Origin of the sequence: Bacillus glycinifermentans, from assembly GCF_001042475.2 — a bacterium.
Taxonomy (GTDB): Bacteria; Bacillota; Bacilli; order Bacillales; family Bacillaceae; genus Bacillus; species Bacillus glycinifermentans.
Map to the genome: position 1 here is coordinate 576716 of NZ_LECW02000045.1, position 57671 is coordinate 634386.

Annotated in this window: 58 protein-coding genes (2 of these 58 running past the window's edge); 53 read left to right on the top strand and 5 right to left on the bottom strand. The window is 46.4% G+C overall.

Features of this window, described 5'->3' with window-relative positions; translation table 11 throughout:
• The 12 genes from AB447_RS22160 to AB447_RS22215 form a co-directional block, all read left to right on the top strand.
• Nucleotides 1-300, top strand: partial view of a SpoIID/LytB domain-containing protein gene (locus AB447_RS22160; RefSeq protein WP_048353639.1) — the end only. The gene continues 1818 nt to the left of window position 1, outside the view; 300 of the gene's 2118 nt are visible here — the last part of the coding sequence; its start codon lies beyond the left edge, outside the window; the stop codon is at nt 298-300.
• Between the two features lie 91 nt (nt 301-391).
• Nucleotides 392-1879 (top strand): N-acetylmuramoyl-L-alanine amidase, encoded by a 1488-nt coding sequence (locus AB447_RS22165; RefSeq protein ID WP_048353655.1) that lies wholly within the window; start codon nt 392-394, stop codon nt 1877-1879.
• 243 nt (nt 1880-2122) lie between these two features.
• Nucleotides 2123-2776: a sugar transferase gene (locus tag AB447_RS22170; RefSeq protein WP_373688030.1), complete on the top strand. Its 654-nt coding sequence runs from the start codon at nt 2123-2125 to the stop codon at nt 2774-2776.
• Between the two features lie 23 nt (nt 2777-2799).
• Complete coding sequence (gene tuaB / locus AB447_RS22175; protein ID WP_048353640.1) at nt 2800-4248, top strand: teichuronic acid biosynthesis protein TuaB; 1449 nt, start codon at nt 2800-2802, stop codon at nt 4246-4248.
• Between the two features lie 2 nt (nt 4249-4250).
• Nucleotides 4251-5432 carry a teichuronic acid biosynthesis protein TuaC gene (tuaC, locus tag AB447_RS22180; protein ID WP_048353656.1) on the top strand — a complete coding sequence of 394 codons (1182 nt, stop codon included), beginning with the start codon at nt 4251-4253 and terminating at the stop codon, nt 5430-5432.
• A 123-nt stretch (nt 5433-5555) separates the two neighbouring features.
• A complete protein-coding gene (tuaD, locus tag AB447_RS22185; RefSeq protein WP_096892184.1) occupies nt 5556-6887 on the top strand; it encodes a UDP-glucose 6-dehydrogenase TuaD in 1332 nt (443 codons plus the stop codon).
• 17 nt (nt 6888-6904) lie between these two features.
• On the top strand, nt 6905-7834 hold the full coding sequence (locus tag AB447_RS22190) for an NAD-dependent epimerase/dehydratase family protein (RefSeq protein ID WP_048353642.1): 930 nt from the start codon (nt 6905-6907) through the stop codon (nt 7832-7834).
• A 66-nt stretch (nt 7835-7900) separates the two neighbouring features.
• Nucleotides 7901-9358: a teichuronic acid biosynthesis protein TuaE gene (gene tuaE / locus AB447_RS22195; protein ID WP_057957754.1), complete on the top strand. Its 1458-nt coding sequence runs from the start codon at nt 7901-7903 to the stop codon at nt 9356-9358.
• A 39-nt stretch (nt 9359-9397) separates the two neighbouring features.
• Nucleotides 9398-10063, top strand: coding sequence for a teichuronic acid biosynthesis protein TuaF (gene tuaF, locus AB447_RS22200; protein WP_048353657.1), 666 nt, complete (start codon nt 9398-9400; stop codon nt 10061-10063).
• A gap of 29 nt (nt 10064-10092) precedes the next feature.
• On the top strand, nt 10093-10851 hold the full coding sequence (gene tuaG / locus AB447_RS22205) for a teichuronic acid biosynthesis protein TuaG (RefSeq protein WP_048353643.1): 759 nt from the start codon (nt 10093-10095) through the stop codon (nt 10849-10851).
• Between the two features lie 18 nt (nt 10852-10869).
• Nucleotides 10870-12048 carry a teichuronic acid biosynthesis protein TuaH gene (gene tuaH / locus AB447_RS22210; protein ID WP_048353644.1) on the top strand — a complete coding sequence of 393 codons (1179 nt, stop codon included), beginning with the start codon at nt 10870-10872 and terminating at the stop codon, nt 12046-12048.
• Nucleotides 12049-12190: 142 nt separating this feature from the next.
• Nucleotides 12191-13255, top strand: coding sequence for a glycosyltransferase family 4 protein (locus tag AB447_RS22215; RefSeq protein ID WP_048353645.1), 1065 nt, complete (start codon nt 12191-12193; stop codon nt 13253-13255).
• A gap of 176 nt (nt 13256-13431) precedes the next feature.
• Here the strand turns inward: AB447_RS22215 and AB447_RS22220 are convergent, their stop codons facing one another.
• Nucleotides 13432-14523, bottom strand: a complete 1092-nt coding sequence (locus AB447_RS22220) for an LCP family protein (RefSeq protein ID WP_048353646.1) — start codon at nt 14521-14523, stop codon at nt 13432-13434.
• Nucleotides 14524-14537: 14 nt separating this feature from the next.
• Nucleotides 14538-15176 (bottom strand): YigZ family protein, encoded by a 639-nt coding sequence (locus AB447_RS22225; protein WP_048353647.1) that lies wholly within the window; start codon nt 15174-15176, stop codon nt 14538-14540.
• Nucleotides 15177-15395: 219 nt separating this feature from the next.
• Here AB447_RS22225 and degS point away from each other — a divergent pair, with 219 nt between their 5' ends.
• From degS to AB447_RS22380, 31 genes are all read left to right on the top strand, one after another.
• Complete coding sequence (gene degS, locus AB447_RS22230; RefSeq protein ID WP_048353648.1) at nt 15396-16553, top strand: two-component sensor histidine kinase DegS; 1158 nt, start codon at nt 15396-15398, stop codon at nt 16551-16553.
• An 82-nt stretch (nt 16554-16635) separates the two neighbouring features.
• A complete protein-coding gene (degU, locus tag AB447_RS22235) occupies nt 16636-17325 on the top strand; it encodes a two-component system response regulator DegU (RefSeq protein WP_046130088.1) in 690 nt (229 codons plus the stop codon).
• A gap of 121 nt (nt 17326-17446) precedes the next feature.
• A complete protein-coding gene (locus AB447_RS22240) occupies nt 17447-18289 on the top strand; it encodes a DegV family protein (RefSeq protein ID WP_048353649.1) in 843 nt (280 codons plus the stop codon).
• Between the two features lie 118 nt (nt 18290-18407).
• On the top strand, nt 18408-19817 hold the full coding sequence (locus tag AB447_RS22245) for an ATP-dependent helicase ComFA (protein WP_057957755.1): 1410 nt from the start codon (nt 18408-18410) through the stop codon (nt 19815-19817).
• Nucleotides 19818-19872: 55 nt separating this feature from the next.
• Nucleotides 19873-20157, top strand: a complete 285-nt coding sequence (gene comFB, locus AB447_RS22250; RefSeq protein ID WP_048353650.1) for a late competence protein ComFB — start codon at nt 19873-19875, stop codon at nt 20155-20157.
• The gene (locus AB447_RS22255; RefSeq protein ID WP_048353651.1) at nt 20114-20848 is read left to right on the top strand and encodes an amidophosphoribosyltransferase; all 735 of its coding nucleotides are present in this window, start codon (nt 20114-20116) and stop codon (nt 20846-20848) included. Before comFB ends, AB447_RS22255 begins: the two co-directional genes overlap by 44 nt.
• Nucleotides 20849-20904: 56 nt before the next feature.
• On the top strand, nt 20905-21324 hold the full coding sequence (locus AB447_RS22260) for a TIGR03826 family flagellar region protein (RefSeq protein WP_048353652.1): 420 nt from the start codon (nt 20905-20907) through the stop codon (nt 21322-21324).
• A gap of 79 nt (nt 21325-21403) precedes the next feature.
• Nucleotides 21404-21670, top strand: a complete 267-nt coding sequence (gene flgM / locus AB447_RS22265) for a flagellar biosynthesis anti-sigma factor FlgM (RefSeq protein WP_048405767.1) — start codon at nt 21404-21406, stop codon at nt 21668-21670.
• Nucleotides 21671-21691: 21 nt separating this feature from the next.
• A complete protein-coding gene (locus AB447_RS22270) occupies nt 21692-22168 on the top strand; it encodes a flagellar protein FlgN (protein WP_048354938.1) in 477 nt (158 codons plus the stop codon).
• Between the two features lie 17 nt (nt 22169-22185).
• Nucleotides 22186-23709, top strand: a complete 1524-nt coding sequence (gene flgK, locus AB447_RS22275) for a flagellar hook-associated protein FlgK (protein WP_048354939.1) — start codon at nt 22186-22188, stop codon at nt 23707-23709.
• Nucleotides 23710-23718: 9 nt separating this feature from the next.
• Nucleotides 23719-24636 carry a flagellar hook-associated protein FlgL gene (gene flgL / locus AB447_RS22280; RefSeq protein ID WP_048355001.1) on the top strand — a complete coding sequence of 306 codons (918 nt, stop codon included), beginning with the start codon at nt 23719-23721 and terminating at the stop codon, nt 24634-24636.
• A 44-nt stretch (nt 24637-24680) separates the two neighbouring features.
• Nucleotides 24681-25247: a DUF6470 family protein gene (locus tag AB447_RS22285; RefSeq protein WP_048354940.1), complete on the top strand. Its 567-nt coding sequence runs from the start codon at nt 24681-24683 to the stop codon at nt 25245-25247.
• A 21-nt stretch (nt 25248-25268) separates the two neighbouring features.
• On the top strand, nt 25269-25700 hold the full coding sequence (gene fliW, locus AB447_RS22290) for a flagellar assembly protein FliW (RefSeq protein ID WP_048354941.1): 432 nt from the start codon (nt 25269-25271) through the stop codon (nt 25698-25700).
• The gene (csrA, locus tag AB447_RS22295) at nt 25694-25918 is read left to right on the top strand and encodes a carbon storage regulator CsrA (RefSeq protein ID WP_048354942.1); all 225 of its coding nucleotides are present in this window, start codon (nt 25694-25696) and stop codon (nt 25916-25918) included. Before fliW ends, csrA begins: the two co-directional genes overlap by 7 nt.
• 130 nt (nt 25919-26048) lie before the next feature.
• On the top strand, nt 26049-26981 hold the full coding sequence (hag, locus tag AB447_RS22300) for a flagellin Hag (RefSeq protein ID WP_048354943.1): 933 nt from the start codon (nt 26049-26051) through the stop codon (nt 26979-26981).
• A gap of 186 nt (nt 26982-27167) precedes the next feature.
• Entirely contained in the window at nt 27168-27506 is a 339-nt protein-coding gene (flaG, locus tag AB447_RS22305; protein WP_048405766.1) for a flagellar protein FlaG, read from the top strand.
• A 16-nt stretch (nt 27507-27522) separates the two neighbouring features.
• A complete protein-coding gene (locus AB447_RS22310; protein ID WP_048354944.1) occupies nt 27523-29007 on the top strand; it encodes a flagellar hook-associated protein 2 in 1485 nt (494 codons plus the stop codon).
• A gap of 21 nt (nt 29008-29028) precedes the next feature.
• A complete protein-coding gene (gene fliS / locus AB447_RS22315; protein ID WP_048354945.1) occupies nt 29029-29430 on the top strand; it encodes a flagellar export chaperone FliS in 402 nt (133 codons plus the stop codon).
• A complete protein-coding gene (gene fliT, locus AB447_RS22320; RefSeq protein ID WP_048354946.1) occupies nt 29430-29771 on the top strand; it encodes a flagellar protein FliT in 342 nt (113 codons plus the stop codon). The genes fliS and fliT overlap by 1 nt, the downstream gene beginning before the upstream one ends.
• A 9-nt stretch (nt 29772-29780) precedes the next feature.
• Entirely contained in the window at nt 29781-30158 is a 378-nt protein-coding gene (locus AB447_RS22325; protein WP_048354947.1) for a DUF8042 domain-containing protein, read from the top strand.
• A 300-nt stretch (nt 30159-30458) separates the two neighbouring features.
• Nucleotides 30459-31019, top strand: a complete 561-nt coding sequence (hpf, locus tag AB447_RS22330) for a ribosome hibernation-promoting factor, HPF/YfiA family (protein ID WP_048354948.1) — start codon at nt 30459-30461, stop codon at nt 31017-31019.
• Between the two features lie 165 nt (nt 31020-31184).
• Nucleotides 31185-33710 carry a preprotein translocase subunit SecA gene (gene secA, locus AB447_RS22335; RefSeq protein WP_048354949.1) on the top strand — a complete coding sequence of 842 codons (2526 nt, stop codon included), beginning with the start codon at nt 31185-31187 and terminating at the stop codon, nt 33708-33710.
• 61 nt (nt 33711-33771) lie between these two features.
• A protein-coding gene (gene prfB / locus AB447_RS22340; protein WP_096892183.1) for a peptide chain release factor 2 occupies nt 33772-34873 on the top strand; the annotation gives its coding sequence in 2 pieces (ribosomal slippage) (nt 33772-33843 and nt 33845-34873; 1101 coding nt in all).
• Between the two features lie 213 nt (nt 34874-35086).
• The gene (locus tag AB447_RS22345; protein WP_048354951.1) at nt 35087-35941 is read left to right on the top strand and encodes a YitT family protein; all 855 of its coding nucleotides are present in this window, start codon (nt 35087-35089) and stop codon (nt 35939-35941) included.
• Between the two features lie 46 nt (nt 35942-35987).
• Nucleotides 35988-36311, top strand: a complete 324-nt coding sequence (cccB, locus tag AB447_RS22350; protein ID WP_048354952.1) for a cytochrome c551 — start codon at nt 35988-35990, stop codon at nt 36309-36311.
• Between the two features lie 335 nt (nt 36312-36646).
• Nucleotides 36647-37333 carry a cell division ATP-binding protein FtsE gene (gene ftsE, locus AB447_RS22355; protein WP_046129465.1) on the top strand — a complete coding sequence of 229 codons (687 nt, stop codon included), beginning with the start codon at nt 36647-36649 and terminating at the stop codon, nt 37331-37333.
• Nucleotides 37326-38216 carry a permease-like cell division protein FtsX gene (gene ftsX, locus AB447_RS22360; protein ID WP_048354953.1) on the top strand — a complete coding sequence of 297 codons (891 nt, stop codon included), beginning with the start codon at nt 37326-37328 and terminating at the stop codon, nt 38214-38216. The genes ftsE and ftsX overlap by 8 nt, the downstream gene beginning before the upstream one ends.
• A gap of 87 nt (nt 38217-38303) precedes the next feature.
• Entirely contained in the window at nt 38304-39572 is a 1269-nt protein-coding gene (locus AB447_RS22365; RefSeq protein WP_048354954.1) for a murein hydrolase activator EnvC family protein, read from the top strand.
• A 160-nt stretch (nt 39573-39732) separates the two neighbouring features.
• On the top strand, nt 39733-40791 hold the full coding sequence (locus tag AB447_RS22370; RefSeq protein ID WP_048354955.1) for a tartrate dehydrogenase: 1059 nt from the start codon (nt 39733-39735) through the stop codon (nt 40789-40791).
• A gap of 137 nt (nt 40792-40928) precedes the next feature.
• On the top strand, nt 40929-42347 hold the full coding sequence (gene ctpB / locus AB447_RS22375) for a carboxy-terminal processing protease CtpB (protein ID WP_048354956.1): 1419 nt from the start codon (nt 40929-40931) through the stop codon (nt 42345-42347).
• A gap of 353 nt (nt 42348-42700) precedes the next feature.
• Nucleotides 42701-43054 (top strand): swarming motility protein SwrAA, encoded by a 354-nt coding sequence (locus tag AB447_RS22380; protein ID WP_048354957.1) that lies wholly within the window; start codon nt 42701-42703, stop codon nt 43052-43054.
• Nucleotides 43055-43121: 67 nt separating this feature from the next.
• Here the strand turns inward: AB447_RS22380 and AB447_RS25980 are convergent, their stop codons facing one another.
• Nucleotides 43122-43274 (bottom strand): hypothetical protein, encoded by a 153-nt coding sequence (locus AB447_RS25980; RefSeq protein ID WP_156183559.1) that lies wholly within the window; start codon nt 43272-43274, stop codon nt 43122-43124.
• Between the two features lie 117 nt (nt 43275-43391).
• On the opposite strand from AB447_RS25980, the gene AB447_RS22385 reads away from it, so the two are divergent.
• From AB447_RS22385 to uvrA, 5 genes are all read left to right on the top strand, one after another.
• A complete protein-coding gene (locus AB447_RS22385; protein WP_411801406.1) occupies nt 43392-44561 on the top strand; it encodes a PDZ domain-containing protein in 1170 nt (389 codons plus the stop codon).
• 89 nt (nt 44562-44650) lie between these two features.
• Nucleotides 44651-44944 carry a DUF5316 domain-containing protein gene (locus AB447_RS22390; protein WP_048354958.1) on the top strand — a complete coding sequence of 98 codons (294 nt, stop codon included), beginning with the start codon at nt 44651-44653 and terminating at the stop codon, nt 44942-44944.
• A 124-nt stretch (nt 44945-45068) separates the two neighbouring features.
• On the top strand, nt 45069-45302 hold the full coding sequence (locus AB447_RS22395; RefSeq protein ID WP_048354959.1) for a CsbA family protein: 234 nt from the start codon (nt 45069-45071) through the stop codon (nt 45300-45302).
• Between the two features lie 182 nt (nt 45303-45484).
• On the top strand, nt 45485-47470 hold the full coding sequence (gene uvrB, locus AB447_RS22400; protein WP_057957756.1) for an excinuclease ABC subunit UvrB: 1986 nt from the start codon (nt 45485-45487) through the stop codon (nt 47468-47470).
• A gap of 7 nt (nt 47471-47477) precedes the next feature.
• Nucleotides 47478-50351, top strand: a complete 2874-nt coding sequence (uvrA, locus tag AB447_RS22405) for an excinuclease ABC subunit UvrA (protein WP_048354960.1) — start codon at nt 47478-47480, stop codon at nt 50349-50351.
• A 92-nt stretch (nt 50352-50443) separates the two neighbouring features.
• Here uvrA and AB447_RS22410 read toward each other — a convergent pair whose 3' ends face one another.
• Entirely contained in the window at nt 50444-50674 is a 231-nt protein-coding gene (locus tag AB447_RS22410) for a hypothetical protein (protein WP_048354961.1), read from the bottom strand.
• Nucleotides 50675-50889: 215 nt separating this feature from the next.
• Between AB447_RS22410 and AB447_RS22415 the strand changes: the two genes are divergently transcribed.
• The 5 genes from AB447_RS22415 to AB447_RS22435 all read left to right on the top strand — a co-directional run bounded on the left by AB447_RS22415 (nt 50890) and on the right by AB447_RS22435 (nt 57041).
• Nucleotides 50890-51216 (top strand): magnetosome magnetite crystal formation protein family, encoded by a 327-nt coding sequence (locus AB447_RS22415; RefSeq protein ID WP_048354962.1) that lies wholly within the window; start codon nt 50890-50892, stop codon nt 51214-51216.
• A 24-nt stretch (nt 51217-51240) separates the two neighbouring features.
• On the top strand, nt 51241-52335 hold the full coding sequence (locus AB447_RS22420; RefSeq protein WP_048354963.1) for a DUF4097 family beta strand repeat-containing protein: 1095 nt from the start codon (nt 51241-51243) through the stop codon (nt 52333-52335).
• Nucleotides 52336-52339: 4 nt separating this feature from the next.
• A complete protein-coding gene (locus AB447_RS22425) occupies nt 52340-52537 on the top strand; it encodes a PspC domain-containing protein (RefSeq protein WP_057957757.1) in 198 nt (65 codons plus the stop codon).
• Nucleotides 52538-52897, top strand: a complete 360-nt coding sequence (locus tag AB447_RS22430; protein ID WP_048354964.1) for a phage holin family protein — start codon at nt 52538-52540, stop codon at nt 52895-52897.
• Nucleotides 52898-52982: 85 nt separating this feature from the next.
• Nucleotides 52983-57041, top strand: coding sequence for a lamin tail domain-containing metallophosphoesterase family protein (locus tag AB447_RS22435; RefSeq protein WP_048354965.1), 4059 nt, complete (start codon nt 52983-52985; stop codon nt 57039-57041).
• Nucleotides 57042-57059: 18 nt separating this feature from the next.
• Here the strand turns inward: AB447_RS22435 and AB447_RS22440 are convergent, their stop codons facing one another.
• Nucleotides 57060-57671: the 3' portion of an MFS transporter gene (locus AB447_RS22440; protein ID WP_048354966.1), read on the bottom strand. It continues 960 nt past the right edge of the window; 612 of the gene's 1572 nt are visible here — the last part of the coding sequence; its start codon lies beyond the right edge, outside the window — the gene reads right to left on this strand; its stop codon occupies nt 57060-57062.

Genomic DNA, 57671 nt, shown 5'->3' on the forward strand with positions numbered 1-57671 from the left:
CCTAAGAATGCGTCGATCAAAGTCAATTATCTTGTGAAAAACGGATCAAAAGTGGCGAGTAAAACCGCAACGATTGATGTGTTAACGACGGATCTAAGAACGATAATAGGAGCTTCCGTTTTTAAAAGCACGTATGCGAGCGTGAAGGAAGAATCGAAACAGTTCGTCATTAGCGGAAAAGGATACGGCCACGGTATCGGCATGAGCCAATACGGAGCGAAAGCGAGAGCCGCGGCGGGGAATTCATATAGTTCTATTTTAAAATTCTATTATCCGAAAACGACGTTAACGAACTATTAAACTAACATTTTAAAGCGGAAACAGGAGGCAGCTTCGTCTCTTGTTTTCCTTTTTATTGCCCAATGATTTGAAATATTTGGAGGGAAAGATATTGCGATCATTATTAAAGGTCCTGACATTCAGCTTTTTAGGCCTTGTCCTATTCATACCTTCTGCGCTGGCAGACAATTCAGCAAACAGGATTTCCGGGAATACCCGCTATGCTACGGCAGTTGAGGCCTCTAAAAAGGGCTGGTCAAGCGCCAGTACGGCAGTTATTGTAGGCGGGGATGCGTATTCGGATGCGATTGCAGCCATCCCGTATGCTTATCAAAAAAATGCGCCTCTTTTATTAACAAATAAAACAAATCTTTCTTCAGAAACAAAAAACCGATTAAAAGAGTTAAAGACGAAGAATGTGGTGATTGTTGGCGGAACTCCTGCAGTATCGAACGGAGTAGCTACGCAAATTAAAAATTTGGGGATTTCGGTGAAAAGAATTGCAGGAAGCACCCGGTATGAGACTGCAGCAAAAGTGGCCAACGCCATGTCGAGCACATCAAAAGCAGTTGTAGCAAACGGATTTGTATACCAAGATTCGATCGCTGTCATTCCATATGCGGCTAAAAACGGTTACCCTATTTTATTTACCAATGAAAAAACGTTAAACAGCGCCACTTCCGGAGCAATCAAAAGCAAAGGTATTAAACAAACGATTGTAGTCGGAGGAACAAACAGCATCAATGGCTCGCTGTATTCAAAGCTCCCGTCACCTACACGGATTTCGGGAAAAAACAGATATGATCTTTCAGTTAATATTGCAAAGAAATTTGGTTTAAGTACGAGCAACACGTATATCACCAACGGTTTCCGCTTTCCTGATGCCGTCGTAGGAGCCGCTCTTGCTGCAAAACAAAACAAAGCGATCCTTCTGACAAACGGAGAAAATTTATCAAAAGAACCGAGAGCGTTCATCGGCGACAAAAATATTAAAACCTTCTCTGTAATAGGCGGAACGCCTTCTGTTGCTGCAAAAGTCCTCACCCAGCTTAAAAATCCGGCCGTCGGCAAAACGATTTTCATCGATCCGGGGCACGGTGACCAGGATCCTGGTGCAATCGGCAACGGCCTGCAGGAAAAGGACGTAAACCTGGATATCGCAAAACGGCTGAACAGCAAGCTGAACAGTGCAGGCGCTATTCCGGTGCTGTCACGGTCAAACGATACGTTCTATTCGCTTGAAGAGCGGGTGAAAAAAGGCGCAAACGCGAACGCCGACCTGTTTATCAGCATTCACGCCAATTCAGCAACCCCTTCAGCTGCCGGAACCGAAACATACTATGATGAAACGTATCAAAGCGCCAACAGCAAGCGGCTTGCCGAAGAAGTTCAGCCGCGGGTCGTCAGCGCGCTCGGAACAAAGAACAGAAGCGTTAAAACGGCGGGATTCTATGTGATTAAATATTCTAAAATGCCGAGCGTTTTAGTAGAAACGGCCTTTATCACGAATTCATCAGACGCGAGCAAACTAAAAAGCGCGACATTAAAAGACAAAGCGGCAAAAGGGATCAATGACGCCGTTTCCGCGTACTATAGATAGAAGACGTTAGAAGCCGATGTTTCGGCTTCTTTTTTTATGCCTTAAAATATAGTATGATAATTCCATTGATTGAAGAAAAAGGAGAGTCGGTAGCGCCGTTAACAAAAAATAAAATGAATTTATAAAAAAATCACGCAATTAATATTCTTTAACAGGCCCTTTACATTGAGTTTACGTTCGTATGCTACACTGACGCAGAGATCACAAAGTACCAAACAAATCGTGAGGTGTATGTCAGTGAGCATGGACAAAAGCTTAAGAATGTATAATGAATATTCAAGCCAGCAAACCTATTCGTGCGCTCTATCTGAAAAAGCAGAACGTTATTTAAATGTAAAACGGGCAATGGATATCGTCCTTTCACTCATCGGACTCGCTCTTACACTGCCGGTGATCCTATTATTTTGTATCCTGATTTCTATAGAGACTCCGGGCTCTCCTTTATACCGCCAGGAACGCGTCGGTAAGGACGGAAAGCACTTTAAGCTGATCAAGCTGCGTTCCATGAGGATTGACGCTGAAAAGTCAGGGGCGAAATGGGCGGAGAAGGATGATCCGCGTATTACTGCCGTCGGATCGTTTATAAGAAGAACAAGAATCGACGAGCTTCCGCAGCTGATCAATGTGCTGGCGGGAGATATGAGCCTTGTCGGACCGAGGCCTGAAAGGCCGATGTTCACGGCGCAGTTTCATCATGAAATCCCGGGATTTAAAAACCGTTTAATTGTAAAGCCGGGGTTAACGGGGCTGGCGCAGGTAAACGGAGGCTATGACATCAGTCCGAGAGAGAAGCTGGTACATGATCTGTATTATATTCGAAATTTGACATTTCTTCTCGATTTGAAGGTTATGGTTAAAACAATTAAAGTAGTATTGACTGGTGAAGGAGCCAGATAATCCGCGAAAGTTAGGAAAAAGATATGTCAACCATTACGAAACAAATTTTAAACGGTGCAAAATGGACAAGTGCTTCAACGTTGATCATCACGGTCATCCAGATTGTGCAATTTGCGCTGCTCGGCAATATGATGACAATCGCCGAATTCGGATTGGTCGGAATGCTGACGACCGTTACGGTGTTTACGCAAATCGTGCTTGATATGGGGTTTGGGGCCGCGCTGATTCAAAAAGAAACGGTCAATGAGCGTCAATTATCGACATTGTACTGGCTTAATATCATTACAGGGATGGCGCTGTTTGCCGGACTTTTTTTCCTGAGCCCGGTGATTGCGGGCTTCTATCAGCGGGATGAGCTTGTGCTGCTGATTCGCATATTGGCGGTGATGTTTTTGATCGCCCCGGTCGGACAGCAATATCAATATTTGCTGCAAAAGGAACTGAGATTTCAAGTTCTCAGCAAAATCGAAGCCGGAGCAAATGCATTGTCTTTTGTTCTGCTGATCGTATTAATTTTTCTGATCGATCCGATATTGGCCTACGTTTTGTCACAAGTTTTTCTAAATTCGTTTAAGGGGATCATGTTCTTTGCTGTATATTTAAAAAAATGGCGTCCTTCATTTGTTTTTGCGCCTCTGGAAGTAAAAGATTTTTTCTCTTTCGGCGCTTTTCAGCTTGCCTCAAGGCTCGTCAACAGGCTTGGGGCGAATATTGACATGATTTTAATCGGCCGGTTTCTCGGCGCGGAGGCTTTGGGAATCTATAACTTGGCTTATCAGATTATTACGATTCCCGTGATGAGGATCAATCCGATCATTACAAGGGTCGCCTTTCCCGTCTTTTCCAAAAATCAAAGCGATAATACGACATTGCGGGAAGGCTTTCTGAATATGACGAAGCTTCTTGCGCTTGCATCGTTTCCGCTTCTGATCGGGCTTGCGACCGTATCTGACCTGTTTATCGAAGTCGTGTTTGGAGAGAAGTGGCTTCCCGCCGTCCCTGTTCTTAACATTCTGGCAATTGTCGGCCTGCTCAGGGTTCTGATGAATCCGAACGGATCGGTTTTGCTGGCGAAGGGGAGAGCCGATCTGGCCTTTTATTGGGACAGCGGCATTCTCGTCCTTTACGGGCTGTCGCTTTATGCCGCTGTACTAACAAAGGATTTGACGGTTGCCGCCTGGACGTATGCCGCCATCAGTTTGATCAACTTTTTTATCGGAAGGTGGCTTCTGAAATATGTCATCGAGCTGAAGCTTGGCGATTATTTCAAGACAATCGGAAAACCGCTCGCCTTAACGGCGTTAATGGCCGTCCTCGCTCTCTTCTTGAGCGCGGGCACTAGACACCTGCTTCCGGAAGCTGTACTCCAGCTGGCCGTTTCGGTTGGAATCAGCGCGGTCTTCTACGGTTTTTTGGTCGGAAAGGTTTACCGGCGTGCGGTGAGAGCTCAATTTAGCAGAAAGGGCGGTTGATGTTGAAGGTACTTTGGATGACTAGCGTTTACCCCAGCAGCAGAAAGCCGGGGGAAGGGGTTTTTCATGAAACACAGGTGCAGGCATTGCGAAAGCTCGGCATCGATGTGACCGTGATGTGTCCGCTGCCTGTAAATCCTGCGCCTCTCAGGATGCTGAAAAAACAATACCGGAGCATCCGAAACGTTCCTGATTATGAGGAGCGAAACGGGGTTCCCGTCTACAGGCCGCCGTATACGGCGCTGCCCGGACAGCTGAAATGGGCTCAGCCGCATCACCGGATGGCTAAATCGATTCTCCGGACAATCGAACAAAACCGCCTTCTTCCTGATGTCATCCATGCTCATTTTGCGATGCCTTCAGGAGGAGCGGCTGCCGTTGTATCGCAGAGGATCTCCATTCCATACGTCCTGACGCTGCACGGGAGCGATGTCAATATTTATCCTCATTACAGCCGAAGCGCATATCGGGCGTTTCAAACAGCGGTGCAGTCGGCGGCAGACGTTTTGACCGTCAGCGATACGCTCAAGGACAAAACAAAAGAGATGACAGACGTTGAAGGCTCGGTGCTCCCGATCGGGGTCAGGCTTGACCGGTTCCAAAAGCCCTCCGCTTCAAAAGACGAATTGAGGGAGAAGCTTAGTCTGCCAAAGGGACAGACGCTGCTCGTCTATATCGGCCGTCTCGTCAAAGAAAAAGGAGTGCTTGAGCTGGCAGAAGCCGTTCGGCAGCTTGACGGCAATTATATAGCGGTTTTTATCGGTGACGGACCGGAAAAGAATGCGCTCCGGGAAAAAGCGGGAGAGAAAGCGATATTGACGGGTCAAGTTGCGAATGAGCAAATAGCGGAATACCTTGCCGCATCAGACGTTTTTGTTCTTCCTTCATATTCCGAGGGAATGCCGACCGTCGTCATTGAAGCGCTCGCCCTGAAGGTTCCGGTTTTGTGCACAGCGGTCGGAGGTGTGCCGGATTTGTTTGGAAAGCACCGGCATCTGCTTATAGAGCCCCGTTCTGTCCCCGATTTAAAACGAGCGGTCCTCGGCTATACAGAAGGAGGAAAATGGCGGGAAGACATCGCAGAGGAGCTGTATCAAACGGTTCGCTCTCAATATGACGCCGGGCAGAACTCAGAAGCGCTCGCGAAGCGGTATGAGCGTATTTTGCACGATGTCCGCCTTTGAAAAAGAAAGAAGCCGTTTAAAGCGGCAGCATTGCGTCCATGATGGAAAATATAGATAGAAACAATCATCGCCTAATAAAGCTATTGGATAGAAGGGTTAGCTTATGAGAAGGGAATGATGATATTGAAAAGAATAGTTGTTATTGGAACAGGATATGTTGGGCTGGTATCCGGAACGTGTTTTGCCGAGGTGGGAAACACGGTTGTCTGCTGTGACATAGACGCTGAAAAAATCAGAGGTCTCTCGGCCGGTATCATGCCGATTTATGAAAACGGGCTAAAAGAGCTTGTTGATAAAAACGTAGATGAAAACCGTTTGTTCTTTTCAACTGACATTCCCAAGGCGATCAGAGAATCCGACATTATATATATAGCAGTCGGGACGCCGATGTCAGAGAGCGGAGAAGCTGATTTGACCTATGTAAAATCGGTTGCCGAAACGATCGGAAGACATTTAAACGGCTATAAAATCATCGTCAACAAAAGCACGGTCCCCGTCGGCACAGGAAAGCTCGTTCAATCGATCATCGAGCAGGCCTCCCGGGGCGAGCATCCGTTTGATGTCGTGTCAAATCCCGAATTTCTTCGCGAAGGAACGGCGATTTATGACACGATGAATATGGAAAGAGCCGTCATCGGGGCAACAAGCGAAAAAGCCGCGGCAATCATTGAAGAGCTGCATGAGCCGTTTCAAACGACAATCGTCAAATCGAATCTTGAGAGCGCGGAAATGATCAAATACGCGGCAAACGCATTTTTAGCAACGAAAATTTCTTTTATTAACGACATCGCGAACATCTGTGAAAAAGTCGGGGCCGATGTGTCCAAAGTTTCCGAAGGAGTCGGGCTTGACAGCAGAATCGGCAAGAAGTTTTTAAAAGCGGGAATCGGCTTCGGGGGTTCTTGTTTTCCGAAGGATACGATGGCATTGCTGCAAATCGCCAAATCGGTCGGCTATCCTTTTAAAATGATCGAAGCCGTGATTGAAACGAATCGAAAACAGCGCGCCCACATCGTTCAAAAGCTGCTCGACGTGTTTGGAGATCTCGAGGGCAGAACGGTTTCGGTCCTGGGACTGGCGTTTAAACCGAATACAAACGATATGCGCTCATCACCGGCCTTGGACGTCATTCCGATGCTTAAAAGCCTTGGCGCGCACGTCAAAGCCTATGACCCGATTGCGGTCCCTGAAGCGGAGCGTCTGCTCGGCAGCCAGGCCGTCTACAGCGATGACCTGTATGAAACCGTAACAGATACAGACGCGTGCCTCATTTTGACAGAATGGCCGGAGGTACAGCATATGAATATAACAAAATTGAAATCATGCTTAAACCAGCCTGTCCTGATTGACGGACGAAATCTGTTTGAGCTTGAAGAGATGAAAAGAGAAGGAATGATTTATCATTCAATCGGCCGCCCTGAGGTTCAGGGAGAGAAGATTTTAACAAAAGTTTAAAACGCGGGGTGTTATTCATGGAAAAAGTATTGGTGACAGGCGGATGCGGATTTATCGGATCACATATCTCAGAACAGCTATTAAAAGAAAATTATCAAGTATCGATTCTCGACAATTTAACGACAGGGCATCTTTCAAATATTGACGGTCTTCCGGTGGACTTCTATCAGGAAGACATTACGAAGCCTGAAGCGATCGAGCTGATCAAGCGCATTAATCCTGATTATATTATTCATTTGGCAGCACAGGTAAGCGTTGCGGAGTCAGTCAACGACTTTTTGAAGGATGAAAACATCAATATAAGAGGTTCATTGCATGTCATAAAAGCCGCCGGTGAATGCGGCGCGAAAAAAATCGTTTTTGCGTCGTCAGCCGCCGTTTACGGGAATCCCGAATATTTGCCTGTCGACACCCGTCACCAAACAAGTCCCGGTTCACCGTACGGGCTGACAAAGCTTACGGTTGAACGCTATTTACAGCTGGCCTATGAGCTGTATGGAGTCGAATACTGTATTTTGCGGTACAGCAATGTTTACGGGCCGCGCCAGGATGCAAAAGGAGAAGGCGGCGTCGTCTCGATCTTTTCCGACCTGTTGACGAGCGGCAAGGCGCCGGTCATTTTCGGAGACGGAGAACAATCCCGCGACTTCATCTATGTGGGGGATGTGGCAGCGGCCAATGTTAAAGCGCTTAAAGCTCAATCAAACGTTTGTTTAAATGTTTCAAACGGCTTTTCCATCACGGTTAACGAGCTGTTTTCCGAAATGAAAAAAGCAACGAATTCGGCGCTTTCTCCGATCTATCAGGATGAAAGGCCGGGAGACATCCGCCACAGCACGCTGTGCAACGAAGAGACGAAAAAAATATTGAACTGGGAACCGCAAATGCCGCTTGATAAAGGGCTGGAACAAACAATTTTCTATTATAGAAAAGAAATGAATGCATAAACATAATCGGCTGCTGGCTTTATGCCGGCAGCCCTTTTCCTAGCAGAAGCGGAAGGAGGGGGACCAATGAGTTTGAAACGTTCGGCGGTCAATGTGCTGATTTGGCTCGCAGCTTTGACCGCAGGCTTAGCTTTCACTCATCTTTTGGCTCAAACAAGCTCAAAAAAAATACTGTGTTTCTTTCTGTTATTGATCGCATCGGCCGTGATTCTGCTGCTCAAGCCTTATCTGTCATACGAGCAGCTGATGATGCCCGTCATTTATCTTCTCATTGCGGCGACCTTTGCCAATAATGCTTTTTTTTCGATCAAGCTCGGGTTTTTCAGCCTGTTTCCGTACAGGATTCTCTTGATCGCCGCAGCTGTCTGGCTGATTTGGGAAATGATGAACAGTCAAGATCCCATTGAACGTTGGAACCGCGTTCAAGTGAAGGGCATCCTTGCTTTTTTTGCTTTTTGGTTTTGTTATGGAATGATTTCGCTGCTTTGGGTCAAGTCTGTTACAGACGGATTAAAATATTTATCATTGCTTGGGATGGGAATGTTTTTCGTTTTTCTGATCGTGATGTATTTTCAGAAGCTCGAACGGCTGCTCGCGTTTTATTACATATGGATGGTGATGACGGTCTTTTTGATGATCATCGGATTGTATAACCATTTTACGCTGCACCATTTGCCAAGCTCGACGCTGTACAACGGGCCGCAGTATAAACAGCATTATCCGACATCTGTGTTTTTCAACCAAAACGATTTTGCGACGTTTTTGTCAATCAGCTTTTTCTTCTACGCCGCTTTTTTTAAAAATGTGAAAAACAGCTATTTGAAAATAGCAGGTTTGGTCCTTGCGTGCTGCTCCGTGTATTTGATTTTTTTAACAGGCTCAAGGGCAAGCATTTTAGGGGTGATCGCGGGTCTTCTTCTTTACGCGTTCATTTTGCTGCCCCGTTTTTTGAAAAAGTGGGTCCTCGTTGCCGCGGTTTGCGGGTTTGCCGCTTTTGCCGTGCTTTTTGCAGGGAAAATTACAAATGTCGTGTATACATTATTTTTAGCCCCGCAAACCGCGCACGATTTCAGTGAGCCGCTTCCGTCAAACGTCGCCAGGGCGAATCTTTTGAAGAACGCAGGGCATTATGTGCTCGACACATACGGGTTCGGCGTCGGTGTCGGAAACGTTCCTTATTATTTAGAACACCATGCAATTTTTGATACTGATCAAGTGGTTGAGGTGCATAACTGGCTTGTCGAAATCATGGCGAATTTCGGGGTGATCATGATGCTCGGCTATGTAACGATGTACGGGTATCTCATGCTGTTATTGTATCGATTCTATAAAAGCAGGCTGACAAGCCGGTACAAACTTCTTTTGGAAGGGCTGCTCGCCGCCCTTATCAGCTTTCTCGTTTCAAGCATAAGCCCAAGTTCGATGTCAAATTTGTATTTCCATTGGGTGTTTCTTGCCCTGGTCATTGCCACCGTCAACACGCTTAGAATTAAAGGGACAGATGAAACCGAGCGTTTCAGATAAGAATTTTAATAATAGGGAGAAATTCGTGTGAAACATTTAATGAAACGTATTGCAGGCAGAATCAAAAAGTATATCGTGCCGATTGTCGCGCTTCCGCTTGTTCTGGGGCTGTTTGGGTATTTTATGCCGAAAGGCGCCGCTGCGCCGGCTGACTATACGGCAAGCGTCACCATATCGACGGGGAATTACGGAGAATCGCTTTACAACAATGCAAAAGAGGTTCCTCTATTGCTGAAAAATGATCCGTTTTTAAAAGAGGTTTTTCCCGATTTGGACGAAGAGGAGCTTGCAAGTATCAAGGAGGAGCTGGTGATCGACATCAGATCGGATTCGCTTTTTAATCTAAGCTATACAGGACCTGACAAAGAACAAACATTGAATGTTTTGGAAAAAATCAAAGATGCTTATAAGAAGGAAGATAAAAAGCTGTTTTTGAAAAGGGATCGAGTGATCGAAAAGAACATAAAAGCGCTTGAAGGCGAAACGGTCAGCGCTGATTCAAAAGTCGATAAACAGCGGTTTTTGTATGAGCTGGAAACGAACAGGCTCGACTTGAAAGCGGCTGAAGAAATAGAGCCGTTAACCGCATTGGATAATGTGGCCGGCGGAATGTCTCCTAAAAAAAGAGCGGTACTGGGCGTTTTGATCGGTTTGGCGCTGTCGTTTTTTATCGTTGTTGTTCCGGAAGTTTTGAAAGAACGCTAAATTTTTGATTGGGGATGTGGAACAGGACCATGACGAGCCAAGAACCTTTAATTTCTGTCATTACACCTTCTTATAACGCGGAGGAATTTATCGAGACGACGATTCAGTCTGTCATCGGCCAGACCTTTTCCGACTGGGAAATGATCATTGCGGATGATTGCTCAACAGACAGAACAAGAGACATGTTGAAACGCTATGAAGCAGAGGATGAGCGTATTCATGTCATCTATTTAAAGGAGAATCGTGGAGCGGCTGCAGCGCGCAATGCGGCGCTCAACAAGGCAAAAGGCCGCTTTGTAGCGTTTTTGGACAGCGACGATGTTTGGAAAAAAGAGAAGCTTGAAAAACAGCTCAACTTTATGAGGAAGCATCAGCATGCCTTCACATTTACGGCCTACGAGCTGATCAACCAAAACGGCGGGGCGCTTCATAAAACGATCGAAGCGCCCGAAAGCCTCACATATGATGACGTGCTGAAAAATACGATCATCGGCTGTCTGACGGTCATGCTTGACAGAGAACAAACAGGCGACATTCAAATGCCGGATATCAGGACCCGGCAGGATTTAGCGACATGGCTGTCCATTTTGAAAAGAGGCTTTAAAGCATACGGGCTGAACGAGCCTTTGGCAGAATACCGGCTCGTCGAAACGTCGATTTCGAGAAACAAGTGGAAGGCGGCTCAGAAAACCTGGTATGTATACAGGGAAATCGAGCGTCTGCATTTGATCAAGGCGACATGGTGCTTCGTCCATTATGCAAAAAATGCGGTAAAGAAAAGATTATAGCGCGGGAAGTGATGGAACGTGGGAGAGAAAAAAGCGATACACGTCGTCGTGGCGACGGGTGAATGGGGACAAGATCAATTAAGGTACAGAAGGCACCGCCTCGCTGAATTTCTGGCGGAGCAAAAAAATACGCGGGAAGTCATCTGGGTATGCCCGGCCGAAGAAGCGCCTTCAGAGGCGTTTACAAGGCTTCACAACGGCATTATACAATTTGCGGTAAAGGACTTTTTGAAAAAGAAAATGTTCAGGTTCGCCCGCTACCGTGACGTCTTTTACCAAAAGAAACTGACGCCATTGCTTGAGCGTTTAAAAGCGGCGGAAGGCGAGAACGTGTATTTATGGTACACCTTCCCCGGTTTTCCGCTTTTGGCGGCGCTTTATGACTGGGATCGAGTCATCTATGATTGCAGCGACCTTTGGGCGGCTCCGATCAGCGGAAAACAAAACCTCGCATCGGCTTTCAGGCAAAAGGTTATTTTTGAGGCTGAAAGCAGAATTATCAAAGCGGCAAATACGATTTTTTGCACTTCAGAATATTTGTGCCAAAATGTGAAAAACCGGCTGAACGGAGAGGACAAGCCGGTTTTTACAGTGGAAAACGGAGTCGAATACGATTTCTTCGCAGCGAATGACAAAAGGGCGGACGTACTTGGCGAAAGGCAAGGCACCGTTTTAGGCTTTATCGGCGGAATTAAACCTAAGCTCGACTTTAAGCTGATCAAAAAAGCGGCGAGAGCAAAGCAAGACTGGACATTTTTATTTGTCGGCCCTGACGGAACGAATGGTGACCCGGATTTTAAAGACATGCTTGAAGAGGACAATGTTATCTGGACAGGCCCGGCAGCACCTGCAGACGTCCCCGCCTATATGAATGTCGTCGATATCGGGATCATGCCTTATAAGCCTTCTCCGTATAACAATGCCGTTTTTCCTTTAAAGCTGTTTGAATTTTTGGCTGCGGGAAAGCCTGTCGCAGGCATGAACCTGCCTTCAACGGCAAAGGTGGAGAAGGAGAATGTATACCGGCATATGACGGGAAGCGATTCCGGCGCATTTATCGCTCTCTGTGAAGAGCTCGAGCGTTCGCATGATGACCCCTCGTCTGTGGAAAACCGCAAGAAAACAGCGCGCGAAAAGGATTGGCGCCAGCTGTTTTTCATCATGCTTGGAAAACTGAACTTGAATAAAGATGCATAAGTTTACAGCGGATGATAATTTATGATGTTTCTTTTGGCTTGTGCTTGTTATAATAAATAATGAAATTGTATAATGGAGGAGTATGTCCAACTTTAATAACGATATAAACTATCCAGACTTCATTTAAAAAGGAGACTTCCTTATGTCTTATGAACGCACGGTTTTTGCGTTTTTTGTCTCTCTGCTTGTTGTATTAATCATTACTCCGCTTGTAAAACGCATAGCAATCAAATCCGGGATCGTCGATCGTCCGGATAATCGAAAAATACACGAAAAAGTCATGCCAAGAATGGGCGGTTTAGCCATATTTATAGGAGTCTTGACCGGCTCTGTGGCCGGCGGACTTTACGAAAACAGAATTACGGCTATCACGCTCGGCGCTTTTATGATTGTCATTTTAGGAATTATAGATGATAAATATAATTTAAGTGCGAAAGTCAAATTCATCGTTCAAATATTAGTCGCGTGCCTGATCGTCAGTACGGGGCTGAAAATGGAGTTTTTATCGATTCCGTTTTGGGACGTCCGCTTCGATTTGGGCTGGCTCTCATTCCCGTTGACGATTTTGTGGATCGTTGGAATCACCAATGCGATCAATTTAATTGACGGGTTGGACGGATTGGCGGCCGGGATATCCGTGATCGGCCTTTCGACGATTGCCGTCATGGCTTTTTCAGCCGACAAAATTTTGATTTTCTCATTATCGTTAGTCGTCATCGGCAGCACGCTCGGCTTTCTCTTCTATAATTTCCACCCGGCGAAAATTTTTATGGGAGACACGGGATCGCTCTTTCTCGGCTATGTAATTTCAGTCCTGTCGCTGTTGGGGCTGTACAAAAGTGTAACGCTTTTCAGCGTCGGAGTCCCGATCATCATTCTAGGCGTACCGATATTTGACACGACGTTTGCGATCATCAGAAGGATTTTGAACAAACAGCCGATTTCGGCTCCTGATAAGTCGCATATCCATCACAGGCTGATGGCGTTCGGTCTGTCCCACAGAAAGGCCGTCATCGTCATTTATCTAATTGGCATCATCTTCAGCCTCTGCGCCATTATCCTGAAAACGGCGACTCTTTGGATGTCAATCATCATCATCTTCGGCCTGATCTTGTTCATGCAGATCATCGCAGAGGTTACCGGACTCGTGAATGAAAAATACAAACCGTTCACGAAGTTTTACAGGCGGATGGTGAAGAGGAATTGATTTGTAATGCAAAACCCTGATTTCTTATTGAGAGATCAGGGTTTTTGTGTGTGGAAAATGATCCTTGCCACTCAAAATACTTTAAAAAATACTAGGTTTACCGATATAAGGGAAGACTCGAAGCGGGAAAGAAAAAACCTCTTGAAAATCGATAAGATTTTCAAGAGGTTTATTAATTAATAAGAAGACGCGGACGTATCCGTAGAGCTGTCGGTGGAACTGTCCGTTCCGTCGGCAGTTGCGTCAGAGCTGTCAGACGATGTTCCGCTTGAGTCAGCGGTTGAACCCGGAAATAAATGATGGTTCAATTCATTCTGAACATTTGTCAGATTTTGTTCGTCTGCTTCAAAGTAATATACCCCGGCGATATTCAGATCCTGTCCGGTAATGCTTAGCGTCTTGATGTCGTCGCCTTTAAAGCCGTTGTATATTTCCTGAAGGGCCAAAGCTTGCGTAATTCTAAAGTTTGTTTTAATGTTTTTACTCGCTTTTTGGGCAATCGTATCGATTTTGGCGAGGTTTTGCGGCTTGGAAATTTGATCGAGGGCCGCTTTCAGAATTTGTTTTTGCCTGTCGTTTCTTCCAAAGTCCCCGCGCTTATCCTGCTTTCTCATTCTGGCGTAGGCCAGCGCTTGTTCGCCGTTTAAATGCATGTTTCCTTTTTTGAAATAAATTCTTTTCGTCTTGGAAACATCGCTTTTTTCGTCAAAATCAAACGGCACATCGACATCGATGCCGCCGATTTCATCGATGACATCTTTGAATCCGTCAAAATCGACCGTTGCATAATAGTCAATCGGAATGCCTAAGAAATCTTCGACCGTTTCGATTGTTTCTTCTTTTCCGCCTTTTCCATAGGCCGCATTGATCTTCGTTTTGGATCCGGTTGTGTCACCGGCCAGCTGAACCCTTGTATCTCTCGGGATGCTCAGCATTTTCATCGTTTTTTGTTTTGGGTCGAGCGTTACGACAATAAGGGAATCGGTGCGGCCGCGTTCCCCTTTGGTCGCATAATTTTCCACACCCATAAACAAGATCGAGAACGGTTTTTTCTTGATGTCGACGACTTCATCGCGAAGCTTCGACTTCTCGCCCCGATCCAGTTGATCATAGGTGTCGTCAGCTGCAGAGATCGTGTTGTAAATCTTGTATATCCCCACTCCGCCAACCGCGAGAAGTGCGAGCAGCATAAGCAAAATAAACCGCTTGATCAGCTTCTTTTTCTTATTCTTCTTTTTGCGCACTTTCACTTTTACACGCTCAGCCATATATTTATTCTCCTTTAATGATGAAAAGCTTCCTCCAGATATATCTGAATGCCTTCTCTATTTTCGCTTTTGCCGTTTGTTAATTCGGTTATCCATTCTGTAAAAGCCTGCTTTTCGCTTTCTTTTACATACGTTTCAAATTCAACGTCGTCGGCATAGTGGATATCCTTGATTTGATAAGGGGATTCGCGCAGCTCGTTTTCCAGCTTGCCGATCCATGTATAGCCCACTTTGGTATGCATCACGCGCATCAGTTTGCGTTCGATGACGCCGATATGGTTCAGCCCTTCTGATACGGATTTTCCGTAAGCGCGTATCAATCCTCCGGCGCCGAGCTTGATGCCGCCGAAATACCGTGTAACAACGGCGCAAGTATCCTTCAAATTGCGTTTCTTTAATACTTCAAGCATCGGGACTCCCGCCGTTCCGCTCGGTTCTCCGTCATCGTTCGCCTTTTGAATTTGGTCGTTTTCCCCGATGACATAGGCGGAACAATTATGAGTGGCATTCCAATGCTGTTTTTTTATGTTATGAATAAAATCCTGTGCTTCTTTTTCAGTACTGACACGGCTTAAATGACAAATGAACCGGGACTTCTCGATTACGATTTCATGGGTTCCTTCGCCGGAAACAGTGAGATAGCTTTGAAGCATGTCATTTTACCTCCTGACAAGCCATGCGGATGTTCATAAAATACGAACAGACTTAGAATTTTCACGCGCATTTTGTTATGATTAAAGAGATATGGAAGGGAGATCATAATAGAACCAAAAAACAGAATACGCATTCTTTCATTATAATTCGACACGAATTTCAGTTCAATGAAATTTATGATAAAACTACATGACAATGCTGTTACGGAGGGAAAATGGGTGAGCATTTCCAAAATGGACTCCAAAGCCTTGGATTCAATAATTATGAAGATGTTAAAAACCGTTGACGGGAGCAAGGATGAAGTATTTCAAATCGGCGAACAGTCCCGTCAGCAATATGAAGGCTTGGTGGAAGAGCTGAAGCAGATCAAGCAGCAGGTCAACGAAGTCATCGATCTCGGAGACAAGTTGGAGGTGCATGCCCGGCATGCGAGGAACCGTCTGTCAGAGGTCAGCAGAAACTTTCATAAATTCAGTGAAACGGAAATTCGCGAAGCTTATGAAAAGGCGCACAAACTTCAAGTTGAGCTGACGATGATTCAGCAGCGCGAAAAGCAGCTGAGAGAGAAGCGCGACGATCTGGAAAGGCGTCTCCTCGGTCTTCAGGAAATCATTGAGCGTTCCGAAGGGCTTGTCAGCCAGATAACTGTCGTTTTAAACTATTTAAACCAAGATCTGCGCCAGGTCGGCGTTTTATTGGAAGACGCGCAGGCAAAACAGGATTTCGGCTTGCGGATCATCGAAGCGCAAGAGGAAGAAAGAAAAAGGGTTTCGCGCGAAATTCATGACGGTCCGGCGCAAATGCTGGCAAACGTGATGATGAGATCTGAATTGATCGAACGGATTTTCAGGGACAAGGGGACCGAAGAAGGCTTTCAGGAAATTAAAAACCTCCGGCAAAACGTTCGCAATGCCCTTTATGAAGTCAGACGGATTATTTATGACTTAAGGCCGATGGCTTTAGACGATTTGGGCCTGATTCCGACGCTCAGAAAATACTTGAACACGATCGAAGATTATCATGGCAAAGCGAAAATCCATTTCCATTGCATCGGGGAATCGGAAGACAGGCGGATTGCACCTCGATTTGAAGTGGCGCTTTTCCGGCTGGCTCAGGAAGCTGTCACAAATGCCCTAAAACATTCCGAATCAACCGAAATTCATGTTAAAGTAGAAGTGACGAAAGATTTTGTTACGCTGATTATAAAAGATAACGGAAACGGCTTTGATTTAAAAGAAGCGCAAAAGAAGAAAAACAAATCGTTCGGTCTGCTTGGAATGAAGGAAAGAGTCGATTTGCTTGAAGGTACGATGACGATCGACTCGAAAATAGGTCTCGGGACATTTATTTTAATTAAAGTTCCGCTGTCATTGTAAAGATAATTGTAAAATAGAGACAAAAGACATATTGACCATAAAAGCGCTGTGTAGAACAATGAAAAATGGGGAGGCGTAGCTTGTGACTAAAGTAAATATTGTAATTATTGATGACCACCAGTTATTCCGTGAAGGAGTAAAACGGATTTTGGATTTCGAACCTACCTTTGAGGTAGTGGCTGAAGGAGACGACGGTGACGAAGCGGCTCGCATTGTCGAGCACTATCATCCGGATGTAGTCATCATGGATATCAATATGCCGAATGTAAACGGAGTTGAAGCGACAAAACAACTTGTCGATATGTATCCGGAATCAAAGGTCATAATTTTATCGATCCATGATGATGAAAACTATGTGACACATGCGTTAAAAACCGGAGCACGCGGCTATCTGCTTAAAGAGATGGATGCCGATACACTGATTGAAGCCGTTAAGGTAGTGGCTGAAGGCGGTTCTTACCTTCATCCTAAGGTTACGCACAATCTTGTTAACGAATTTCGCCGTCTGGCAACAAGCGGCGTGTCATCTCACGCTCAGCACGAAGTGTATCCAGAAATCCGCAGACCTTTGCACATTCTCACAAGGCGGGAATGCGAAGTATTGCAAATGCTCGCGGACGGAAAAAGCAACCGCGGCATAGGAGAATCTTTATTTATCAGTGAAAAAACGGTTAAAAACCACGTCAGCAACATCCTGCAGAAAATGAACGTAAACGACAGAACACAAGCAGTCGTTGTGGCCATCAAAAATGGCTGGGTAGAAATGAGATAAAAGTGGACTTGCCATCGGCAGGTCTTTTCTTTTTTTTCGAAAATCAAATTTTATAATGAAAAACAACTGTTTTTCTTTTAAAATAGGAAACAAAGTATCTTTCATAAGGAAGGTTTATTTTATGAGAACAGCAGTTGTAACTGACAGTACAGCCTACATACCGAAAGAACTGCGGGATAACCACAATATACACATGATACCGCTCAACGTGATTTTCGGAGAGGCTTCATACAAGGAAGAGGACGACATGAGCTGGAAGGATTATTACAAAGAAGTAAAAGCTCATGAAGATCTCCCGACGACATCCCAGCCGGCCTACGGCGAATTGATCGCACTGTATGAAAAGCTTGGCGAAACATATGATGCGATCATCAGCATCCATCTTTCCAGCGGAATCAGCGGCACGTACAACAGCGCCGTGTCGGCGGATGGAATGCTGGAAAACGTCAAAGTGTATCCGTTTGATTCGGAAATCAGCTGCATGGCTCAAGGTTTTTATGCGATCGAAGCGGCTGAGATGGCGGAAAAAGGAGCAGCGCCTGAAGAAATCCTCAGTCATTTGGATCATATGAAAACCTCGATGAGGGCTTACTTCATGGTTGACGACCTTTCCCATCTGCAAAGAGGGGGCAGGCTGAGCGGAGCCCAGGCCTTTATCGGAAGCCTTTTAAAAGTGAAGCCGATTTTACACTTTGAGAATAAGCTGATCGTTCCATTTGAAAAAATCCGGACGAGAAAAAAAGCCTTAAACCGCCTGTTTGAACTCTTTGATGAGGATGCCGGAACAGGCAAGCCGATGAGGGCGGTCGTCATCCATGCGAACCGCGAAGAAGAAGCCGATCAGATCATTGAAGATCTGTCGCAAAAATATCAGCACGTCGAATTTTACAAAAGCTATTTTGGCCCTGTGGTCGGCACGCATCTCGGCGAGGGGGCAATGGGCATTGCCTGGTATATAGTATAAACGCCAATCTCCGTTTGACAAAACGGAGATTTTTTGATTTTCCAAGGTAAAAACCCCGCTATTTTTCGATTTTTCCAGTTTTACAAAAAAACGGGCATGCAAGATACTAAATGGTAGATTGGAGGTGATCGTTATCGCCGGAAAGCAGCCCCCATCTGAATACTCCCGCAATTTACAGTCATTGCTTGAATCCCGCCACCTTCTCAAAAGTGAACTTCCCTTTCCCGATGATGTAATTGAATGGCATATCCAAAAAGGCTTGATCAAAGCTGAAAAACCGATTGAAGAAACGACAAAAGGCTTTGTCTGCAAACGGTGCGGCCAGGATCAGCAGGTGCTTTTCGCCCGGTATCCTTGTTATGCATGCAATAAACAATGTGTCTACTGCCGTTCGTGCGTAATGATGGGCAGAGTAAGCGAATGTACGCCACTATTGACTTGGAAAGGCGGTGATCAGTCTAAATGGCCGCCTGTCCAGATGGTTTGGGAGGGAATTCTTTCGGCGGGCCAGGAGAAAGCGGCAAGATCGATTATTGAAGCGATTCGAAAAAAAGAAGAGCTTTTAATTTGGGCGGTTTGCGGGTCAGGCAAAACGGAAATTTTGTTTCAAGGAATCGAATTTGCTTTAAACCATGGCTTGAGAGTATGCATAGCCACTCCGAGAACGGATGTGGTGCTGGAGCTTGCCCCGCGCGTAAAGAAAGCTTTTGAAGGCGCAGAAATCGCCGCTTTATACGGGGGAAGTCCCGATAGAGGGATGCTTTCCCCTCTTATGATATCGACCACCCATCAGCTTTTCCGCTATAAAGAAGCGTTCGATGTGATGATCGTTGATGAGGTTGATGCGTTCCCGTACAGTTATGATCAAACATTGCAGTACGCCGTAGAAAAAGCAGGGAAGCGGCAAAGCGCCCGCATTTATTTAACAGCCACTCCTTCCCGGGAAATGAAAAAACGAGCTGAAAGCGGGCGGCTCAAGGCCGCTCACATCCCGGCCCGGTATCATCGGAAGCCATTGCCTGAACCGTCATTTACGTGGTGCGGAAACTGGAAAAAGAGTCTCAAACGCCACATCATTCCTTTAGCCGTCAAAAGATGGCTTTTCAAACATAAAGAACAAAAACAGCCGGTCTTTTTATTTGTTCCGTCTATTCCGGCTCTCAAATCTGTGGTTCCCCTGTTAAAGAAGGAACACTTTCAATCCGAAGGCGTTTATGCCGATGATCCGGATAGAAATGAAAAGGTAAAGCGGTTTAGGGATGGGACGCTTGATATCCTCGTCACGACGACCATTTTGGAAAGAGGCGTAACGGTCAAAAAAGCACAAGTCGGAGTGCTGGGCGCTGAATCGGCCGTTTTTGACGAAAGCGCCCTGGTCCAAATATCGGGTAGAGCCGGGAGGCACCCGCAATATACAACAGGTGACGTCCGTTTTTTTCACTTCGGCAAGACGGCGAACATGGTCGCAGCCCGCCGTCATATTCGCCGAATGAATAAAATGGCTTTACTGGAAAATTTGGTTGACTAGTCCGATAATCATGGTACAGTATACTCATAAGATGTGTATAAGGAGCGGTGCCTGAATGTTAGTCAATGCAAAAGAATCTGTTTTGGAAGAATTGTTTGATCAATATATTGATCAGCTCCACATGAGCTGCTTGTGTCAAAGGTGCAGAGAAGATGTGCTCGCACTAGCCTTGAATGCGGTCAAACCGCAATATGTCACAGATCGTACGAAACTGGCATACATAAAGGCAGAGCTCGTAGACAAACAAAAAAATACATCGATGCTTGTCACTCTCGCAGAAGCGGCAAGAATAGTTAATGAAAATCCGCATTGCGAATACAGAAAGAAAGGAAGGGTGTAAGCTGCTTTGTTTAATTTGTGAAGCTCCTCTTTCACATTCTCTTTCATGGGAGACTTTTTTCTTTACTCATGACGAGGAAAAAATATGCGGAGAATGTAAGGAGGGCTTTATCAAAATAAAAGGGACCGTTTGCCGTAAATGCGGGCGTCTTCAAGACGGCGAAAAGCTGTGCACCGACTGTCTAAAATGGGAAGCAAATCCGAAAACCCGAGGCCTCCTTGAACAAAACCGCTCTGTATATCTTTACAATCCCTTCATGAAAGAAGTGCTCGCCCGTTTTAAGTTTAGAGGCGACGCTGAAATCGTCCACGCTTTTGCCCCTTCTTTTGTCCGCACCTTTCAAGCGTGCTGCCGGCATACAGATGCCGCTATTGTCCCGATGCCTCTCAGCGAAGAACGCAAAAAGGAAAGAGGCTTTAATCAGGCGGAAAGGCTTGCTTCCTTATTAAAAAGGCCTGTCATACATCCGTTGATTAGAACCGAAAATGAGAAACAGTCAAAAAAAAGCAGGGCAGAGCGCCTTAAACAAAAAAACGTTTTTAAAACGGACAAGGGTTCTGTAAAAGGCATGAAAATTCTTCTGATTGATGACCTGTATACGACAGGGGCCACCGTTCATCAAGCTGCCCAATGTCTGAAAGCGGACGGAGAAGCAGATTCGGTATCATCTTTCACTTTGATTCGAAGCTAAATCATTTATTTTCCCTGCCGATATAAATGATAGAATTTAAGGTAGGAGTCAAAATTATGAACCAATTGGCGAATTGTCCAAAGTGCAACGCATTGTTTATGAAAAACAGCTTTCAAACCATATGTAACTCTTGTCTGAAAGAAGAAGAACGTTCATTTGAGACAGTATACAAATTCCTGAAAAAGCAGGAAAACCGGCAGGCTACGATGATTGAAATCGTGGAAAAAACGGGAGTAGAGGAAGAGCTCATTCTGAAATTTATCAGACAGAAGCGAATCCACATCTCTAATTTTCCGAACCTGGGCTACCCGTGCGACAGATGCGGAACGATGATTCGGGAAGGCCGGTACTGTGCCGCCTGTGAACAAGACATAGAATCGCAGATGAGCCAATTAGACCAGCTGGAGCAGCTCGAAAAAGAAAAGCAGAATAGTTCCAAAGGCACATACTATACCATTCAGCCTAAAAACAACTGATTCCCTAAACTAACTCGAAGCTCAGACGATAAAATGAGTATGATCATAGACGACTATGACGGAAAGTGAGAGGAATCCCATGAAGATCAACCAATACGGAACACAATCTGTTAATCCTTACCATAAATCTTTTGATAAACAAGCAACGCCTTCTCAAACAAATGCTCAGCAGGAGGATAAAGTTGAAATTTCGGCAAAAGCCAAAGAGCTGCAAAAAGGACCTGATTTAATGATGGAACGCCAGGAAAAAATCGCGCGGCTAAAAGCGGCAGTCGAAAATGGCACATACCAAATCGACCGTGCGGGAATAGCCGAAAAAATGGTTAATTTCTATAAACAGCAATAATGTAAGGAGGAAGACGAATCGGTGAAACGGGTGATACAAGAGCTTGAACGCCTTTGTGTTCTGCATGAACATCTGCTGACGCTGTCCGAACGAAAAACGGAGGCGCTGAAGAAGAACGAAATAAAAGAACTTTCTGAGATTTTGACAAAAGAACAAAAATACGTGCAGGCGATCGAACAAACCGAAGAGGCACGGATTGAAGCAACAAAAGAATGCCTCGGCAAGGCGGACACCACGATCAGCACATGCATCAGCGAGGCTGAAGGCAGCGACAAAACGGCGTTGGAGCAGCTGTTTGAAAGGATGTCACAGCTCGTCACCCGTTTAAAAGATGTGAACCATTTGAATAAACAGCTGACCATTCAGTCGCTTCAATTCATAACGCTCACATTGGACATGCTTCTTCCGAAAGAAGGAAACGCAAACTACGGAAAACCGCAGGAGCCGAGTCAATCCAGAGGCTCAAGCAGGCTGTCCCTATTTGATTCAAAGGCTTAGAACGGAGGGAAAGAAAGATGACGATACCAACTTTTATGGGACTTGAAACCGCAAGACGAGGGCTGGCCGCCCAGCAGGCGGCTTTAAGCGTAACATCAAACAACATTTCAAACGCCAATACCGAAGGATACACAAGGCAGCGAGTCGCTTTTCAAGAGACTACTCCTTATCCGGTAGTATCAAGAAACGCTGTCGGACTTGCCGGACAAATGGGGACAGGCGTTGAAGTCGGCGCGGTCGAAAGGGTCAGAGACAGTTTTCTCGACTACCAATATCGGACGCAAAACACGAACTACGGCTATTACGATTCGAAGGCCGGCGCTTTAGCGCAAATGGAAAACATCATGAACGAATTAAAAGACAGCGGCTTAAACAACGTGCTCAACTCTTTTTGGAAATCGATCCAGGAATTGACGAGCAATGCGAACGAGTCGAGCGCGCGTTCAGTCGTTGCTCAAAAGGGCCAGGCTGTGGCAGATACGTTTAACGAATTATACAATTCGCTGACAACCGTTCAAAAGGACCTGGGGGATCAGATCGAACAAAGCACGATCACCATTAATTCGCTCCTTTCCCAGCTGAACAGCCTGAACGAGCAAATCGCCAATGTCGAACCGAACGGCTATCTTCCGAATGATTTGTACGATAAGCGGGATCTGCTGCTTGATCAGCTTTCTTCAATGGCCAATATCAAAGTCAGCTACAATAAATCGGGCGGCAATTCGCTTGCGACCGCAGAGGGAACCGTTTCCGTCGACATCATCGGCAGTGACGGCCGGTCTCTCGGCAAGGTTCTTGACGGAACAACCTTCACAACCAAGGAAGTGAAAGTCAATTATGACGATGGCACAGGCCTGGTGACAAGCGTATCAATCGGCGGAACGGACATTAATGCAGACGCTTTTACAAGCAAAGGATCGCTTTTAGGTTTAATTGAATCTTTCGGCTACATGTCCGGCGGCGAAGAAAAAGGGACTTATCCTGAAATGCTCGCGAATCTGGATGAAATGGCGCTGGCGCTTGCAAAGGCGTTCAATGAAGTCCATCAAAACGGAGTCACATCTTCCGGTCAACCGGGCGGCCTTTTCTTTGAATTTACCGGGGGCGAGGCCGAGCCTGCAAAAGGTGCGGCAGCGAAAATAAAAGTAGCCGATAATATCATGAATTCCAATGGCCAAAATATTGCCTCATCGCTCAACGGAGAAACGAGCGACAACTCAAACGCGACAAATCTGGCAGCGGTTTTCACGAAAAAAATCGACATCGGCGGAAAGTCGACAACCGTTTTGGATTACTATGCGGGCATTATCGGTGAAATGGGCGTGAAAGCCCAGGAAGCGAACAGGCTTCTTTCCAATTCGGAGACGCAGCTCAATTCAGCAGAATTGAACCGGCAGTCGACGAGCGCCGTTTCGTTAGACGAAGAAATGTCAAACATGATTCAATTCCAGCATGCTTATAATGCTGCGGCAAGAATGATCACAGTGCAGGACGAAATCCTTGATAAGATCATTAACGGCATGGGTGTCGTAGGAAGGTAGGGATAAATGATGCGGGTAACCCAAGGTATGATCGCAAAAAATTCATTGCGCTATATCAATTCAAGCTACGGGAAACTGGATAAACTGCAATCGCAGATTTCATCGGGGAAAAAGATCACAAAAGCGTCGGATGATCCGATTGTCGCGATGAAAAGCCTGAAATACAATACGCAGCTCTCACAGGTGGAGCAATATAAAAGCAACGTTTCACAGGCTTACACATGGCTTGAGAATTCAGAAGATAACATCACAGAAGGAATAGACGTGATGGGGAAAGTTAGAGATTTGGTCGTTCAAGTGAAAAATGGCACGAATGGCGAAGCAGAGCTGGAGGCAACGGGGGTCGAAATCGGCCAATTAAAAGAACAGCTGATTCAAATCGCCAATACGCAGGTCAACGGACGCTACATTTTTAGCGGATCGAACTCAGACGTCGCACCGATCGTCAAAAATCCTGATGGTTCGTACACGTATAATTTTGAAAACTACACAAGCTCTTCCGACGTGAACTTTAACGTTTCCAGCAATGCGACATTAAAGGTGAACGCAAATCCGAATTCAGCCTTTGGAGGAACGTCAGGCAGCGGGCAAAATGTCTTTGAAATGCTAAATTCTCTTGAAACGGCTTTGAAATCGGGTTCACTTGACGGCATTGACTCTGACGCTGTTTTATCCGATATCGACCAGTTCACCAACACGATGAGCTCAGAACGGTCAGATATTGGAGCGCGCTACAATCGGCTTGAATTGATCGACTCCCGTTTAAAGTTGCAGGAAGAGACAGCCACAAAAGTGTTATCAGACAACGAAGATGTCGATCTTGAAGAAGTGATCACCGATTTTATTACACAGCAGAGCGTTCACAGAGCTGCGCTTTCTGTCAACGCAAAAATCGTACAGCCGACATTGATTGACTTTTTAAATTAAAAGCGACTCTTTAAGAGTTGCTTTTTTTCAAGGAGGTAACCGTTATGCAGATGCCAAGGCTGATGATGGAAAGCGTCCAAGGAAGAATCGGTTTGACGACAACGCCGGCGGTCCAGAGCATCGAACAGCCGCACGCCGATTTGGAAATCGAGCAGCCTCCCGCTGACCTTGAGATTTCAGTGACGCCTTCAAAGCTAACGATTGACCAGACGAAAGCATGGGAAGACTTGGATCGGAAGCATATTTTTAAAAGGATAGAAGAGGCTGCACAGCAAGGATATCAGGACTGGCTTGACGGGATGGCGCGAACCGCCGAAGAAGGCGACGAAATGATGAGGATCGAAAACAAAGGCGATCCAATCGCCGAACAGTCAAGAAGAAACTATGAGCCTGAGCAGATTCAGATCGGTGTCCATTTCACCCCGTCTTTTGACAGAGTGAAAATCGCATATGAGCCGTCTCAACTCAATATTGAAATAACGCCGCATAAGGCGATCATCAATGCGACGCCTCACAAACCGGTCGTCGATTATACGCCTGGCAAAGTCAAGGTTGACATGCTGCAATATCCGGAGTTAAAAATAGATGTAGAGTATCCAAACCAAAAGTAAATCAGCAAAGGATCGTGACCAATGATCATTAAAACAAAATACCATGGAGAAACGCAAATTCAAGAAGAACAAATCATTATGTTTGCAAACGGCCTGCCGGGATTTTCTGATGAGAAGAAGTTCGTGATCCTGCCGCTTTCGGAAGACTCCCCGTTCGTCGTTCTCCAGTCGGCGGAAACGGCTGAACTTGCTTTCATTGTGGCAAGTCCGTTTGTGTTTTTCAAGGACTACGGCTTTGACCTTGATGAAACGACGGTTGAATTTCTTGAAATTGAAGCGGCCGAAGACGTTGAAGTGATGGCGATTTTAACGATAGAAGAGCCATTTGAAAAATCAACGGCGAATTTGATGGCGCCGATCGTCGTAAACCGCAAAAAAATGCTTGGCAAACAAGTGATCTTGCACGACTCCCCTTATCAAACAAAGCATCTGATAGGAGGGGAATCATGCTAGTCTTATCGCGCAAACTCAATGAAGCGATTCAGATCGGCGATGATATAGAAGTGAAAGTCATCGCAATTGACGGAGACCAGGTGAAAATCGGCATCGACGCGCCCAAGCATATCGATATTCACCGCAAGGAAATCTATATGGCTATCCAGGAAGAAAACAGCCGGGCCGCTTCCATTTCAAACGATTTGCTGGCGAAATTATCCTCACAAAAAAAGTGAGGATTTTTTTATTTTTGTTATAAACAATTTCAGGGTTCCTCCGATATAAAGTATGTAGCAGGAAGGACAGCCTGAATGCTTCAAAACATGCACATGGACGTGCAATCAAATTTCAAGGAGGAAATACAAAATGAGAATCAACCACAACATTGCTGCGCTTAACACGCTGAACCGCCTGTCTTCAAACAATGGCGCAAGCCAAAAGAACATGGAGAAACTTTCTTCAGGTCTTCGCATCAACCGTGCCGGAGATGACGCAGCAGGTCTTGCGATCTCTGAAAAAATGAGAGGACAAATCCGCGGATTAGAAATGGCTTCTAAAAACGCTCAAGACGGTATCTCTCTTATCCAAACAGCTGAGGGCGCATTGACTGAAACTCACTCAATCCTTCAACGTGTACGTGAACTAGTTGTTCAAGCTGGAAACACTGGTACACAACAAACTGAGGACTTAACAGCTATTCAAGACGAAATCACAGCATTAAAGGACGAAATTGATGGCATCTCAGAACGTACAGAGTTCAACGGTAAGAAATTGTTGGATGGTACTTTCAAAGCACCAGCAGATCCAGCAAACCCAACAGCAACTGATAAATCTTTAGTTTTCCAAATTGGAGCTAACGCAACGCAACAAATTTCTGTTAACATTGAAAAAATGAGCACGGATGCATTAGGAGTTAAAGATCCTGCAGATGCTACTGGTCAAACTATGTTAGCTAACCAATCAGTTAAAGATATCAATGTAACTAAATTTGCTGATAACGCAGCTACTGCAACTGATGTTGGTTTTGATACTCAACTAAAAATCGTTGATTCAGCGATCAACCAAGTATCTGCACAGCGTGCAAAACTTGGTGCAGTTCAAAACCGTCTAGAGCACACAATCAACAACCTAAGCGCTTCTGGTGAAAACCTAACAGCTGCTGAGTCTCGTATCCGTGACGTTGACATGGCGAAAGAAATGAGCGAGTTCACGAAGAACAACATTCTTTCCCAAGCTTCTCAAGCGATGCTTGCTCAAGCGAACCAACAGCCGCAAAACGTGCTTCAATTGCTTCGCTAATTGCATAAAAAGATCCTGGCTTTTGCTAGGGTCTTTTTTAATTATAATGTCATGGCAGGAATCCGATCAGTGGATTGCTGCTTTTTTATTTTGAATTTAAAAAGAGTTTTTTCCATAAATTTATTAAAATCTATCACTCGCTTAGCCGATATAAATTTTAGATCATAGCATAGGGGATGGTAAAAATTGTCGATCGGAAGACTGACATCTTTGGAGCCTATTATTGATGCTTACAAGACGCAGATGATGAGCAAACAGCAGGAAGTTGGGGAAAAGGTGCAGCAGCTTTCTTCAGAATTTTCGTTTCCTCAGCTTGAAAGAACGGTACAGGGCGCCAACAAGCTTTTGGAGCCGTCGCAAGTTCACCTTCAGTTTGAGCTTCACGAAAAGCTGGGCGAGTATTATGTGAAGGTTGTGGACGATAAGACGAATGAAGTGGTTCGGGAAATCCCGCCCAAGCAGTGGCTCGATTTTTATGCGGCCATGGCTGAATTTATGGGGTTAATAGTCGATAAATCAACATAGAAGAGGAGTGTTTGATATGGTAACGAGAATTTCAGGTTTGGCTTCCGGTATGGATATTGACGAGATCGTCAGCAAGTTGATGAAAACGGAGCGTGCTCCGCTTGATAAGCTGAAGCAAAAGAAACAGACGCTCGAGTGGCAGCGGGACAGCTATCGTGAAATCAATACTAAAATTAAAGACTTGCAGGAATTAACTTATACCATGCTTCGTCCGAGTACATACGGGGCGAAGAAAGTGACGAGTTCTGATGAGTCGGCAGTTACGGCGACAGGAACCACCAATGCAGCTTCAAGCACGATCCAGGTAAACAGACTTGCGAGTGCGGCTACTTACAAATCTTCCAATCTTTCAGGCTACACCGGCAGCGATCAAACGCTGGCCTTTCAGGTGACAGCCCCTGGAGCAACAGAAGCGAAAAAGATTGAAATCAAGGTGGCAAGCACGGATACATTAGATGACATCGTTTCAAAAATTAACAGCTCCGGTTTAGGTGTAACAGCGATTAAAGACAAGATTTACAACGGGTCTGAATATGTGGAAACGATCGCATTGACATCAAAAGCCACCGGTGCAGGCGGCAGCATTCAAGCTGCTGATGCAGCGACAGCAAGCTTCATGACAGATCAGCTCGGTTTTGCGTTTGACAGCGGCAACAAGCTGGTCGCCAGCCAGGAAGGGAAAAACGCAGAAGTCGTTATCAACGGATTGCAAATGGAGAAAACGTCCAACAATTTTACCGTCAATAATGTGACGTATACGCTGAAAAATACGACAAAAAGTGCAGTCTCATTAGACGTTTCTACTGACGTTGACACTATATTTAATCAAATCAAAGATTTTGTCACAAAGTACAATGATCTCGTCGATACGATCAACGGCAAGCTGACTGAGGAGAAATACCGCGATTATACACCGCTGACAGATGAACAAAGGGAAGCGATGTCAGATAAGCAAGTTGAGCTTTGGGAAGAAAAAGCGAAAAGCGGTCTATTAAGAAACGATACTATTCTAAGCGGCGCAGCAAACCAAATGCGGACTGACTTTTATTCCAATGTATCCGTAAATGGAGAATCCCTGAATTTAACTCAGTTCGGCATCACAACATCAAGCACGTACAATCAGCGCGGTCATTTAGAGATCAACGAAGAAAAACTGAAAGCAAAAATCGCGGAAGATCCTGACGCTGTGGCAAACCTCTTTATGGCGGGAACAAGCAGCAAGGATGAAAGCTATAACGAAAAAGGCATCATGAGGCGGTTTCAGTCTGTATTAACAGATACGAAGAAACAGATTGAAGGCAAAGCCGGAAACTCTTCAATGTCAACCAACGATTACTCGATCGGGAAAAATTTAAAACAAGTCGCAACCGATATTTCCACGTGGACGGATCGTCTGGCGCAAATTGAAAACCGCTACTATGCGAAATTCACCACGATGGATAAAGCGATTCAAAAATTGAACGAACAATCGACATACATTTCGCAAATGCTTGGACAATAATCGGAATCTGGAGGATCAAGAATGGCTTTAAACAATCCGTATGCAGCTTATCAGCAAAATTCGATTAACATGAAAAGCCCCGGGGAATTGACGCTCATGTTATACGACGGCTGCCTGAAATTTATGAAGCTGGCCAAACAGGCGATCGAACAAGGGGATTTGGAAATGAAAAATACGAACCTTGTGAAAGCGCAAAACATCATCCAGGAGCTAAATGTAACGTTAAACCGGGAAGTGGAGCTGGCCGGATCAATGGGTGCGATGTATGAGTATATCTACCGCCGTTTAATCGAAGCGAATATTAACAATGACAAAGACATTGTGACAGAAGTCGAAGGGTATGTGAAAGACTTCCGCGATGCGTGGAAGCAGGCGATTCAAATCGAGCGGCAAGGCCGGTTCGGAACAGGCGGGCACGTATAATGGGCAAAGCAGAGCTGTTCTATAACGAAACGAAAAACATGCTCGCGAAGGTGAAGGACGCCCCTGAAAGCGATGAGCTGCTTCAGGCAATTGAAGATTTTCTCCAGAAACGCGATGGCTTGATCAAAGAGATCAAGCCGCCGCTTTCTCATGAAGAAAAGCTTGAAATGAAGAAGGTGCTTGAGCTGGAACCGCTGGTTGCAGCCGAATTGAAAAGGCTGCAGCAGGATATCAAAAAAGAGCTGCTTCAGACGAAGAAAAAACGAACTCTTCATCAAACGTACAGAAATCCGTACAACAATATAACGATTGACGGCACGTACTACGACAAGCGCAAATAGGTGATAGTTTTGACGAGCACCTCGGATTATATGCTTTTATCAACTTATTATCAGCTGCTTTTTACAGTTGAGGAAGGGCTTTGCTACTTAATCGAGGCAGACCGGAACTTTGAAAAAACAGAAGGCGAACGGATTTTTAACGACCTCATCTATGCATTTTTCCACATCGACTCGTCGCACGCTCTTCTTCTTTCCATTATGAAGACAAGCTGTGCCGAGTCTTCGATCCGTTCCTTTGACAAAGTCTTCTGCGGGTTTGACAGCCTGATTTATTACACTTTTCCTTCTGCTGAATTTCAGGACTGCTTGCAAAACCGGTTTCTGCCTCTTTATCGACATTGGATGGCCGGGATTCATCGATGTATGGAGCCGTTTGTCATTCATTAACTTCGGAAATCGAAAAAGACAAATTTGAAACAATCGAATTCGCTTTAAGGGCATGTTCATCATGCTCTTTTTTCTAAATAAATGATAAGTTTTCCTTAAGCCAACCCGTTCTGATTTCTTCCGGTCATGAATATATTTAGGATTTAATAAAGGGATTTCGGCTGCCCGTGTATACATAAATGGACAAACTTCGTCAAAATTCACGGATTTTTCACATAATTTTTACGTTTCAGCAGGAATGAAGAAGGGAAAAGGCGAAATATATTTACATATCCTTAATATAAAGGAGGCGTTCTTTTGATGGAGTTCAACGTCAGAGGAGAAAACATTGAGGTGACAGCAGCATTAAGGGAACACGTCGAGAAGAAAATTGGAAAGCTGGGACGTTATTTTGAAAATGATGTCGATGCGATCGTCAACGTCAATCTGAAGTTCTACAATGATCAGGAATCAAAGGTTGAAGTGACCATTCCAATGACAGACCTCTCCCTCCGTGCCGAGGTTCATCACGAAGATATGTACAATGCAATCGATCTCGCAGCAAACAAACTCGAACGTCAAATTCGCAAGCACAAAACGAAAGTGAACCGGAAGTTTCGCGAAAAAGGTTTACCGAAGGATTTGTTTGCGGAAGGGAACGGCATCGGCACAGCTTTGCAGGAAGAAATCGACGAAGAACAGCCTCAGGTTGTCCGTCAAAAACGGTTTAATTTAAAGCCGATGGATAACGAAGAAGCGATTTTACAGATGAATATGCTTGGGCACAGCTTCTTTGTATTCACGAACGCCGAAACCAATCTGACCAATGTGGTTTATCGCAGGAATGACGGAAAGTACGGTTTGATCGAACCGACTGAATAATAAAAGAATGCATACATCCCTCTCGGATTTTCCGAAGAGGGGTTTTTTCCGTCTCCGGGCGGTAAATTGTTTGGAAATGACAAAAGGTGTGATATGATATTGCATATATGAAAATTACTGTTTGCCTGCTAATAAACAAGGAAATTTACAGAGGAGCGTTATTCTATGCTTGGAATTTTAAATAAAGTATTTGATCCGAATAAACGCACGCTCAGCCGCTATGAAAAGAAAGCGAATGAGATTGATGCGCTCAAGGCTGAGATGGAAAAGCTTTCAGATGAAGCATTGAGAAATAAAACGATCGAGTTTAAAGAGCGTCTTGAAAAAGGCGAAACGCTTGATGATCTGCTGGCAGAAGCGTTTGCCGTCGTCAGGGAAGCATCGCGGCGGGTTACCGGCATGTTTCCGTTCAAAGTTCAGCTGATGGGGGGCATGGCCCTGCACGATGGGAATATCGCTGAAATGAAAACGGGGGAAGGTAAAACATTGACTTCCACGATGCCCGTTTATTTAAACGCGCTTTCCGGAAAAGGCGTTCACGTCGTGACTGTCAACGAATACCTGGCAAGCCGCGATGCCGAAGAAATGGGTCAGATCTTTCAATTTCTCGGTTTGACTGTCGGCTTGAATCTGAACAGCCTGTCAAAAGACGAGAAGCGTGAGGCATATGCGGCCGATATTACGTATTCTACGAACAATGAGCTTGGCTTCGACTATTTAAGGGACAACATGGTTCTTTATAAAGAGGAAATGGTGCAGCGTCCGCTTCACTTTGCGGTTATCGATGAGGTGGACTCCATCTTAATCGATGAAGCAAGAACGCCGCTGATCATTTCCGGACAAGCCGCGAAGTCGACGAAGCTTTACGTCCAGGCCAACGCGTTTGTCCGTACGTTAAAAGTCGAGCAGGATTACACATACGATATTAAAACGAAAAGCGTTCAGCTTACCGAAGAAGGCATGACAAAAGCCGAGAAAGCGTTCGGCATTGAAAACTTATTCGATGTCCGTCACGTGGCTTTAAACCACCATATCGCCCAGGCTCTTAAAGCGCATGCGGCGATGCATAAAGACGTTGACTACGTCGTTGAAGACGGACAGGTTATCATCGTCGATTCGTTTACGGGCCGTCTGATGAAGGGGCGCCGCTACAGCGACGGGCTTCACCAGGCCATTGAAGCGAAGGAAGGACTTGAAATTCAGAACGAGAGCATGACGCTCGCTACGATTACCTTCCAAAACTATTTCCGGATGTACGAAAAGCTGGCCGGTATGACGGGTACGGCGAAAACGGAAGAAGAAGAATTTCGCAACATCTACAACATGCAGGTTGTAACGATTCCGACGAATAAGCCGGTGGTTCGCGACGACCGTCCTGATCTGATTTACCGCACCATGGAAGGGAAGTTTAAAGCGGTCGCCGAGGATGTCGCCCAGCGTTATATGGTCGGCCAGCCTGTCCTTGTCGGGACTGTTGCGGTCGAAACGTCTGAATTGATTTCCAAGCTGCTTAAAAATAAAGGAATCCCGCATCAGGTGCTGAATGCGAAAAACCACGAACGCGAAGCCCAGATCATTGAAAATGCCGGGCAAAAAGGCGCGGTGACGATCGCGACAAACATGGCGGGACGCGGTACGGACATCAAGCTTGGCGAAGGTGTAAAAGAGCTTGGCGGATTGGCTGTCATCGGTACGGAACGCCACGAATCCCGCAGGATCGATAATCAGCTGCGCGGACGTTCAGGCCGTCAGGGAGATCCCGGCATTACCCAATTCTACCTTTCAATGGAAGACGAATTAATGAAGCGGTTCGGAGCCGAGCGGACGATGGCGATGCTTGACCGTTTCGGAATGGATGATTCAACGCCGATCCAGAGCAAAATGGTTTCGAGAGCCGTTGAGTCTTCACAAAAACGCGTTGAAGGAAACAACTTTGATGCCCGTAAACAGCTGCTGCAATACGATGACGTCCTCCGCCAGCAGCGTGAAGTCATCTATAAACAGCGTTTTGAGGTCATCGATTCCGACAACCTTCGTTCGATCGTAGAAAATATGATTAAGTCTTCACTTGAACGAATCGTCGATTCATACACTCCAAAAGAAGAATTGCCTGAGGATTGGAACCTGGAGGCTCTTGCCGAACATATCAATGCGAACCTCCTTGATGAGGGAGCGCTTGAAAAGAGCGACATTTTTGGAAAAGAGCCTGAAGAAATCACAGAGCTCGTCTTCGACCGGATCAAAACGAAATACGCTCAAAAAGAAGAAAGATACGGCGCCGAGCAAATGCGCGAATTCGAGAAAGTGATCGTGCTCCGTGAAGTGGATACGAAGTGGATGGATCATATCGATGCAATGGATCAGCTTCGCCAAGGCATTCACTTGCGGGCATACGCCCAGACGAACCCGCTGCGCGAATATCAGATGGAGGGCTTTACAATGTTTGAAAACATGATCGCCGCCATCGAAGATGACGTGGCCAAATTCGTCATGAAAGCTGAAATTGAAAACAACCTTGAGCGCGAAGAGGTCGTCCAGGGACAGACGACAGCGCATCAGCCAAAAGAAGGCGATGATGCAAAACAAGCCAAGAAAAAGCCGGTCCGCAAAGTGGTCGACATCGGCCGAAACGCTCCTTGCCATTGCGGAAGCGGAAAAAAATATAAAAATTGCTGCGGTCGAACAGAATAAAAAGAGGGGTTCATCCTCTTTTTATTTTGACCCGGCGGAAATACTCGATGAGGTGAAGGAAATGGAATTAACTGAAATCAGACAGGAACTCGAAAATATGGCTTCTCGTTTAGCGGACTTCAGGGGGTCTCTTTGACCTCGAAACGAAGGAAGCAAAAATCGCTGAATTAGAGGAACAGATGGCCGACCCGGATTTTTGGGGAGACCAGCAAAAGGCGCAGTCGATCATTAATGAAGCAAATGCTTTAAAGGACTACGTCAACACGTATAAAGAATTAAGCGAATCGCATGAAGAGCTGCAGATGACGCACGATCTTTTAAAAGAAGATCCCGATTCTGATCTGCAAAACGAACTGGAAAACGAGCTGAAAAGCTTGACGAAGAAGTTCAACGAGTTCGAATTGCAGCTTCTTTTGAGCGAGCCTTACGACAAAAACAACGCGATCCTGGAACTGCATCCGGGAGCCGGCGGAACGGAATCGCAGGATTGGGGTTCAATGCTCCTCAGAATGTACACGAGATGGGCTGAACGCCGCGGTTTTAAAGTGGAAACCCTCGACTATCTTCCGGGGGATGAAGCGGGGATTAAATCTGTTACGCTGCTGATTAAAGGCCATAATGCATACGGCTATTTAAAAGCCGAAAAGGGCGTCCACCGTCTTGTCCGCATTTCTCCGTTTGACTCGTCCGGACGCAGGCACACGTCGTTTGTTTCTTGTGACGTCATGCCTGAATTCAATGAAGAAATCGACATCGAGATCCGGACGGAAGACATCAAGGTCGATACGTACCGGGCAAGCGGAGCCGGCGGTCAGCACGTCAACACGACAGATTCCGCCGTCCGGATTACCCACCTGCCGACCGGCGTAATCGTGACATGCCAAACGGAACGGTCGCAAATCAAAAACCGCGAGCGCGCCATGAAAATGCTGAAGTCGAAGCTGTATCAGCGCCGGATTGAAGAACAGCAGGCACAGCTTGACGAAATTCGCGGCGAGCAAAAAGAAATCGGCTGGGGAAGCCAAATCCGCTCTTACGTTTTCCACCCGTATTCTCTCGTTAAGGACCACAGAACCAATACGGAAATGGGGAACGTACAGGCCGTCATGGACGGAGATATTGACAGCTTTATCGACGCTTACTTGCGTTCCAAGCTTTCTTAAACTCCTGACACATCCGTTAAGGATGTGTCTTTTTCTGCGGCTAAACCTGCCAGCAATTGCTCATCCTAACGTCATAAGAGTGTGCACGCAGGCGGACGGGCTTTGCTTCTCTGCCGCTTTATCCCATTAGCACGTTATTTGACTGTTATTTACTTACAGCAGGCAACATGCTATACTCTCGATTGGTATCAGACTTGGCGGGGGATGACATATATGACGTTAGACAGATCAAGAAGCCGTTTTTTTGCCGTCATGCGCGATTACGGCTATATTCTTTTAGGTTCGGCGATCGTCGGCGTGACGTTTAACATGTTTCTGCTGCCGAACCGGATCGCAGCGGGCGGAGTCAGCGGGATCAGCACCATTTTACAGTCGTTCGGTTTTGAGGCAGCCTATGTACAATGGGCTTTTAATATTCCTTTATTTATAGCGGGCGTGCTCATCCTTGGAGGGAAATTCGGGGTTAAGACGCTCGTAGGCTCAGTCTTTCTTCCGCTTGTCGTCTATCTTACGCGGGACATCAGCCCGGCGACTCATAATCCGCTTTTGGCGGCGATCTTCGGCGGAGTCGGAATCGGAGCGGGCATCGGGATGGTCTTCCTTGGAAGGGGATCAACCGGCGGAACAGCGCTGGCCGCGCAAATTATCCATAAGTTCACCGGGCTGTCCCACGGCAAATGTTTGGCACTGATCGACGGAACGATCGTGCTGTCGGCGATGCTCGTGTTTACGATCGAGCAGGGGCTTTATGCGATGCTCGGCGTTTATATTTCAAGCAAAACGATCGATGTCATTCAGGTCGGGCTTACCCGTTCCAAAATGGCGATGATCATCACGAACCGCGAAGAGGAAATTCGCAAAGCGGTGCTCGTAAAAATCGACAGAGGCGTAACGAAGATCTCTGCGGTCGGAGGCTATACGGATGATGAACGCCCCATTCTGATGTGCGTCGTCGGGCAAACCGAATTCACAAAGCTGAAACAACTGGTGAAACATATTGATGAGTCCGCATTTGTCATTGCAATGGACGCTTCCGAGGTTCTCGGAGAGGGTTTTAAACGCGCGTAATCGAGGTTATAATAGGAATTGATTTCTAAAAGGAGCTGACCTCAGGATGAAAACCAAGCTGTTTACACTGTTTTTGGCTGTTTCTTTTGTGCTCGCTGCCTGCGGGGGGAATAATGAAAGCAAAGACAAAAATACAAGCGGACAGACGACTGCAAATGATGGCGAGGAAATTTATCAGCAAAACTGCACAGGCTGCCACGGGAAGGATCTGGCCGGCGGTTCTGCTCCGGGCCTGAAAGAAGTCGGCGGCAAGCTTAAAGAGAGCGAAATTAAAGACATTGTTGTCAACGGCCGCGGCGGCATGCCCGGCGGACTCGTGAAGGAAGATCAGGCTGAAGCCGTAGCAAAATGGCTTTCACAGAAAAAATAACGGTTTGCCGTGCACGACAAAAGAACCTTGTTCAACTTCGTTCGAACAAGGTTCTTTTTCATGCGTAAAGAGTCTTATTACCTATTAATAAATGAAAATTACAGCTATTTTTGTCCTGGAAAAGGTCGAAAGTCCACATTTTTTGTCTGATATTGCGTTTTTCCTACAACTTATGTCTGGATTGAAACAAAACTGTAATATCATTTTGTCTAATCTTGACGTATAATGGGTGTTGTTGAAAAAGCGCAAAAATTTTCACGATGTACATAAGGACACAAAGCGACATACTTTTTCGAAAAGTATGACCGTATAAACATAAAAGATTAGGTGATTACATGATCGAAATGAAAGATGTGTATAAGACTTATTCCAACGGGGTGTCGGCGCTGAACGGAATAAGCATCTCGATACATCCCGGGGAATTTGTTTATGTCGTCGGCCCGAGCGGCGCGGGAAAATCAACTTTTATCAAAATGATCTACCGCGAAGAAAAGCCGTCCAAAGGGAAAGTTGTCATAAGCAATAAAAACCTGGCACAGCTAAAAGAAAAAGAAATACCTTACATCAGAAGAAAAATCGGCGTCGTGTTTCAGGACTTCAAACTGCTGCCGAAACTGACGGTGTTTGAAAACGTCGCCTTCGCTTTGGAAGTCATCGGCGAGCGTCCCGAAGTGATCAGAAAAAAAGTGCTTGAGGTGCTCGATCTTGTTCAGCTGAAGCATAAAGCGAGACAGTTTCCGGATCAGCTGTCAGGCGGGGAGCAGCAAAGGGTCTCCATCGCAAGATCGATTGTCAACGCGCCTGACGTTGTCATCGCTGACGAACCGACGGGAAACCTTGATCCAGAAACATCCTGGGAAATCATGAAGACGCTTGAAGAAATCAACAACCGCGGAACAACGGTTGTCATGGCGACTCATAACAAAGAAATCGTTAACACCATGAAGAAACGGGTCATCGCAATCGAAGACGGAGTCATTGTGCGTGATGAAGCTAGAGGGGAGTATGGTTCTTATGATTAGAACTCTCGGACGGCATTTGCGCGAGAGCCTAAAATCTCTCGGAAGAAACACGTGGATGACTTTCGCATCCATCAGTGCTGTAACAGTTACGCTTATCCTGGTCGGCGTATTTTTGATGATCATGTTCAATTTGCTGCATATGACATCAAACATCGAAAAACAAGTGGAAATCAAAGTTTTAGTCGATTTAACCGCTAAACAGGATCAGAAAGATAAGCTGGAAAAAGAAATTAAACAAATTCCTGAAGTCAGCAGCATCAAATACTCTTCAAAAGATGAAGAGCTTAAAAGCTTGAGAGACAGCTTTGGTGACGACGGGAAAGTCTTTTCAATGTTTGATCAGGAGAATCCGTTAAACGATGCGTTTGTCGTTAAAACATCCAATCCTCAAGATACTCCTGAAGTTGCCAAAAAAATAGCGAAACTGGACAATGCCTATAAGGTGAATTATGGACAGGAGAAAGTTGACCGCCTGTTTAAAATCAGCAATATTACGAAAGTAATAGGAGCTGCATTGGTCATCGGGCTGCTGTTTACGGCCATGTTCTTAATCTCGAATACCATTAAAATTACGATTTTTGCAAGACGCAAAGAAATTGAGATTATGAAACTGGTAGGCGCTACAAACTGGTTCATCCGCTGGCCATTCTTCATTGAGGGTCTGCTCTTGGGCATATTCGGTTCTGTGATTCCGATCGCATTACTGCTTGGAACCTATGACTATGTTGTTCAATGGATTGCTCCAAGAGTTCAAGGAACCTTTATCGAGATGCTGCCGTACAATCCGTTTGTGTTCCAGATTTCTCTTATTTTGATGTTGATCGGCGCACTAATCGGTGTATGGGGAAGCTTGATGTCAATCCGTAAATTCTTAAAAGTATAGCCGGCATTTTTCCTGTCGGCCTAGTTTTCGCGCTGGGACCTGCAAAAAGCCGGCTCCCTTGATTCTGAAAGCAAGGAGGAACCAAGGTTGAAAAGAAGATTGATGACGCTGAGCTTAACTGCTTTACTCGGAACGTCGGCCGTTTTGATTCCTTTAAAAAGCAACGATGCGTCAGCATACGGGGATTTAGAGAAAAAGAAGAGCGACGTTCAGAGCAAGCAGTCGAAAAACGAGACAAAGCGGGAAAAAAAGAAGCGGGAGCTTTCCGAGCTTGAATCAAAGGAGTCAAGCCTGAAAAGCGACATCGAGAAAATAGACCGTCAGATGACCGATACGAATGAAAAGCTGGAAAAGAAAAACGGAGAGATCGACCAGACAAAGAAAAGCATCGAAGAGCTAAAAGCGCAGATCAAAGAACTTAAAGAAAAGATTGAAAAGCGCAACGAAATTTTAAAGGACAGAGCTCGTACAATTCAGGAAAATGGCGGTTCAAACCGATACATAGACGTCCTTCTCGGGGCAAAAAGCTTCGGCGACTTCATCAGCCGGGCGGGAGCTGTTTCAACGATCGTTGAAGCGGACAAGGATTTGATAGAAGAGCAGGAAAAGGACCTTCAGCTTGTTGAGGACAAGGAAACGAAGCTGAACGAGAAGCTGCAAAGCCTCGAAAAAGCGCTGAAAGAACTGGAAGAATTAAAAAAGGCGCTGGACGGCCAGCAGAAGGAAAAGTCGAAAGTCATGAAACAGGTGAAGCATGATAAAGATCATGTACACGCAGAGCTTGGCGCACTTGAAAATGAAGCTGAAGTTTTGAAGCGCCAGGATGAGGCGATTAAAGCCGAAGAAGCTTACAGAAAAAAGCAGGAGGCAGAGGAGAAGCGCAAAGCTGAAGCTGCTAAGTCGCAAAATACAGGCGACAGGACAGCTTCCGCGTCCAAACCGTCTGCACCGAGCAGTTCAGGCTTTATCCGTCCCGCTTCAGGCAGGTTCTCCTCCGGATTCGGAAATCGTTCTCTCGGAAACCATTTCGGAGTAGATATTGCCAACCGCGGTTCCGGCGTTCCGATTTATGCGGCTGCCGCCGGTACGGTTTACAATGCCCATTACTCGTCAAGCTATGGAAACGTCGTGTTTATTACCCATAACATCAATGGACAGACATACCAAACGGTTTACGCCCACATGTCTTCCATAAAGGTGCGCACAGGCCAGCGCGTCGATCAGGGACAAGTCATCGGAACGATGGGCAATACAGGCCAGTCCTACGGTCAGCATTTGCATTTTGAAATTCATAAAGGCCTTTGGAACAACGCGAAGTCGAATGCTGTTGATCCGGCAAACTATATACCGCTTTAAAGATTTCATGCCGGCCCGGTCATAACATGACCTGGCCGGCTTTTTATATTGGCTGAAGGTTTTATAAAAAACGCCTTGTCAGTTCAAGGTACGGGGTATAGAATAAAATTATAGTCGACGGTCGACCGTCGACAATTGAAAGAACGAGGGGGATAATCTGATGAAGGCATTCAGCATTGCGAGCATACCGGGAGACGGCGTGGGAAAAGAAGTGGTTCCTGCTGCACAGCGTGTTTTGAAAACGATTTCAGATATTCACGGCGGGCTGTCCTTTGAGTTTACGGAATTTCCTTATAGCTGCGAGTATTATTTGGAGCACGGGGAAATGATGCCTGACGACGGATTGGAGCGGCTAAAGGGGTTTGACGCTATTTTCCTGGGTGCAGTCGGAAATAGGAGTCTTGTTCCCGACCACATTTCGTTATGGGGGCTGTTAATTAAAATAAGACGCGAGTTTGAACAGGTGATCAACATTAGGCCTGCAAAGTTTTTGAAAGGGATCAGGTCTCCCTTGGCCAATCCAAAGGATTTTGATCTGCTTGTCGTACGGGAGAACAGTGAAGGCGAATACAGCACGATCGGCGGGAAAATCTACCGTGGCGAAGAGGAGATCGCGATTCAAAATAACGTGTTTTCGAGAAAGGGAACGGAGAGAGCGATGCGCTTCGCCTTTGAAATGGCGGCCAAGCGGAAAAAGCATGTCACAAGTGCGACAAAATCGAATGGCATCGTTCATTCTATGCCTTTCTGGGATGAAGTGTTCGAGTTTACGGCAAAAGATTACCCGGAAATTACAACGGACTCACAGCATATCGACGCGCTTGCCGCTTTTTTTGTCACACAGCCTGAGCGGTTTGACGTGATCGTTGCAAGCAATTTGTTCGGCGACATTTTAACTGATATCGGTGCTGCGATCATGGGAAGCGTGGGAATTGCGCCGGCAGCCAACATCAATGTCAACGGCAAATACCCTTCCATGTTTGAACCTGTTCACGGTTCGGCCCCGGATATTATCGGAAAAGGGATCGCCAATCCGATCGGCCAAATCTGGACAGCGAAGATGATGCTCGATCATTTTGGTGAAGAAGAGCTGGGAAATCGGCTGCTCGACGTGATCGAAGATGTCTTGAAAAGCGGCTGGCTGACGCCGGATATCGGCGGGACGTGCACCACGAAAGAAGTGACAGATGAAATCATCAACCGTTTGAAAAACGTATAAAAAACGTAGTGAAAACTGCCGGAATCATTGAGGCAGTTTTTTCGTTCATTGGAAAAACAATTTACATGAACTGAATCTTTTTGACGCATACTACATCAAGCAACAAAACATAGTGCAGCCAGAAGAGGAGGTATAGGATGTATCAGAAAATTGCACGGATTATCGTTGCCGTCAGTCTGCTGTGCGGTTTATTAGCGGGAGCCGATCTGATGCCAAAAGCCGCAGCGACCGCTAAAGACGGAGGCGCAGCGAGAAACGAGGCGATGGAGAAGATCGAAAAGGCATACGATCTGATCTCAAATGAATACGTGGAGCAGGTGGACAGGGAAAAGCTGCTGGAAGGAGCCATTCAGGGCATGCTTTCCACATTAAACGACCCATACTCGGTTTATATGGATAAACAGACTGCAAAACGGTTTTCGGATTCTCTTGATTCCTCCTTTGAAGGAATCGGTGCAGAAATCGGAATGGAAGAAAGAAAGATCATCATCGTCTCTCCTTTCAAACAATCGCCGGCTGAAAAAGCCGGATTAAAGCCGAACGATGAAATTATCAGCATTGACGGCGAATCGATGGCTGGAATGGATCTGAATGATGCCGTATTAAAGATCAGGGGAAAAAAAGGATCGACGGTTACCCTGAAGGTTCACCGCCCCGGCATGAAAGATCAGCTTACATTTACGATCAAACGCGACGAAATACCGCTTGAGACTGTTTTTGCCTCGGTGAAAAGAGTAAAGGGCAAGCCTGTCGGCTACATTGCGATTTCTTCCTTTTCAGAACATACGGCTAAAGATTTTGCTGCTGAATTGAAAAAGCTCGAGAAAAAGGGAATTGATGGTCTTGTATTAGACGTCAGGGGCAATCCTGGCGGATATTTACAAAGTGTTGAAAACATTTTAAAACATTTTGTGACAAAAGATCAGCCGTATATTCAAATTGCTGAGAGAAACGGCAATAAAAAACAATACTTCTCAAAGCTGAAGGAGAAAAAGTCTTATCCTGTAAGCGTCATTACGGATAAAGGAAGCGCATCCGCATCGGAAATTCTCGCCGGGGCTTTAAAAGAAGCGGGCGGATATCCTGTCGTCGGAGATCCTTCCTTTGGAAAAGGCACCGTTCAGCAGGCCGTTCCGATGGGCGATGGAAGCAATATCAAATTGACGCTGTATAAATGGCTGACGCCAAAAGGAAATTGGATCCATAAAAAAGGCATTCAGCCGACGATTCCCGTCACACAGCCGGCTTATTTTTCAGCAGGTCCGATTCAGCTTAAAGAACCTCTTAAACCGGATATGAACAACCGCGATATTAAGCGGGCGCAGCTTCTGCTCAAAAGTCTCGGCTTTGATTGCGGGCGATATGACGGATATTACAGCGAAGGCACTAAAAAAGCAGTGACGGCGTTTCAGGCACAAAACAAACTGAAACGGTCCGGAACAATTGACCAAAAAACGGCAAATACAATAAATCTCAGGATTGAGGAAAAAAAGCTGGATGAAAAGAACGATCTGCAGCTTCAAGCCGCATTAAACGTGTTGTTCACAAAAAAGTGAGGAGGAAAGATACCCTCACTTTTTTTTATTCTCAGAAAGTAATTTCTCAATCTTTTTACCTAAAATTTTTGTTTTTTCATAAAAAAAACATTCAGAATGAATAGAAATGACCCGATAAGAAAGTATATGGGAGACTTTATTAGGATGTAAAGATGCAGTAAAAATGTAACTTTTGCAAGTTGTATAAATAATGAAAAGTTCTTAAAATAAGAAATGAACCTATCATAAATTATAATGCGTGCATTTTTTTTGCGGAGAATGTCAGCGCTAATTCGCGTTCTTCGTCTCTGTTTGGTGGAGTCGTCTGACGCTTGCGCTTTTCTTATATATAAATAATAAATGGGGGTACACGATTGAAAAGGGCAAGTATTGTGAGAGAGAAAAAATACTATGAATTAGTGGAGCAATTAAAAGTTCGATCACAAGACGTTACGTTTTCCGCTACAAAGGCCGTAGGACTGCTTATGCTGTTCAGCAGATACCTCGTCAACTACACAACATTGGAAAGTGTCGATGACATCACCGAGGATTGCGCAGAACTTTATTTTAATTATTTAATGGACAACCATAAGCGTCTGGGCATTAATTTAACAGATATCAAACGTTCCATGCAGCTGATTGGGGATATCCTGGATGTTGAGGTGAATCACTATTTAAAGGACTTTTCTTTGTCGAATGTGACGCTTTGGATGAGTCAGGAAAAATAAACCCGCGTTTACCATACCCAAGCATTTTATTATTTGTTAGAATAGTAATAAAATGCACCAGCTTGCCTTAAGATGCGCGCATTCGCTGCAGTGAATGCGCGTATGACAGGCGCCGGCGGTTTGCAAGATACGAAATGCTCGGCGTTTCGGCCGATAGGCACTGCCTAAAATGCCGCCCGCCGTCTTCTTCTGCAAACGCCTGGACAAGCTGGGTTTTCAAATTATACCCAACGTAAAAGGCTGCCGGTTAACAGGCGGTTTTAAAATGCTTGGATAGGCGGTGAACGTTTCCTTGTCAGTTGAAGATACTTTAATTGAACTTTTAAAAGGAGCAGGTATGTTCTTTTTGCATCCGCTCTTCTATTTAATGATGATCATGAGTCTTGCCTACGGCTATGCCCGGATCAAACGTGAAAGAAAGACATTTCAGACGCGCATTGAAGATATACATGATGAATTCAAGTTTACATATTCTAAAGGACTTTTGGCGGGAATCCTCCTGTCCATTGTCTCTTTTGGCTTAGGCATCTCGCTTCCGCTCGGAATGCTCATTTTGATAGCGGCCGCGACTGCGATCTTTGCTTTGACATTCAGACAGAGCCTGCTGTCTTCGGCTTATACGCTTGGGTTGAGCATCGTGATCGGCTGCTGTATCGTTTATTTCTATCCGGAAGCTGCGGCTGCCGTTCTTCCGCAGCTGTCCCTTGCGAATTGGTCTGCGGCTGCGGTATTGCTCGGTCTTCTCTTAATAACAGAAGGCATACTGGCATACAAAACGGCTCATGTGCGGACGTCTCCGTCGATCGTGATGAGCAAGAGGGGGCTGCCGATCGGACAGCAAATCGCCGGCCGGACATGGCTTCTGCCATTGTTTATTCTGATTCCGGGCGACGCGATTCAATCCTCTGTTCCCTGGTGGCCCGTTTTAACGTTCAACGGAGACGCTTTTCAGTTATTGTGGATTCCGTATATCATCGGTTTCGGCCAGCGAGTGCAGGGATCGCTTCCAAGCGAAAGTATCAAGATTACGGCGAAGCGCATCAGCATTCTCGGCGGCATCACAGTGCTGATCGCAGCCGGGAGCGTATGGTGGCCGCCGCTTGCCGCCGCTGCAGCGGGAGCCGCTATAGCGGGAAGGGCTTTTTTAACATGGAAACAGCGGGTGAACGACAATTCCGCGCCTTTCTATTTTTCAAAAAGAGATCAGGGACTGATGGTTCTCGGCATCATTCCAAACACGCCGGCGGCCGATCTGGGCCTTCAGATTGGCGAGATTATTACGAAGGTCAACGGCGTAGAAGTGAAAAATGTGGCGGAGTTTTATGAAGCTTTGCAAAAAAACCGCGCCTTTTTCAAGCTTGAAGTGGTCGGTTTGAACAATGAAGTTCGTTTTGAACAAAGGGCTTCATACGAAGGAGAGCATCATGAACTCGGGATTATCTTCGTGAAAGAGGAGGGGCTTGCGTCCGAACATTCCGAGGCTGCAGCATCTGCTGAAACCTTTTAGCATATTATTTTGAAGAAAGCGTCATCGTCCGGCGCTTTTTCTTTTGGTTAAAAGGATTTGTATATCGTGAGAAAAGGAGAATGAGAAAGATGAAGACGGCTTTTCTAACCGGTGTTGCTGTTTGCCTTGTTTCGATCGTGATTTCGTTTGCGGCGGAGGATTGGACATTGGTTTTCAAAATTTCGGGTACGGCCGGCCTCGGCGCGGGTCTTCTTTCCGCTCTATTTTCGGGCGCATTCGTCAGCGGGGACCGCTTCAGGGGAAATCACCATTCGGAAACGGAAGAGCATAGAAGGTCAAATCACAAGATGACGAACGCCCTCGCGTTTTTCGCGATTCCGAATCTGCTGGCGGCCGGTGTTTCGTTCTTTTTTGCGTTTTAACGGGCTCTGTTTCGAATAGCGCCGCATGAAGGTGGGTATGATAATGAAGTGAGTGTCTTGGTTTGTCCGTTTCTTTGTTCTTTAATATAATCAAATAAGATCAAGAAACGTGAGGAGGGTTTTTGTGTTTACAAAAGCCGTTTTTGCACTAATTTTTCCTTTCTTGCTTGTCTTGTTTTTTACAAGGGTGACGTATAACCATTATGTAGGCATCGCCCTTACAGCCGCTTTATTGTTCGCCTCATATCTGAAAGGCTACACGGAAACCTTTTTTATCGTTGGAGTCGATATTGTCTCCCTCGTGGCCGGAGCGCTGTATGCCGCCAAAAAAGCGGCCGAAAAGAAGGAAGAATCATAGAACCCGTTTGGATGTATTGCCGCGAACCCTGCTTTTGAAGATAAAAGGAGGGGTTTTTTGATAGATGGAAAACGGCGGAAGGCGCAGGAAAATACGAAAACCGAACTTTAGTTCGTATTTTTCTGTCGGATGTGTTAAAATAATAGAACAGGAAGATTTCGTAAGGAAACGGAGGCTTTTTTGTGAAAGACCGCTTTGAATTAGTCTCAAATTATCAGCCCCAGGGAGATCAGCCGAAAGCGATCGAACAGCTTGTGGAAGGCATACGGGAAGGCAAAAAGCATCAGACGCTTCTGGGCGCGACAGGTACAGGGAAGACGTTCACCATTTCAAATGTGATTCAAGAGGTCAATAAACCGACCCTCGTCATCGCCCACAACAAAACGCTTGCCGGACAGCTGTACAGCGAGTTTAAGGAATTTTTCCCTAACAACGCAGTCGAGTATTTTGTGAGCTATTACGATTACTATCAACCTGAGGCGTATGTTCCGCAGACTGATACGTTTATAGAAAAAGACGCCAGCATTAATGATGAAATAGATAAATTAAGGCACTCGGCCACATCGGCGCTTTTCGAACGCAAAGATGTCATCATCGTGGCGAGTGTCTCTTGTATTTACGGTTTGGGTTCGCCTGAGGAATACAAAGAACTCGTGCTCTCGCTGAGAACGGAAATGGAAATCGAGCGAAACGAGCTTCTCAGAAAGCTCGTCGATATCCAGTACGCGCGCAATGACATCGATTTCCAGCGCGGGACGTTCAGGGTGCGCGGGGATGTCGTCGAAATCTTTCCGGCTTCAAGGGATGAGCACTGCATCCGGGTCGAATTTTTCGGTGACGAAATCGAGCGGATCAGGGAAGTTGACGCACTGACGGGCGAAATTTTGGGTGAGCGCGATCATATCGCGATTTTTCCGGCTTCCCACTTCGTCACCCGTGAGGAAAAAATGAAAAAAGCGATCTTGAATATTGAGGCGGAGCTTGAAGAGCGGCTCAAGGTTCTGCGCGACGAAGGCAAGCTTCTCGAGGCCCAGCGCCTGGAGCAGCGTACGAAATACGATCTGGAAATGATGCGGGAAATGGGCTTCTGCTCGGGCATCGAGAACTATTCGCGGCATTTAACGCTCCGCCCGGCGGGCTCCACCCCGTATACGCTCCTCGATTATTTTCCGGATGACTTTCTGATGGTCATCGATGAGTCGCATGTCACCATTCCGCAGGTCAGGGGGATGTATAACGGCGACCAGGCGAGAAAACAGGTGCTCGTCGACCACGGGTTCCGGCTTCCGTCGGCTTTGGATAACAGGCCGCTGAGGTTCGAGGAGTTTGAAAAACACATTCATAACATCGTGTATGTATCAGCGACACCGGGCCCTTATGAGATTGAGCATACCCCTGAAATGGTCGAGCAGATCATCCGGCCGACCGGGCTGCTTGATCCGATCATCGATGTAAGGCCGATCGAAGGGCAGATCGATGATCTCATCGGCGAAATCAGGCTGAGAATCGACCGGAACGAACGCGTTCTCGTCACAACGCTGACGAAAAAAATGTCAGAGGATTTGACGGATTACCTGAAGGAGATCGGAATAAAGGTTACATACCTGCATTCCGAAATCAAAACGCTTGAACGGATCGAAATCATCCGCGATCTCCGTCTCGGCAAGCATGATGTCCTCGTCGGCATCAACCTGTTAAGGGAAGGTTTGGACATTCCGGAGGTTTCGCTCGTTGCGATACTGGATGCCGATAAAGAAGGCTTCCTCCGCTCCGAGCGCTCCCTGATCCAAACGATCGGCCGGGCGGCAAGAAACGCCGACGGCCGGGTCATTATGTACGCGGATAAAATCACGAATTCCATGGAGATCGCGATCAATGAGACGAAGCGCCGCCGCGAGCAGCAGGAAGCATTTAACCGGAAACACGGCATTACGCCGAAAACGATCAACAAAAAGATCCGCGACGTCATCCGCGCAACCTATGCGGCTGAGGAGCAGGAAGAATATAAAGTAAAAGAGGAACCGAAGCTTTCGAAATTGACGAAGAAAGAGCGGGAAAAAGTGATCGCACAGATGGAGCACGATATGAAGGAAGCCGCAAAAGCGCTTGACTTCGAACGCGCCGCCGAGCTTCGGGACTTACTTCTAGAGCTAAAATCGGAAGGGTGAATAGAGTATGGCAATGGAACGAATAGAGGTGAAAGGAGCAAGGGCTCATAATCTGAAAAACATCGACGTCTCCATCCCCCGGGATAAGCTGGTCGTTCTGACGGGCCTGTCCGGGTCAGGGAAGTCCTCTCTTGCGTTCGACACGATTTACGCTGAGGGGCAAAGGCGTTATGTCGAGTCTCTTTCCGCATATGCCCGCCAGTTTTTAGGGCAGATGGACAAACCGGATGTGGACGCGATCGAGGGCCTGTCACCGGCTATCAGCATCGACCAGAAAACGACGAGCCGCAACCCCCGCTCAACGGTCGGAACGGTAACGGAAATCTATGATTATCTGCGCCTCTTGTATGCGAGAATCGGAAAGCCGGTCTGTCCGGTCCACGGCATCGAAATAACGTCACAGACGATTGAACAGATGACAGACCGGATTTTGGAATATCCGGAGCGCACGAAGATTCAAGTGCTTGCACCGGTCGTATCAGGACGAAAAGGAGCGCACGTCAAAGTCCTTGATCAGATCAGAAAGCAGGGCTATGTGAGAGTCCGGATCGACGGGGAGATGAACGATCTTTCAGAAGATATCGAGCTTGAAAAAAACAAAAAGCATTCGATTGAAGTCGTTGTCGATCGTATCGTCGTCAAAGAAGGCGTGACAGCGCGTCTTTCTGATTCGCTTGAAACCGCGCTCCGCCTCGGCGAAGGACGGGTTATTATCGATGTCATCGGTCAGGAGGAGCTGCTTTTCAGCGAGCACCACGCCTGTCCGCACTGCGGATTTTCGATCGGTGAGCTTGAGCCGAGAATGTTTTCCTTTAACAGTCCGTTCGGCGCCTGCCCAAGCTGCGACGGTCTCGGGGCCAAGCTTGAGGTCGACGTCGATCTCGTCATTCCGAACCATGAGCTGACGCTTAAAGACCACGCGATCGCACCGTGGGAGCCGACGAGCTCGCAATACTATCCAAAGCTTTTGGAAGCGGTGTGCAACCATTACGGAATCGATATGGACGTGCCGGTTAAAGAGCTGCCGAAGCACCATCTTGACAAAATCCTTTACGGCAGCGACGGCGAGCAGATATATTTCAGATACGAAAATGATTTCGGCCAGATTCGCGAAAATTACATTGAGTTTGAAGGCGTCATCCGCAATGTCGAAAGGCGCTATAAAGAAACGGGTTCCGACTACATCCGCGAACAGATGGAAAAATACATGGCCAATCAGCCGTGTCCTTCATGCAAAGGATACCGCCTGAAAAAAGAAGCCCTGGCAGTGCTGATCGACGGCCTTCATATCGGGAAGATCACGGACATGTCCGTGGCAAACGGACTTGAGTTTTTCCGCAGTTTGCAGCTTTCCGAAAAAGATATGCAGATCGCCAATCTGATTTTGCGGGAAATTGAGGAAAGGCTCGGATTTTTAAATAATGTCGGCCTTGATTATTTGACGCTCAGCCGGGCGGCAGGTACGCTCTCCGGCGGAGAAGCGCAGCGGATCCGTCTCGCGACGCAGATCGGATCCAGGCTGACCGGTGTGCTTTATATCCTTGATGAACCGTCAATCGGTCTTCATCAACGGGACAACGACCGCCTGATTGACACGATGAAAAACATGAGGGATATCGGCAACACGCTGATTGTCGTCGAACACGATGAAGATACAATGCTTGCCGCCGACTATTTAATCGATATCGGGCCGGGAGCGGGCGTCCACGGAGGCGAAGTGATTTCGGCGGGAACGCCTGAAGAAGTCATGAATGATGACAAGTCATTGACAGGGCAGTACCTCTCAGGGAAAAAGTTCATTCCCCTGCCTGCTGAACGGCGAAAGCCGGACGGCCGTTTTATCGAAGTGAAAGGGGCAAAGGAAAACAACCTGAAAAACGTTTCCGTGAAGTTTCCGCTTGGCGTGTTCACCGCCGTCACGGGTGTTTCCGGATCGGGCAAAAGTACACTCGTCAATGAAATTCTCCACAAAACGCTTGCCCAAAAGCTGCATCGTGCAAAGACAAAGCCGGGAGAAGCCAAGGAAATCAAAGGAGTCGAGCATCTTGATAAGGTGATTGACATCGACCAGTCGCCGATCGGCCGGACACCCCGGTCAAACCCTGCCACATATACGGGCGTGTTTGATGATATACGGGATGTGTTTGCTCAGACGAACGAAGCCAAAGTCAGAGGATACAAAAAAGGCCGCTTCAGCTTCAACGTGAAAGGCGGACGCTGTGAAGCATGCAAAGGCGACGGCATCATCAAAATTGAAATGCATTTTCTGCCTGATGTGTATGTGCCTTGCGAAGTCTGCCACGGCAAACGGTACAACCGGGAGACGCTGCAGGTGAAGTACAAAGGAAAAAATATCGCCGATGTGCTTGAAATGACAGTCGAAAATGCGGTTCAGTTTTTTGAAAACATACCGAAGATTAAGCGCAAGCTTCAAACCCTTTATGATGTCGGCCTCGGCTACATCACGCTCGGCCAGCCTGCGACGACGCTTTCCGGAGGAGAGGCGCAGCGCGTCAAGCTGGCATCTGAGCTGCACCGCCGGTCAACAGGAAGGTCTCTTTACATTTTGGACGAGCCGACTACCGGTCTGCATGTCGATGATATTGCAAGGCTTTTGACCGTCCTTCAGCGTCTGGTCGAAAACGGTGATACCGTGCTTGTCATTGAGCACAATCTCGATGTGATCAAGGCGGCCGATTACTTGATTGATTTAGGGCCTGAAGGAGGGGAAGGCGGCGGAAACATTGTTGCCTCCGGACCGCCTGAAGACGTGATCAAGGTCGAAGCTTCCTATACAGGGCGCTATTTAAAGCCGGTGATTGAACGCGACAAAAACAGAATGAAAAAACGGCTTCAGGAAAAAGAAGCCGTCAGACCATAAGCAATCGAGGCTGCCGACGCAACGTCGGCAGCTTTTTAGAATATAGAAAAAGCCGCGGCTTAGCGGGCAAACGGGCCGGCAGCCGGGATGACCTATTCTTTTTTCTGCCCGAGGATTTGTTTCACCGCTTCCATCAGACTGTTAGTGATATGTGTGCTGCTGCTGAGCAACACTTTCAGATAGCGGATATCATTCGAAAGCGGAGACGCGAAGTTAACCGATTCCAAGTGATTAATGATCCCTTGGTTGATCCTTTTTTGTTCCTGAATCAGTTCAAAAAGCTGCGGGGGGTATGGCCCATGTTCCTCCGGTCTTTGTTTCATGACGCCGCCTCCTTTTCTTTACTGGGCTTTGCCCATATTGTAAAGGGTTATAAAAAAAGAATCTATTCATAAAATCTAAAAAAATCATTTTGCGAAGATTGACGCATGCCCATCGAATGAAATTGAAACCAAACGGCCATGATACACGTAGACTTGAGTATAATGACCTTGTACATTGGACTTAAGAAGGGATCTAGGTCAGGAGAGTGATGTGAATGACACGAAACAACGCGCTGATTGCTGCAATTTGTTATTTTAGCGTTTTTTTTGCCCCGCTTATTTTGCCTATCGCCGCGTATTTTATAACAGATGATCAAGAAACGAAAAAGCATGCGATGCGCTCGCTTATTTCGCATATCATTACGTTTATCAGCGTGGTGATATTGGCTGCCGGCGCAATAAGCGGAACGGTTATATTTAATGATGGCGGATTTTTAGCGTTTTTTTCTGTTTTTGGAGGCATCATTTTTTTCATGGTCATCAGCTTGATTATTGCGATTTGGAACGTGATCCAAGGGATTAAGATGCTGACGCGGGTATAAAAAGAAGGAGAACGGGGGATTTTCATGAAAAATGAAAAAGAACGGATTTTACAATTGGTTGAAGAGGGGAAGCTTACTGCAAAAGAAGCGCTGATCCTGATCGAAAAACTTGAGGAAGACTATAAGGAAAAGGAAAGCAAGATCACGGCATTATCCGAGAATGTCGTCGATTCAGGCGAATTTTTTAACGAAAAGAAAAAAGAGCCGAAGCCTTCGATCGGTTCCAAGCTGTTTGAATGGATCGATACCGCCGTTAAGAAAGTAAAAGAAGTCGATCTTGATTTGAATTTCGGGCAATCATTCGAAGTCCAGCATATTTTTCAGTTTAAAGATACGGATTTTTCAACGCTTGACGTTCAGCTCGCCAACGGCAGCGTCAATCTCGTCCCGTGGAGCGACCCTGACGTGCGCGTTGAGTGCCAGGCGAAAGTGTACCGTGCCGAAACCCAGGATGAAGCGAGACGGGCTTTTCTCGAACATATAGAATGCGGTGTCGAAGGCGAGAGATTTTCGGTCCGTACGGAGAAAAAAACGATGAAGACCAATCTGACCGTTTATATTCCAGACAAGGAATACGGTAAAATCCGTTTCAAGCTGTTTAATGGTCCGATCAGGGGGGAACATTTAAACGTAAAAGAGCTTTCAGCGAAAACGACGAACGGTATTTTGTCGTTTTCCGGGCTGACTGCAGGCAAAGCTGCACTGGAAACAGCCAACGGGCAGATTAAACTGGCGGATCATGAATGCGGCGAGATTGAAGCGGAAACGATTAACGGGTTGATCGATGTAAAAGGATCGTGCGAGGCCCTTGATTTGCAGAGCTTTAACGGCAATATTGCCGCGACAGTCAGGAGTCCGCACTGCCGCTCGGCTTATGTGAAAACGACCACAGGCAGCATCGAATTGAATGTTCCCCGCGACTGCGCCGTGACAGCCGAGCTGAAAAGCAATCTCGGTTCCCTGTCAAATGACCTGTCCGATGCGGAGATCCTTAAAGAAAAAAATGAAACGATACAAAAGGAAATGCATATAAAAGCCAATCAAAATCATGATCACAGCATGACGGTATTTTTAGAATCAAAGACTGGATCGATTCATTTAAATCATACACAGGAGTGATACAATGAAAAGGCTATTTCGATCCGAAAAAGACAGAAAGATTGCGGGAGTCGTCGGGGGCCTGGCCGAGTATTTTAACATCGACGCCGCGCTGCTGCGAATCATCACAGTCTTATTGTTTATTTTTTCGACGGGAATTCCCGTGCTGCTGATTTATATCGTCTGGGTGTTTGTAGTTCCGAATGAAGGAGACGTTAAGTAGATGATAAGATGGATCATAAGCGTTCTTGTCAACGCTTTGCTGCTAATCGTAATTGCCGGTTATTTTGACTCGGTTCACGTTGGAAGCGTCGGCGCCGCCATTATGGCGAGTTTGGTTTTATCGATTTTGAATGTCATAGTAAAGCCGGTGCTGATTATTCTCACGCTGCCTGTCACGGTTGTTACGCTCGGTTTATTTTTATTTGTGATTAATGCCGTTACATTGTATATGACGGCAGCGATTATGGGGGACAGCTTTAACCTGGACGGCTTTGGGACAGCCATATTTGCATCCATCGTCCTGTCGGTTTTCCACCTGTTGATCCAAAAAGCGATCATCGAACCGATGACAAGAAAATAAAAACAAAGAGCCTGACATGTTCAGGCTTCTTTTTTTGCTTCATAAAAAAGGCGTGACAAGGCAAAATACGAAAGGGAGGTAGACGATGAAAAAGAACAGAAACCGCCAAACCCTTTTGTTGATTGTCACAGCGTGTCTTTTGGTCTTGCCGGTGTCAGCCGCTGATGCAGGTGATACACTGCCGGCAAATGCCTCAAACTCTCCTGTTATAAGGCATACGCCCGTAGAAAAAGGGGAGAAGGGGGAGGATCTGCTTTTTACCGCAAAGGCGGCTGCGGACACCGTTATCCTTTATTACAAGCAAAATGACGAATTGCCGTTTCGGGCGGTGCCGATGGAGATCATCCCGGGCAAAAAAGAAAGCTATATTGCTAAAATTAACAGCGCCATGTTAACGTCCGACAAGGTCGTTTACTATATTGAAGCACAAGCTGGCGATCAATCTGCCAGAACGGATTTGTATACGATCGATGTGAACGGGTTTGCGGCCGACATACAAAAGCTGCCTGAGCTTTTGATTACCGAAATGGTCGTCGATTCGACCAATGTCGGCGGCAAGGACGGATACGAATTTATCGAGGTTTATAACAATACAACAAAACCCGTTCATTTGAACGGCTACAACATCAGATACAGACAGCCTGAAAAGGGAAAGGAGTCTGATGCAATCTGGCCTTTTGAACAGGAAGATATCAAGATTCCTTCCGGTAAAACGCATGTGTTTTGGTTGAAAAACGAAGCGAACGCACATCTAACTGCGGCCGACTTTAACCGCCATTACGGTGTTCATCTTCAGGAGGGCAGAACGCTTTCCGGATTGAAAGGCGGCATGGCGAACATGGCGTCAAGGGATCTGGTTATCACAACGGACAGCGGGGATGAGATTGCTGCCGCGCATTATCGCCATGAACCAGGCCGGACTGACGCCGTGAAAAACAAAGCGATTCTTTACAAGTACCCGATTGACGGATCGAAGCAAATGGCGAAAATATCGAGCGGGGAGACGAAGCCCTCTCCAGGTTCGCTTTTAAGGGAGCAGACGCCGTCGGAAATGGTTACCGTCCTCCCAGATAGAGAAAGGCCTAAAATCCGGGATCTGACCGTCCATCAGCCTGTTAAGCCCGGAGAGGCGATACAGCTCCTCGCCGAGATAAAAGACAATAAACGGGTCAAAAAAGCGCAGTTTTTTTACAGAATGAACGATGATGAGCCTTTTACAGAAGTAAGCGTCGAAAAAAGCCAATCAGACGGCCTTTATCGGCATAACATTTATTTCGCAGAATTTATCGGCAAAGATAAGCTCGAGTATTATATAAAAGCCAGTGATGGATCCAACGCGGTTACCGGAGAAAAGAAAACGATCTCTCTCCAGCAAAGCTTTTTAAAAGGGCTCAGGTTGAATGTAGAGGAGCGCGGCACGGTTTCCGGGGACGTGCTGCTGAAAGCTGCATCAGAAAGACCGCCTGAGGAGACGGTCATCCGGATTGACGGGAAAGAGCAGAAACCGGCGGGCACAGCCCTTGAAAAGACGGCTTACTTCGCCTTTGACGTTAACAAAACCAACCTTTATTTTAAAAATGCGGTGACGATCGGAAAGCGGGTTCACAAAATATTTGACGACACACACCAACGGTATACAACGATCACCGTACCGATTGCGCCTGAGGAATTTTCAAAGGGCAAACCCTTTTCGATTAAAGTCCGTTCAGGTACTAAATCGTCTCCGTTTCAACAATCCTCCGCTGAAAACCGGGACGATTTTTTATTGAAAAACCCGCGTCTCGTCCTGGGGGACGGAACGGTCATCCGTGATGAGCGCTATCGTGACCCGAAAACTGCGCTCCGTGTCGGAGACAATCGCGATGCACGGGAATGGTACGAATTTCGCTTTTCCCTTAAGGACGGCTGTTTTAAGGCCCTCGCCTTTCAGTGGAATACAAAAGCCTGGAAAGAGGGCTGGCATACGGTTGAAGCGGAGAAAAGGGAAGAAAAAGTAAAACGGAAGGTCATGGTCGACAACAGCGGCCCTCTCATGAAAGCTTCTGTGAAAGACGGCAAAACGTATAAAGGAGCTTTTACGCTTGATGCGGATATTCAGGATAAGCGAAGCGGCATCAAAGAAATAAAAGCGTTTCTCGACGGTAAAGCGATTTCTTTGCCTCATGCTGCAACATCCGCTGAGCTGTCCCCCGGCAAGCATGTTTTTAAAATAAAGGCAGTCGATGGAGCGGGCAATGCGTCCGTTATAAAAAAGGTGTTTCACGTTAAAAAGGAACAGCCGGAAAAACCCGAAAAAGTAAAGGCCCCGACCGGCAGTACACAGGCCGACCTGGCCGTTCGCGTCAAAGATCCGACAAAGGACAGAATGAAGGTTTCTTTTTATCGGGGTTATCAATATACCGTAAAAGACGATGAACATGTAAACGTATCTACGTATGGAAGCGAGACGGAGCCGCCAAGGGGTTTTGCCCCCAGCGGGGAAAAACCGCTGTCAAAAAAGGAGAGGAGCAGCATGGCCGCCGTTGACGGACGAGGCTTTGAGACCGTCTCAACAACCCGGTTCCCATATCACCGCTTCGATGTGAAAATCGATGAACAAGTCGATGAGAACGATCAAGCGGAAGTGACATGGCGGGGAAGCTCCCTCCCGGGGAGACGGGTGTCCATGTTTGCCTGGAACTATAACAAACACCGATGGGAAGCGCTTGTTTATCATATCGCAAAAAACAGCAGGAACTTTACGCTAAAAGGAGTCATAAAGATGGCCGACCATGTCCGCAAATCCCGGGCAAGCATCATCATCCAGGATCAGATCCAGCTTTCCCCTGACGACTATACGTTTATCTGGATGTCTGACACTCAATATTACGCGGAAAGCTATCCGCACATTTTTGAAAAGCAGGTGAACTGGATCGCCGAGCAGAAGGACAGGCTGAACATTAAATACGTCTTTCATACAGGGGATATTGTCGATGAAGCGGACCAGCCCGTTCAATGGAAGCGGGCCGATCAATTTATGAAGGTGCTCGATGACCGCCGGGTGCCGTACGGAGTTCTCGCCGGCAACCACGATGTCAGCCATAAAAGCCGCTCCTATTTGAGGTACGGCAAATACTTCGGCGAACAGCGCTTCAAAAACAAGCCGTTTTACGGGGGCTCCTATTTGAATAATAAAGGGCATTACGATTTGATTTCGTGCGGAGGCAATGACTATATCATGATCTTCATGGGCTGGGGAATCGGAGCGAAAGAACTGCGGTGGATGGATGAGGTGCTGAAAATGCACCCGGACCGAAAAGCGATCTTGTCGTTTCACGAATATTTGCTCGTCAGCGGAAGCAGGAGCCCGATCGGCGACAGAATCTTTGAGCATGTCATCAAGCCGAATAAAAACGTGATCGCTGTATTAAGCGGCCATTATCACAGCTCGAATTTGAAAGTCGACAAGCTGGATGATGACGGTGACGGACGCCCTGACCGGAACGTATACCAAATGCTTGCCGATTATCAGGGCGGGCCGGAAGGCGGACAAGGCTATTTAAGGATTTTTCACGTCGATCCGAAACGGGACACGATTCATGTCAAAACATATTCGCCATACCTTGATGATTATCATTTTTATAATCCGGAGCAATACGGAACAAAAGACGAATTCAGCATCAAAACCGATCTAAAACCGCGCCTGAAAAAAGTGAAAACCGACTACTTTGAGCTGAATGTTTTTTCTGATCAGAAAATCGGCGAAACGAAGAAGATCAGAAGCGGAAAAACGGCATCGGTAACATGGGATCAATTAAAGCCGAACACCAGCTATTTCTGGTATGCTGAGGCTTTTGACAAATACGGCGGAAAAAGCCGGTCTGACATTTGGAAATTCACGACGAAACAAGAAGATATGAAGCCGTTTTCAAGTGATAAAGGGTCAGAGTGGCCTGCTTCCCCACCCCATAGGAACATGTCGGACAGTTCTGCAACGGGATATGGAAATTCAACAAAACCGCCACCGGAAGCCGCCCGCGCGGTATGCGAAGCGGGATTCCCTTCCTTGATCAATGTCTTAAAAAACCGGCTTCCGATTGCCGAAATTGGATTTTTGCTGGCTGTATACACGATTTTTGACCGAAAAAAGCACTTGTTTTCCTAGCGGAAGGCAGGTGTTTTTTTATTTTTGCATATCGCGAAGGAGGGCCTGTTTGTTTCTATAGACCGATAATATGGTGATCGCGCCAATTACAATAATGGACATGATGGCAGCGGCTAAGTAAAGCTTTCCAAATCCCATACCAACGCTCTCTTGAATCGCATCTGTAATGATTTGTTTTATTTTAGGATCCGGAATTTGGCTGAGCTTTTCTTTCAGCTGCAGCCCATTTGCTTCGCCTCCTGCAAATGAATTCGCGGGAATGCCGCTGTCCTTTAGTTTTTCGGTGATACGGCCGGCGATATTTTCGTAGCCGCCCGTAATAAATCCGGCATAAATCGCGGGTGCCAGTGTCAACCCCATTTGCCTGACGAGCGACAATGTCCCGAGCGCGGTTCCGTAATGCCGTCTTGCGGACTCTGATACGAGCATGTTTAAAGGCGCGCCCAACAGAAAGCCAAAACCGATCCCGGCAATCACGCTCGCTAAAACAAATTCCCATTTTTCCGTCACCCAAACCGACAACAGCAAAAAGCCCAAAAATGAAACGGCTCCTGAGAGCAAAGTTGTTTTGACCGGCCCTTTTTTGTCAGCCATCATTCCGCCGAGTCCCGCTCCTGCGCCTGAAGCCAG

Excerpts from the sequence above, each read along its gene's own strand:
- AB447_RS22170 (WP_373688030.1), top strand. The coding sequence starts at position 2,123 with ATGGACAAAAGCTTAAGAATGTATAATGAATATTCAAGCCAGCAAACC.
- tuaB (WP_048353640.1), top strand. The coding sequence starts at position 2,800 with ATGTCAACCATTACGAAACAAATTTTAAACGGTGCAAAATGGACAAGT.
- AB447_RS22190 (WP_048353642.1), top strand. The coding sequence starts at position 6,905 with ATGGAAAAAGTATTGGTGACAGGCGGATGCGGATTTATCGGATCACAT.
- tuaE (WP_057957754.1), top strand. The coding sequence starts at position 7,901 with ATGAGTTTGAAACGTTCGGCGGTCAATGTGCTGATTTGGCTCGCAGCT.
- tuaF (WP_048353657.1), top strand. The coding sequence starts at position 9,398 with ATGAAACGTATTGCAGGCAGAATCAAAAAGTATATCGTGCCGATTGTC.
- tuaG (WP_048353643.1), top strand. The coding sequence starts at position 10,093 with ATGACGAGCCAAGAACCTTTAATTTCTGTCATTACACCTTCTTATAAC.
- AB447_RS22215 (WP_048353645.1), top strand. The coding sequence starts at position 12,191 with ATGTCTTATGAACGCACGGTTTTTGCGTTTTTTGTCTCTCTGCTTGTT.
- AB447_RS22220 (WP_048353646.1), bottom strand. The coding sequence starts at position 14,523 with ATGGCTGAGCGTGTAAAAGTGAAAGTGCGCAAAAAGAAGAATAAGAAA.
- AB447_RS22225 (WP_048353647.1), bottom strand. The coding sequence starts at position 15,176 with ATGCTTCAAAGCTATCTCACTGTTTCCGGCGAAGGAACCCATGAAATC.
- AB447_RS22240 (WP_048353649.1), top strand. The coding sequence starts at position 17,447 with ATGAGAACAGCAGTTGTAACTGACAGTACAGCCTACATACCGAAAGAA.
- comFB (WP_048353650.1), top strand. The coding sequence starts at position 19,873 with ATGTTAGTCAATGCAAAAGAATCTGTTTTGGAAGAATTGTTTGATCAA.
- AB447_RS22255 (WP_048353651.1), top strand. The coding sequence starts at position 20,114 with ATGAAAATCCGCATTGCGAATACAGAAAGAAAGGAAGGGTGTAAGCTG.
- AB447_RS22260 (WP_048353652.1), top strand. The coding sequence starts at position 20,905 with ATGAACCAATTGGCGAATTGTCCAAAGTGCAACGCATTGTTTATGAAA.
- flgM (WP_048405767.1), top strand. The coding sequence starts at position 21,404 with ATGAAGATCAACCAATACGGAACACAATCTGTTAATCCTTACCATAAA.
- flgK (WP_048354939.1), top strand. The coding sequence starts at position 22,186 with ATGACGATACCAACTTTTATGGGACTTGAAACCGCAAGACGAGGGCTG.
- flgL (WP_048355001.1), top strand. The coding sequence starts at position 23,719 with ATGCGGGTAACCCAAGGTATGATCGCAAAAAATTCATTGCGCTATATC.
- AB447_RS22285 (WP_048354940.1), top strand. The coding sequence starts at position 24,681 with ATGCAGATGCCAAGGCTGATGATGGAAAGCGTCCAAGGAAGAATCGGT.
- fliW (WP_048354941.1), top strand. The coding sequence starts at position 25,269 with ATGATCATTAAAACAAAATACCATGGAGAAACGCAAATTCAAGAAGAA.
- csrA (WP_048354942.1), top strand. The coding sequence starts at position 25,694 with ATGCTAGTCTTATCGCGCAAACTCAATGAAGCGATTCAGATCGGCGAT.
- hag (WP_048354943.1), top strand. The coding sequence starts at position 26,049 with ATGAGAATCAACCACAACATTGCTGCGCTTAACACGCTGAACCGCCTG.
- AB447_RS22310 (WP_048354944.1), top strand. The coding sequence starts at position 27,523 with ATGGTAACGAGAATTTCAGGTTTGGCTTCCGGTATGGATATTGACGAG.
- fliS (WP_048354945.1), top strand. The coding sequence starts at position 29,029 with ATGGCTTTAAACAATCCGTATGCAGCTTATCAGCAAAATTCGATTAAC.
- fliT (WP_048354946.1), top strand. The coding sequence starts at position 29,430 with ATGGGCAAAGCAGAGCTGTTCTATAACGAAACGAAAAACATGCTCGCG.
- hpf (WP_048354948.1), top strand. The coding sequence starts at position 30,459 with ATGGAGTTCAACGTCAGAGGAGAAAACATTGAGGTGACAGCAGCATTA.
- secA (WP_048354949.1), top strand. The coding sequence starts at position 31,185 with ATGCTTGGAATTTTAAATAAAGTATTTGATCCGAATAAACGCACGCTC.
- AB447_RS22345 (WP_048354951.1), top strand. The coding sequence starts at position 35,087 with ATGACGTTAGACAGATCAAGAAGCCGTTTTTTTGCCGTCATGCGCGAT.
- cccB (WP_048354952.1), top strand. The coding sequence starts at position 35,988 with ATGAAAACCAAGCTGTTTACACTGTTTTTGGCTGTTTCTTTTGTGCTC.
- ftsE (WP_046129465.1), top strand. The coding sequence starts at position 36,647 with ATGATCGAAATGAAAGATGTGTATAAGACTTATTCCAACGGGGTGTCG.
- ftsX (WP_048354953.1), top strand. The coding sequence starts at position 37,326 with ATGATTAGAACTCTCGGACGGCATTTGCGCGAGAGCCTAAAATCTCTC.
- AB447_RS22370 (WP_048354955.1), top strand. The coding sequence starts at position 39,733 with ATGAAGGCATTCAGCATTGCGAGCATACCGGGAGACGGCGTGGGAAAA.
- ctpB (WP_048354956.1), top strand. The coding sequence starts at position 40,929 with ATGTATCAGAAAATTGCACGGATTATCGTTGCCGTCAGTCTGCTGTGC.
- AB447_RS22385 (WP_411801406.1), top strand. The coding sequence starts at position 43,392 with ATGTTCTTTTTGCATCCGCTCTTCTATTTAATGATGATCATGAGTCTT.
- AB447_RS22390 (WP_048354958.1), top strand. The coding sequence starts at position 44,651 with ATGAAGACGGCTTTTCTAACCGGTGTTGCTGTTTGCCTTGTTTCGATC.
- uvrA (WP_048354960.1), top strand. The coding sequence starts at position 47,478 with ATGGCAATGGAACGAATAGAGGTGAAAGGAGCAAGGGCTCATAATCTG.
- AB447_RS22410 (WP_048354961.1), bottom strand. The coding sequence starts at position 50,674 with ATGAAACAAAGACCGGAGGAACATGGGCCATACCCCCCGCAGCTTTTT.
- AB447_RS22415 (WP_048354962.1), top strand. The coding sequence starts at position 50,890 with ATGACACGAAACAACGCGCTGATTGCTGCAATTTGTTATTTTAGCGTT.
- AB447_RS22420 (WP_048354963.1), top strand. The coding sequence starts at position 51,241 with ATGAAAAATGAAAAAGAACGGATTTTACAATTGGTTGAAGAGGGGAAG.
- AB447_RS22425 (WP_057957757.1), top strand. The coding sequence starts at position 52,340 with ATGAAAAGGCTATTTCGATCCGAAAAAGACAGAAAGATTGCGGGAGTC.
- AB447_RS22430 (WP_048354964.1), top strand. The coding sequence starts at position 52,538 with ATGATAAGATGGATCATAAGCGTTCTTGTCAACGCTTTGCTGCTAATC.
- AB447_RS22435 (WP_048354965.1), top strand. The coding sequence starts at position 52,983 with ATGAAAAAGAACAGAAACCGCCAAACCCTTTTGTTGATTGTCACAGCG.